Source organism: Ohtaekwangia sp. (assembly GCF_036786105.1).
Taxonomy (GTDB): Bacteria; Bacteroidota; Bacteroidia; order Cytophagales; family Cyclobacteriaceae; genus Ohtaekwangia.
This window is the reverse complement of the sequence record NZ_DAIQRQ010000004.1, coordinates 1-57,671: the sequence shown is the minus strand read 5'-3', so window position 1 is coordinate 57,671 and position 57,671 is coordinate 1. Positions and strand designations below refer to the sequence as shown.

General features: G+C 43.9%; 55 protein-coding genes (1 of these 55 running past the window's edge). 26 read left to right on the top strand and 29 right to left on the bottom strand.

Annotated elements, in window-relative coordinates:
* On the top strand, positions 1–21 hold the final stretch of the coding sequence (locus V7Q33_RS03160; protein ID WP_331981457.1) for a porin family protein. Its footprint begins 615 nt before the window's first position; the window shows 21 of its 636 coding nt (coding positions 616–636); its start codon lies off the left edge, out of view; its stop codon occupies positions 19–21.
* 449 nt (positions 22–470) lie between these two features.
* Here the strand turns inward: V7Q33_RS03160 and V7Q33_RS03155 are convergent, their stop codons facing one another.
* Complete coding sequence (locus V7Q33_RS03155) at positions 471–1,559, bottom strand: AI-2E family transporter (protein WP_331981454.1); 1,089 nt, start codon at positions 1,557–1,559, stop codon at positions 471–473.
* Positions 1,560–1,753: 194 nt separating this feature from the next.
* On the opposite strand from V7Q33_RS03155, the gene V7Q33_RS03150 reads away from it, so the two are divergent.
* From V7Q33_RS03150 to V7Q33_RS03125, 6 genes are all read left to right on the top strand, one after another.
* On the top strand, positions 1,754–2,245 hold the full coding sequence (locus V7Q33_RS03150) for a DUF2383 domain-containing protein (RefSeq protein WP_333818876.1): 492 nt from the start codon (positions 1,754–1,756) through the stop codon (positions 2,243–2,245).
* Entirely contained in the window at positions 2,242–2,799 is a 558-nt protein-coding gene (locus V7Q33_RS03145) for a DUF4142 domain-containing protein (RefSeq protein ID WP_331981447.1), read from the top strand. The genes V7Q33_RS03150 and V7Q33_RS03145 overlap by 4 nt, the downstream gene beginning before the upstream one ends.
* An 11-nt stretch (positions 2,800–2,810) precedes the next feature.
* Positions 2,811–3,167, top strand: a complete 357-nt coding sequence (locus V7Q33_RS03140; protein ID WP_331981444.1) for a hypothetical protein — start codon at positions 2,811–2,813, stop codon at positions 3,165–3,167.
* Positions 3,168–3,187: 20 nt separating this feature from the next.
* Positions 3,188–4,138: a YihY/virulence factor BrkB family protein gene (locus tag V7Q33_RS03135; RefSeq protein ID WP_331981441.1), complete on the top strand. Its 951-nt coding sequence runs from the start codon at positions 3,188–3,190 to the stop codon at positions 4,136–4,138.
* Between the two features lie 7 nt (positions 4,139–4,145).
* Positions 4,146–5,348, top strand: coding sequence for an NAD(P)/FAD-dependent oxidoreductase (locus V7Q33_RS03130; protein WP_333818874.1), 1,203 nt, complete (start codon positions 4,146–4,148; stop codon positions 5,346–5,348).
* Positions 5,349–5,432: 84 nt separating this feature from the next.
* A complete protein-coding gene (locus V7Q33_RS03125) occupies positions 5,433–6,320 on the top strand; it encodes a lipoprotein (RefSeq protein WP_333818873.1) in 888 nt (295 codons plus the stop codon).
* A gap of 2 nt (positions 6,321–6,322) precedes the next feature.
* On the opposite strand, the gene V7Q33_RS03120 is transcribed toward V7Q33_RS03125, so the two are convergent.
* The 4 genes from V7Q33_RS03120 to V7Q33_RS03105 all read right to left on the bottom strand — a co-directional run bounded on the left by V7Q33_RS03120 (position 6,323) and on the right by V7Q33_RS03105 (position 9,251).
* Positions 6,323–7,660: an MATE family efflux transporter gene (locus V7Q33_RS03120; RefSeq protein ID WP_331981203.1), complete on the bottom strand. Its 1,338-nt coding sequence runs from the start codon at positions 7,658–7,660 to the stop codon at positions 6,323–6,325.
* Between the two features lie 52 nt (positions 7,661–7,712).
* Positions 7,713–8,105, bottom strand: coding sequence for a hypothetical protein (locus V7Q33_RS03115; protein WP_333818872.1), 393 nt, complete (start codon positions 8,103–8,105; stop codon positions 7,713–7,715).
* 131 nt (positions 8,106–8,236) lie between these two features.
* The gene (locus tag V7Q33_RS03110) at positions 8,237–8,680 is read right to left on the bottom strand and encodes a response regulator (RefSeq protein ID WP_331981209.1); all 444 of its coding nucleotides are present in this window, start codon (positions 8,678–8,680) and stop codon (positions 8,237–8,239) included.
* A 370-nt stretch (positions 8,681–9,050) separates the two neighbouring features.
* On the bottom strand, positions 9,051–9,251 hold the full coding sequence (locus tag V7Q33_RS03105; protein WP_331981212.1) for a hypothetical protein: 201 nt from the start codon (positions 9,249–9,251) through the stop codon (positions 9,051–9,053).
* A 222-nt stretch (positions 9,252–9,473) separates the two neighbouring features.
* On the opposite strand from V7Q33_RS03105, the gene V7Q33_RS03100 reads away from it, so the two are divergent.
* Positions 9,474–10,052 (top strand): DUF6515 family protein, encoded by a 579-nt coding sequence (locus V7Q33_RS03100; RefSeq protein ID WP_333818871.1) that lies wholly within the window; start codon positions 9,474–9,476, stop codon positions 10,050–10,052.
* 26 nt (positions 10,053–10,078) lie between these two features.
* Here V7Q33_RS03100 and V7Q33_RS03095 read toward each other — a convergent pair whose 3' ends face one another.
* The 3 genes from V7Q33_RS03095 to V7Q33_RS03085 all read right to left on the bottom strand — a co-directional run bounded on the left by V7Q33_RS03095 (position 10,079) and on the right by V7Q33_RS03085 (position 16,608).
* Positions 10,079–11,599, bottom strand: a complete 1,521-nt coding sequence (locus V7Q33_RS03095) for a reverse transcriptase family protein (RefSeq protein ID WP_333818870.1) — start codon at positions 11,597–11,599, stop codon at positions 10,079–10,081.
* 274 nt (positions 11,600–11,873) lie between these two features.
* A complete protein-coding gene (locus V7Q33_RS03090; RefSeq protein WP_333818869.1) occupies positions 11,874–13,511 on the bottom strand; it encodes an SWIM zinc finger family protein in 1,638 nt (545 codons plus the stop codon).
* A gap of 10 nt (positions 13,512–13,521) precedes the next feature.
* The gene (locus V7Q33_RS03085; protein ID WP_333818868.1) at positions 13,522–16,608 is read right to left on the bottom strand and encodes a WGR domain-containing protein; all 3,087 of its coding nucleotides are present in this window, start codon (positions 16,606–16,608) and stop codon (positions 13,522–13,524) included.
* A gap of 665 nt (positions 16,609–17,273) precedes the next feature.
* On the opposite strand from V7Q33_RS03085, the gene V7Q33_RS03080 reads away from it, so the two are divergent.
* The 3 genes from V7Q33_RS03080 (at position 17,274) to V7Q33_RS03070 (ending at position 18,758) form a co-directional block, all read left to right on the top strand.
* Positions 17,274–17,447 (top strand): hypothetical protein, encoded by a 174-nt coding sequence (locus V7Q33_RS03080; protein WP_333818867.1) that lies wholly within the window; start codon positions 17,274–17,276, stop codon positions 17,445–17,447.
* A gap of 391 nt (positions 17,448–17,838) precedes the next feature.
* Positions 17,839–18,360, top strand: a complete 522-nt coding sequence (locus V7Q33_RS03075) for a hypothetical protein (protein ID WP_333818866.1) — start codon at positions 17,839–17,841, stop codon at positions 18,358–18,360.
* A 143-nt stretch (positions 18,361–18,503) separates the two neighbouring features.
* Positions 18,504–18,758 (top strand): hypothetical protein, encoded by a 255-nt coding sequence (locus V7Q33_RS03070; RefSeq protein ID WP_331981232.1) that lies wholly within the window; start codon positions 18,504–18,506, stop codon positions 18,756–18,758.
* Between the two features lie 53 nt (positions 18,759–18,811).
* On the opposite strand, the gene V7Q33_RS03065 is transcribed toward V7Q33_RS03070, so the two are convergent.
* On the bottom strand, positions 18,812–19,897 hold the full coding sequence (locus V7Q33_RS03065) for an MBL fold metallo-hydrolase (protein ID WP_333818865.1): 1,086 nt from the start codon (positions 19,895–19,897) through the stop codon (positions 18,812–18,814).
* Positions 19,898–20,042: 145 nt separating this feature from the next.
* On the bottom strand, positions 20,043–20,654 hold the full coding sequence (locus V7Q33_RS03060) for a hypothetical protein (RefSeq protein ID WP_333818864.1): 612 nt from the start codon (positions 20,652–20,654) through the stop codon (positions 20,043–20,045).
* A 111-nt stretch (positions 20,655–20,765) separates the two neighbouring features.
* Here V7Q33_RS03060 and V7Q33_RS03055 point away from each other — a divergent pair, with 111 nt between their 5' ends.
* Genes V7Q33_RS03055 through nhaA form a run of 3 tightly spaced genes read left to right on the top strand, consistent with a single transcriptional unit; the run spans position 20,766 to position 23,179 of the window.
* A complete protein-coding gene (locus V7Q33_RS03055; RefSeq protein WP_333818863.1) occupies positions 20,766–21,257 on the top strand; it encodes a hypothetical protein in 492 nt (163 codons plus the stop codon).
* Positions 21,191–22,000, top strand: a complete 810-nt coding sequence (locus tag V7Q33_RS03050; protein ID WP_333818862.1) for a hypothetical protein — start codon at positions 21,191–21,193, stop codon at positions 21,998–22,000. Before V7Q33_RS03055 ends, V7Q33_RS03050 begins: the two co-directional genes overlap by 67 nt.
* A gap of 9 nt (positions 22,001–22,009) precedes the next feature.
* Positions 22,010–23,179: a Na+/H+ antiporter NhaA gene (gene nhaA, locus V7Q33_RS03045; protein ID WP_333818861.1), complete on the top strand. Its 1,170-nt coding sequence runs from the start codon at positions 22,010–22,012 to the stop codon at positions 23,177–23,179.
* Here nhaA and V7Q33_RS03040 read toward each other — a convergent pair whose 3' ends face one another.
* A complete protein-coding gene (locus tag V7Q33_RS03040; RefSeq protein WP_331981247.1) occupies positions 23,180–23,398 on the bottom strand; it encodes a hypothetical protein in 219 nt (72 codons plus the stop codon). It abuts the gene before it with no gap.
* A 124-nt stretch (positions 23,399–23,522) separates the two neighbouring features.
* Here V7Q33_RS03040 and V7Q33_RS03035 point away from each other — a divergent pair, with 124 nt between their 5' ends.
* Positions 23,523–24,611: a GNAT family N-acetyltransferase gene (locus tag V7Q33_RS03035; RefSeq protein WP_333818956.1), complete on the top strand. Its 1,089-nt coding sequence runs from the start codon at positions 23,523–23,525 to the stop codon at positions 24,609–24,611.
* Positions 24,612–24,628: 17 nt separating this feature from the next.
* Here V7Q33_RS03035 and V7Q33_RS03030 read toward each other — a convergent pair whose 3' ends face one another.
* Genes V7Q33_RS03030 through V7Q33_RS03020 form a run of 3 tightly spaced genes read right to left on the bottom strand, consistent with a single transcriptional unit; the run spans position 24,629 to position 27,831 of the window.
* Positions 24,629–25,414, bottom strand: a complete 786-nt coding sequence (locus tag V7Q33_RS03030) for a polysaccharide deacetylase family protein (protein ID WP_333818859.1) — start codon at positions 25,412–25,414, stop codon at positions 24,629–24,631.
* Positions 25,411–26,388 carry a glycosyltransferase family 2 protein gene (locus V7Q33_RS03025; RefSeq protein WP_333818858.1) on the bottom strand — a complete coding sequence of 326 codons (978 nt, stop codon included), beginning with the start codon at positions 26,386–26,388 and terminating at the stop codon, positions 25,411–25,413. Before V7Q33_RS03025 ends, V7Q33_RS03030 begins: the two co-directional genes overlap by 4 nt.
* 30 nt (positions 26,389–26,418) lie before the next feature.
* The gene (locus V7Q33_RS03020; RefSeq protein ID WP_333818857.1) at positions 26,419–27,831 is read right to left on the bottom strand and encodes an ArnT family glycosyltransferase; all 1,413 of its coding nucleotides are present in this window, start codon (positions 27,829–27,831) and stop codon (positions 26,419–26,421) included.
* Positions 27,832–28,129: 298 nt separating this feature from the next.
* Here V7Q33_RS03020 and V7Q33_RS03015 point away from each other — a divergent pair, with 298 nt between their 5' ends.
* The 4 genes from V7Q33_RS03015 to V7Q33_RS03000 all read left to right on the top strand — a co-directional run bounded on the left by V7Q33_RS03015 (position 28,130) and on the right by V7Q33_RS03000 (position 31,492).
* Positions 28,130–28,642, top strand: a complete 513-nt coding sequence (locus V7Q33_RS03015; protein ID WP_333818856.1) for a DinB family protein — start codon at positions 28,130–28,132, stop codon at positions 28,640–28,642.
* Between the two features lie 156 nt (positions 28,643–28,798).
* A complete protein-coding gene (locus V7Q33_RS03010) occupies positions 28,799–29,386 on the top strand; it encodes a TetR/AcrR family transcriptional regulator (protein ID WP_331981264.1) in 588 nt (195 codons plus the stop codon).
* Positions 29,387–29,455: 69 nt separating this feature from the next.
* Complete coding sequence (locus tag V7Q33_RS03005) at positions 29,456–30,199, top strand: SDR family oxidoreductase (RefSeq protein ID WP_333818855.1); 744 nt, start codon at positions 29,456–29,458, stop codon at positions 30,197–30,199.
* Between the two features lie 18 nt (positions 30,200–30,217).
* Positions 30,218–31,492: an acetyl-CoA C-acetyltransferase gene (locus tag V7Q33_RS03000; protein ID WP_333818854.1), complete on the top strand. Its 1,275-nt coding sequence runs from the start codon at positions 30,218–30,220 to the stop codon at positions 31,490–31,492.
* Between the two features lie 57 nt (positions 31,493–31,549).
* On the opposite strand, the gene V7Q33_RS02995 is transcribed toward V7Q33_RS03000, so the two are convergent.
* The 4 genes from V7Q33_RS02995 to V7Q33_RS02980 all read right to left on the bottom strand — a co-directional run bounded on the left by V7Q33_RS02995 (position 31,550) and on the right by V7Q33_RS02980 (position 35,656).
* Positions 31,550–32,725, bottom strand: coding sequence for an iron-containing alcohol dehydrogenase (locus V7Q33_RS02995; protein ID WP_331982953.1), 1,176 nt, complete (start codon positions 32,723–32,725; stop codon positions 31,550–31,552).
* Positions 32,726–32,729: 4 nt separating this feature from the next.
* Positions 32,730–33,029, bottom strand: coding sequence for an antibiotic biosynthesis monooxygenase (locus V7Q33_RS02990; RefSeq protein ID WP_333818853.1), 300 nt, complete (start codon positions 33,027–33,029; stop codon positions 32,730–32,732).
* Positions 33,030–33,058: 29 nt separating this feature from the next.
* Positions 33,059–34,801, bottom strand: coding sequence for a WYL domain-containing protein (locus tag V7Q33_RS02985; RefSeq protein WP_333818852.1), 1,743 nt, complete (start codon positions 34,799–34,801; stop codon positions 33,059–33,061).
* A 150-nt stretch (positions 34,802–34,951) separates the two neighbouring features.
* Entirely contained in the window at positions 34,952–35,656 is a 705-nt protein-coding gene (locus V7Q33_RS02980) for a carboxypeptidase-like regulatory domain-containing protein (RefSeq protein WP_333818851.1), read from the bottom strand.
* Between the two features lie 128 nt (positions 35,657–35,784).
* Between V7Q33_RS02980 and V7Q33_RS02975 the strand changes: the two genes are divergently transcribed.
* Together V7Q33_RS02975 and V7Q33_RS02970 are read left to right on the top strand one after the other, a co-directional pair.
* Positions 35,785–37,191 carry an RtcB family protein gene (locus V7Q33_RS02975; RefSeq protein WP_333818850.1) on the top strand — a complete coding sequence of 469 codons (1,407 nt, stop codon included), beginning with the start codon at positions 35,785–35,787 and terminating at the stop codon, positions 37,189–37,191.
* 234 nt (positions 37,192–37,425) lie between these two features.
* Positions 37,426–39,015 (top strand): Na+/H+ antiporter, encoded by a 1,590-nt coding sequence (locus V7Q33_RS02970; RefSeq protein ID WP_331982943.1) that lies wholly within the window; start codon positions 37,426–37,428, stop codon positions 39,013–39,015.
* A gap of 27 nt (positions 39,016–39,042) precedes the next feature.
* On the opposite strand, the gene V7Q33_RS02965 is transcribed toward V7Q33_RS02970, so the two are convergent.
* From V7Q33_RS02965 to V7Q33_RS02945, 5 genes are all read right to left on the bottom strand, one after another.
* Positions 39,043–40,281 carry an RNA polymerase sigma factor gene (locus V7Q33_RS02965; RefSeq protein WP_333818849.1) on the bottom strand — a complete coding sequence of 413 codons (1,239 nt, stop codon included), beginning with the start codon at positions 40,279–40,281 and terminating at the stop codon, positions 39,043–39,045.
* 44 nt (positions 40,282–40,325) lie between these two features.
* Positions 40,326–40,670, bottom strand: a complete 345-nt coding sequence (locus V7Q33_RS02960; RefSeq protein ID WP_333818848.1) for a YciI family protein — start codon at positions 40,668–40,670, stop codon at positions 40,326–40,328.
* 148 nt (positions 40,671–40,818) lie between these two features.
* Complete coding sequence (locus V7Q33_RS02955; RefSeq protein ID WP_331982937.1) at positions 40,819–40,983, bottom strand: hypothetical protein; 165 nt, start codon at positions 40,981–40,983, stop codon at positions 40,819–40,821.
* Positions 40,984–41,008: 25 nt separating this feature from the next.
* Positions 41,009–41,485 carry a DUF6934 family protein gene (locus tag V7Q33_RS02950; protein ID WP_331982935.1) on the bottom strand — a complete coding sequence of 159 codons (477 nt, stop codon included), beginning with the start codon at positions 41,483–41,485 and terminating at the stop codon, positions 41,009–41,011.
* A gap of 236 nt (positions 41,486–41,721) precedes the next feature.
* A complete protein-coding gene (locus V7Q33_RS02945; RefSeq protein WP_331982933.1) occupies positions 41,722–42,966 on the bottom strand; it encodes a nucleoside permease in 1,245 nt (414 codons plus the stop codon).
* A 473-nt stretch (positions 42,967–43,439) separates the two neighbouring features.
* Here V7Q33_RS02945 and V7Q33_RS02940 point away from each other — a divergent pair, with 473 nt between their 5' ends.
* The 3 genes from V7Q33_RS02940 (at position 43,440) to V7Q33_RS02930 (ending at position 44,973) form a co-directional block, all read left to right on the top strand.
* Positions 43,440–43,865, top strand: a complete 426-nt coding sequence (locus V7Q33_RS02940; protein WP_331982931.1) for an SRPBCC family protein — start codon at positions 43,440–43,442, stop codon at positions 43,863–43,865.
* A 151-nt stretch (positions 43,866–44,016) separates the two neighbouring features.
* Positions 44,017–44,511, top strand: coding sequence for an SRPBCC family protein (locus V7Q33_RS02935; RefSeq protein WP_333818847.1), 495 nt, complete (start codon positions 44,017–44,019; stop codon positions 44,509–44,511).
* Positions 44,512–44,556: 45 nt separating this feature from the next.
* Positions 44,557–44,973 (top strand): VOC family protein, encoded by a 417-nt coding sequence (locus V7Q33_RS02930; RefSeq protein ID WP_333818846.1) that lies wholly within the window; start codon positions 44,557–44,559, stop codon positions 44,971–44,973.
* Positions 44,974–44,979: 6 nt separating this feature from the next.
* Here V7Q33_RS02930 and V7Q33_RS02925 read toward each other — a convergent pair whose 3' ends face one another.
* From V7Q33_RS02925 to V7Q33_RS02910, 4 genes are all read right to left on the bottom strand, one after another.
* Positions 44,980–48,471, bottom strand: a complete 3,492-nt coding sequence (locus V7Q33_RS02925; protein ID WP_333818845.1) for a VCBS repeat-containing protein — start codon at positions 48,469–48,471, stop codon at positions 44,980–44,982.
* 156 nt (positions 48,472–48,627) lie between these two features.
* Complete coding sequence (locus tag V7Q33_RS02920) at positions 48,628–50,169, bottom strand: RagB/SusD family nutrient uptake outer membrane protein (RefSeq protein WP_331983312.1); 1,542 nt, start codon at positions 50,167–50,169, stop codon at positions 48,628–48,630.
* Between the two features lie 84 nt (positions 50,170–50,253).
* The gene (locus tag V7Q33_RS02915) at positions 50,254–53,754 is read right to left on the bottom strand and encodes a SusC/RagA family TonB-linked outer membrane protein (protein WP_333818844.1); all 3,501 of its coding nucleotides are present in this window, start codon (positions 53,752–53,754) and stop codon (positions 50,254–50,256) included.
* Between the two features lie 42 nt (positions 53,755–53,796).
* A complete protein-coding gene (locus V7Q33_RS02910) occupies positions 53,797–54,759 on the bottom strand; it encodes a FecR family protein (RefSeq protein ID WP_333818843.1) in 963 nt (320 codons plus the stop codon).
* Positions 54,760–54,870: 111 nt separating this feature from the next.
* Between V7Q33_RS02910 and V7Q33_RS02905 the strand changes: the two genes are divergently transcribed.
* Both V7Q33_RS02905 and V7Q33_RS02900 read left to right on the top strand, forming a co-directional pair.
* Positions 54,871–55,425, top strand: a complete 555-nt coding sequence (locus V7Q33_RS02905; protein WP_331983318.1) for an RNA polymerase sigma-70 factor — start codon at positions 54,871–54,873, stop codon at positions 55,423–55,425.
* Positions 55,426–55,565: 140 nt separating this feature from the next.
* A complete protein-coding gene (locus V7Q33_RS02900; RefSeq protein WP_333818841.1) occupies positions 55,566–56,051 on the top strand; it encodes a YdeI/OmpD-associated family protein in 486 nt (161 codons plus the stop codon).
* A 7-nt stretch (positions 56,052–56,058) separates the two neighbouring features.
* Here the strand turns inward: V7Q33_RS02900 and V7Q33_RS02895 are convergent, their stop codons facing one another.
* Both V7Q33_RS02895 and V7Q33_RS02890 read right to left on the bottom strand, forming a co-directional pair.
* A complete protein-coding gene (locus V7Q33_RS02895) occupies positions 56,059–56,259 on the bottom strand; it encodes a hypothetical protein (RefSeq protein ID WP_333818840.1) in 201 nt (66 codons plus the stop codon).
* Positions 56,260–56,337: 78 nt separating this feature from the next.
* Complete coding sequence (locus tag V7Q33_RS02890; protein ID WP_331983322.1) at positions 56,338–57,504, bottom strand: MFS transporter; 1,167 nt, start codon at positions 57,502–57,504, stop codon at positions 56,338–56,340.
* Positions 57,505–57,671 lie beyond the last annotated feature (167 nt).

The window sequence follows — 57,671 nt, the reverse complement described above, 5'->3', positions numbered from 1 at the left end:
CTTAATCATCAGCCAGAGTAAATAAGCTATATAATAATTGCCAAAGAAGGCCCGGCATAAACTCTATGTCGGGCTTCTTTATTTGATGCTCCATTCAATAATCTGTTCATTCTGCTTTGTCAACTTTGACCTAGGATAATCACTGGTGTACCTCTGGCCGTGACGATTCATTCCTGGTCAATTGATGTTCTCATGATTGTTTGTCGGTGCAAAAGTTGAGTTTATTGCTTTGCAAACCCGAGGCGCAGCTTGAGAACTGAGAACCCTTCGCGCGTCTGCATTTCGCTATGAAACTAAGCCGAATTAGCTGCGAGTTTGACCAACTGCATCGGGGTGTAAAGAATAATGTGAAAGGTTCTATGATAGGACAACGATTGAGAAAACAGCGCTGCGTATAAGTATCTCGGACAATATGAACGAGATAATCACAAACTGGCAAGCAAGTCAATCAATCTTTATTTACAACCAACTTAGGTCTCTTCTTCTTTCGTTCCATGCGTTCCATTCTTATCTCCCATCATAATACTCCAGGGCTTAAGAGAGTCAACATGGTCGGAAATTACTTTTAAAACCGCTACCCCTGGTATAGCCAGGAACATACCTGGTATACCACATAGCGCTCCACCTACCAATACGCCAATAATGGTTGTGAGGGCGTTGATTTTTACTTTCGACCCCACTATAAACGGCATCAGAAAATTATTATCAATAAGCTGTACAATAGCCAGTACAATGGCTACCCAAATTACATTTACAGGATCTGAAGAGGTGATTAAAGTAATAAGCATGCAAAACAAGTTGGCAACCAGCATACCCACATAGGGTACAAGATTCAGCAACGCCGATATCAAGGCCAGAAATATAGCATACTTGATACCCAGTATAATAAAACCGATCGAATTCAGAATAAACACAATGGTCATATCGATCAGTAAACCGGTAACATAATATTGTGCTACTGCCTGACAGCCGTGCAAAATTGAAATAATACGGTCTTCGCTTGCATCTTTTTCAAACAAGCCAATCAAAAATTTCCTGATAAGTTCTTTATAATAAAGCAAAAGAAAAGTATAGATCGGAATAAAAATCAGATACGACCCTATTTCCGTTAGGGATAGAAAAGTTTTCCCCACCAGTTGAGGGCCCGAAGTTGTAATCTCCTTGGCAGTATCTTGTATATATTCATTTTGCTTGCGAATACCAACATGAAAATTTCTGGAAATCCATTGTTTAATGTTCAATATCTGCTCCGCAATCTTTTTCTTGATCATGTCCGAATCATCAAGAAAATTCATGACCTGCGTTGTGAGAAAATAGAGTATACCGAATATCAGGACCAATGAAATAACGATCGATATAGCGATACTGGCACCCCGAGGCAATTTTTTGCGATCCAGAAAATTAACAACGGGCAGGAGCAATGCAGCCAGTAACATTGAAAAAAACAAGGGAAGAAGTATATCCTGTCCTATATATAACAATCCACCTAAAATGGAGAGACTAATCAGGTTCAAACTTAAACGCTTGTAAAAGGGGTCTGCATTGTTTTCAATAGTCATAGCGATAATTTTTTCTGTTTTTAACAGAACTGTAAAAGCTATGCCCCGAAAAGTTCATCTTATAACCACATGATTTTATTTTTAGCATACGCTCTTGTCACAGTTTGAGTAAATATTTCCACAGCGCTTTTTTCCAAAAGAAACCCGGGGTGCGGCATAGTTCTTTGATACTGTAATGGTATATCAACATGCGTATGAAAAGCTTTAGACACCTCGAATTTATCAATACGCTCATTGAGCTTAACAGCGATCGTATTGCCTGTTATGAGCATGCTATCAGCCTCTTAAATGCAAGGGATGGAGCGTTGAATGCAACACCGTTCTTCGAACAATTGATACATGAGTGCAAACACAACCTCCGGGACTTAATGGCTGAAGTAAAAAAATTAAATGGCTTTACTTCTCACCAAACTTCGCTGATGGGGAAAGCAATGCTGGTGTGGATGGACGTGCGTTCATTGCTATCGCACCACCCTGTGAATGCCATACTATCCTGCTGCGAGGCAATCGACAAATTCGTGATGCGTGGCTATGATCGCGCCCTGGCTTCTACAATAAAGATTTCAGATTCATTGCGGCAGCGTTTGCTCGACCATCGTATTGCCCTGGAATCGTCTGATGCTCTGCTCCATACTTACAAGGCTTTGCAGGAAACATATATGCTTACTCAACATCATTCGTCATGAAAACTATAACGATGTATCTGGTTATGGTTGCTATACTTGCGATGTCGGCATGCCAGCAACCCAAGGAATCGAAAGAGATCGCAGAACAAAAGAACAAGGAAAAGTTCGAGAACAAGGCCGATGAAAAGGATGCACAGTTTGTTGTGGAAACTACAAATACACTGCATACACTGATTGCCCTTGCCGATGTAGCGCTTGAAAAAAATTCACCGCGTGCAGTAGCTACAGCAAAAAATGTAAAACCGGAGTTTCAAAACCTGCTCGATGAGGTGGAAGCGTATGCATCTGCTCATGTGATCAGTATACCTTCTGAAGCTACTGAACGATCAACAGATCACGTGCGAAAGTTACTTGACGAAAAGCCAAGCACCTTCGATACAAAATGGTGCAACGAGATACGCGACACAAACCGCGATCTTATCCGCGAAATGGAATCGTATGGTTCCAATACAAATGATTTAAACATCAAAACCTGGCTAAACAGTGCATTGCCACACGTACGCAATGTGCAAGACAAGCTGGTTGATTTTGAAAACAGATTATCTAAAAATTAACATAAAAAATTATGGCACACGCTGCTCCCATACCTCAAATGAAAACCCTGAATGCATGCCTCGATAAAATGGTAGAGCAAGGGTATGTTGAAAACTTCAGAGCCGCTGAGGGCGGACTCCAATCATTCGATTCGGATAAAATTTATGGTGCTAAAGACATCAACATTGTAAACTTCTACCGCTTTGAGGGCATCAGCAATCCGGACGACAACTCGGTACTCTATGTAATTGAAACTTCCGATGGTAAGAAAGGAACACTGATCGATGCGTACGGTGCATATGCTGATCCGGAAGTAGCAAAGCTGATCGTTGAAGTGGAAGAGATACAGAAACAGAAAGATTTCTCTCCGGGCGGAAGGCCAAAGTAATTTAATCAGATATATACTGCGTGAAGCTGCTCGTTAAAATAGGAAACACCTTAAAGAAAGCAGGCACTGAGTTCATCCAGGACAATGGTTTAAAACTCAGCGCCTCGCTCTCTTATTACACTATATTCTCACTGGGACCTATATTGATTGTTATCATTTCATTGGCCGGTATTTTTTGGGGGAAGGAAGCTGTGCAAGGCAAAATCTATGGGCAGATCAATGGGCTGGTTGGTAATTCTGTAGCCTTGCAGGTACAAGAGATTATTCAAAACATAGAAAAGTCGCAACTGGGAACATCAGGCGCTATTATTGGTGTGATTGTACTGCTTCTGGGTGCTACCGGTGTGTTTACTGAAATGCAAGATTCCATCAACTATATATGGTCGATCAAGGCAAAGCCCAAGCGTGGCATTGTGCGGCTGATCACTAACCGGCTTATCTCCTTTTCGTTACTCATTGGCCTTGGCTTCTTACTGATGGTGTCGCTGGTGGTAAATGCATTGCTGGAATTGCTGCACGACAAACTTGAATATTACTTTAATGATATATCGGTATATCTTTTCCAGGGAATTAATTATGTAATGATTCTGGGTGTGATTACATGCCTGTTTACCATTATCTTCAAAGTATTGCCCGATGCTAATATCCACTGGAAAGATTCCTTTATCGGCGCTGCATTTACTTCTGTGTTGTTCCTCATCGGCAAATCGCTGATCAGTTTATACGTGGCATACTCCAATATAGGCGTAACGTATGGTGCAGCTGCTTCTATAGTCATTCTGTTATTGTGGGTATATTATACATCAATCATTCTTTTCTTTGGCGCTGAGTTCACTAAAATATATACCGTAAACTATGGATCGGGTATCAAGCCTGACAAGACCGCTGTATTTATCGTGAAACGAGAAGCAAAGGAGTTACCGGCAGACGAACGAATCGTTACACCTTTGCCGCACCCCGGATCATTCTGATACGCACATGGATCTTCGATCGCATTATCCATACTGGCTGCTTCGACATGGCATTGTTAAAATATACCCTTCTGTTACAGAATCACTTCGTGCCGATATAGCCATTATTGGTTCAGGCATTACAGGTGCGTTGGTGGCGCACAGGCTTTGCAAAGAAGGGTTTGATGTGGTAATGGTAGATAAGCGTCACGTAGGGCAGGGAAGCACAGCCGCATCCACGTGTTTGTTACAATATGAAATAGACACGCCGCTGCACAAACTCATCCATATGGTCGGCGAGCGAAGTGCTGTAAGGAGCTATGAGCTTTGTCTCGAAGCCATCGATACACTTGGTAAGATTGCCAACAACTTCAGGCATGTTGAATTTGTACGAAAACCAAGTTTTCAATTCGCATCTTTCAAGCGTCATGTGGCTGATCTGAAGAAAGAGTATCTGTTACGAAGAAAGTATGATATTTCCAGCGTTCACTGGCTCACGGAGAGCGATGTTGCCGATCGGTTTTCATTCCATGCACCCGCGGGATTATTATCGCATGATGGTGCTCAGATTAATGCCTATCGTATGACGCACTCGCTTCTTTATGCGGCACAGCGACAAGGGCTTCGTGTATACGACAATACATTGGTAACAGCGATCCGCCACCACAGGCAATCGGTGGAGCTTACACTGGATAGCGGCTGCAGGTTAACCGCGCGCAAACTTATTATTAGTTGTGGCTATGAATCGCAGGCATTTATACCGAAGAAAATAGAATCATTTCATTCCACATACGTCATTATCAGTGAACCGTTCAATCATACGCACTTCTGGTATAAGAACGCGCTGATTTGGGAGACGGCTAACCCGTATATATACCTGCGCACCACATCTGACAATCGTATTCTTATCGGCGGCAAAGATGATGCGTTTTATAACCCTGAAAAACGCGATCGCAAGTTAAATCAAAAAGCGCTACAATTGCAGCAGTCGTTTTGCAAACTCTTCCCACATTTAAATTTCAAAACAGATTTTTCATGGGCGGGTACTTTCTGTGGAACGAAAGATGGATTGCCTTATATCGGGAGTATTCCCCAACGACCACACACTTACTTTGCACTCGGCTTTGGAGGTAATGGTATCACGTTCGGGCAAATAGCCGCTGATTTTATTTGCGATATGTTACTGCAAAGAAAGAATAAGGACCTGCAGCTTTTTTCATTTACACGTTGAATAACAACGATGAAAATTGCTTTTACTGAAAAATATTTCCGATTTAATACTGGAACGCTTTTATTCACACATAGAAATTGGAAGATGAAAAAACTACTGATCATATTTACGCTGGCACTTCACACCGGTTGCGCTCAAAAAGGGCCCTTGTATACGAAGGCTATTGAATTTCTACCGGGCGAGCGCCTGGCAGAATTAAAGACGTCTACTCTGAAAGAAGTTTCTGACCTGGCGGCCAGCGTTAACAATCCCGGTATGTTGTGGGCACATAACGACAGCGGCAATGGTGCCGATGTTTATCTGGTAGACAAGAATCTTAAAATACAGCTCACCTGCAAGCTAAAAAATGCAGACAACCGCGATTGGGAAGACATGGCTGTGGGTCCGGGACCGGACCCTGATAAAACCTATATTTATATGGGTGATATTGGTGACAACAATGCCCGCTATCCATATAAGTATATATACCGCTTTGAAGAACCCGTTTTGAAACCGGGCGAAGAAGAACTTGAAATTACAGCCTTCGATACGATTTGCTTTCAATTGCCCGATCGGAAAAAAGATACAGAAACGCTTTTCATCGATCCCCAGTCAAGAGACTTGTATATAGTTTCCAAGCGTGAAAAACCTGTAGTGCTTTACACCTTGCGTTACCCGTATTCTACATCCGATACGCTTACTGCCGAAAGTGTTATGACACTTCCCTTGAAAGAAATTGTAGCCGGAGATTTTTCAGCCGATGGAAAGAATATACTTCTGAAAAACTACGAGCACATTTACTGGTGGGCGGTGCCGGAATATAAACCCGTAACAGCCATCTTTCAGGAGCAACCAAAAGAGGTTCCCTACAAGGAAGAATACCAGGGTGAATCAATAGCCTGGGCCAGGGATGGCTCCGGTTTCTATACCATTAGCGAAAAAGGTGGCGGAGAGAAATCGTACCTGTATTTCTACAAACGCAAGAGCCGGTAAGACTATAGCTTCTTATTCTTCCACCTGCCGGAGCGCAGGTATAAATATGCCATAGAGAACATCGATGTCCAGTATACCCATTCGGAACCCCAGCCCCATGTAATGGGCAAATTCAGATATTCCAGCACCACATAGCAATATATACTATACATTACGATCGTTACCAGTTCGATGGTGAGGTTGACTACCGTGTTCCCTGTTCCGGTAACAGCATTCAGCCAGACTGTTCCGAATGACATGAGCAACAGTGCGCACGAAACAACGCGCACCACCGGAATAGCATCCTGAATAAATCCACTTCCCTGTCCGTAGAATGACAGGAACCATTCCGGCACCAGGTTCAGCCACAGAAAAATGAAAGCTGAAATGCTAAAGCTTATACCGGCAATTCGCTTGATGAGCGAGATAACTTCCTCCTGTCTTCCCTGACCAATAATATTACTTACCATGGTATTGGTAGTAGAGGCAAAGGCCCACGAAAAAATACCGAACAAGCCAAAGATGTTACGCATGGTGTTGGAAATAGCCAGGGCACGTGCACCATGGTGCTCTATAAGTATATAGAAATACTCCCAGCTTGCTATGCTGATCGCGTATTGTGCCACCAGCGGAGACGACTGCAGCAGGATCAGTTTAAAGATCGATGCATCAAGCTTTACCTCATCAAAGAAGGCAAATGCCTTGTGCATACCTTTGATGTGTATAACTATATAAATTACCAGCAAGCCAAAACCTTCTGCAATGATAGAAGCATAGGCAGCACCGTTGAAACCTATAGCCGGAAAACCAAATTTACCATAGATAAAAGCATAGTCGAAGAAGATATTGGCCACAGCTTCACTTAACGTTCCCCATACCAGGAATTTGGTCTGGTTTGTTCCCACCAATAGCGCGTTGCGCATAACATACAGGTATAGCAGGGGCAATCCCCAGATACGGATCAACAGAAAGTTGATTGCCATTTCGGCAATAGCGGCATCGTGTATCACCACACGCAGTACCGAAGGCGCTAACGTATAGGTAGTCGCAATACCGACACCCGATACTGCAAGGGCAATCCAAACGCCATGAAAGAAGAGGCGGCCTATCTCCTGAGGCAGGTTCTGTCCGGCTCTTCGGGCGATCAGCGCCTGTAAGCCATTGTTCAATCCGTTACCTATTACGGCGAAGATCAGATAATAAACCCCTGTTATGCCGGCACACGCCAGTTCCCGTTCTCCCAGACCGCTGAGAAAAATATTATTGGTAATAAAATTTATCTGCGGCACTACCATGGCCAATGTAATGGGCAAGGCCATGCCGAGAATCTGCCTGTAACCTGTTTGTAATTTTAATTCCATTGAAAAAGCCGCGGCGCAAAAGTATCAAATGTTTTGTGTGCATACAGGATTGTTATCCTTTGCTTTTGCGTTTTTTCCGTGGCTTCGGAATCTTGCCGATGCGTTGATCGCCGCCCAGTATATAGCTACATGCCTTGATAACCGACTCTTCAAAATCAGCACTGTCGTAAGGCAAGTTTTGCCACGCAGTGATGCGCCCTCCCAGCAATTTTACTGAACGCATGGAGGGAAAATCGGGTTTCAAACTTTCATGATGTTCCGGTGCTGTAGCGATCCACACACCATTATCGTCTGTAAAATCGTCTCTATTGCGTAAGATTAACACAATCTTATCTCGAACGTAAACGGCATAGCAACCAAACATTGGCTTTACTACCGGTTCAGCGGCAAAAAGTTGTTCGAGTACAAAATCAAATGGTATCGTCTTTCTGTTTTTCATTTTCATGCGACACCATCCAATGTACTGGTTTATACTTGAATAGGCCAGGTCAATGCTATAAATTGCCCTCAGCCTTTGTTTTGTCGCCAAAATGAAATTCCGTGAATGTACGGATCAACCGGCTGCGAATTATTATGTTACCGCGATGAGTTGCTTTCAATGGAGGCCGTGATATCATCAAATACAGGCTGTAGTTTTTTAAAGATCTGTGCAATGGAAGAAGTAAGTGCTTCAATCGTAACGGGTTTTACAATAAAATCAGTTGCGCCATGGCGGAGTGCCTCTGCTACGTAAGAAGGGTTCACGGTAGTGGAATACATGATTACCGGTACATTTTTGAGGCGTTCTATTTTACGGATTTCCTGCAAACACTCCTGGCCGTTCATGCGGGGCATGTTGAGGTCTATAAAGATGCAGTGAGGCAGAAACGATTCCTCTTCCTTAAACCTGGCAATGGCATGTTCGCCATCATTCGCAGTTACCAACTGCACGTCAGTACTCACTCCCTGTAACGCCAAGCTAAAAATATCACGATCATCTGCATCGTCCTCTACGAGCATACAACAAATTGAAATTCCCATACCTTCATGTCTTAATAAATAAAATCTGTTTGCAACACGACAGGATGGTCAACGGTCCGTACGCATGTTAAAACAACAAATTGCAACAGCAATCTTTTCAAAATTAATATACCAAATTAGTTTATCTGATCTTGTAAAATTGATTTTATTTCTCTGTTATTTATTTATCCGGTTCTATAATTCCCTCAGATCACTCCATATACAATGTACACGCGGGCACGTAACGGGTTACGTTACCAGCAATGCAAAACGATATGGAGCAGTACTTACCAAGGGTAAATACTGCAGCAATCTGTAAAGCAACAAAAAAATGGATTAGTAATCGGTACAGGGAATCAGGCCGCCTATATACCCGGCATACAACCGGTTACTACTTGCCTCCGAGTACTTTAAAGGGAAACATAAAGATTGCTCCGATAAGTTTGAAAACTATCTCCAGGCTAAAGCCCAGTATGCGGAAGGGTAACAGCAGTAACCATATTATGGGGAGCACAAACACCATCACTAACGCTAACGGCCAGCACAAAACAAACAAGATACACCAGAGCAACATCGCTACTATTGTTTTCATAAGCACTGTTAATTTTAACAAGTGCTCTGCAATCTATCTACCAGTTTTATAGTATCTGATTTATAGCCTTTTACAAAAGTGAAGAAGTCGCAATATTTCATAAGCGTACATCGCAGTGATCACAACTGTACATTTTTTGAGTGCATTAAACCTTTCAGACACTACAGAGTCTAACAAAAAGAAAGGCAGGGAAGCAACATGAGAAGATTCTGTTTATACATAATGACAGTAGTAGCCATGGTTATGTGGTTGGGTAGCGCTACCGTGGCAGAAGCACAGCACAGGCATCGCGAACGGATGGTACGCAAACACGTCCGTCATCGCGTAGTGGTTCGTGTACACGTTACGCGAAGAGCACACATGCGCTACGCGCACTGCCCACGATGGGGAACCTTTGTAAGTGTTGTGCCTCGCACGGCCGTAATCATAAATCGCGGGCCGCAGCCATATTACTATAGCGATGGAATTTATTATGCACAACGCCACAATGGTTTTGTAGTAGTACGTCCGGCACCCGGTGTACGCATACGTGTTTTGCCTGTGGGTTACAGGGCCGTAATAATACGTTCGCCCCGGCCCTATTATTACTACTACGGAACATTCTATGCAAAAGCTGATGATGTGGATGAGTATGAAGTAGTAGACCCTCCGGTGGGTGCCATTGTAGATGCACTACCCGATGGCTACGAAGTAAAGACCATCAACAACCAGGAGTATTATGAACTGGATGGTGTATACTATGCGGAAGTAGAAACACCTGATCTGGAAGATGGCGTTGGTTATGAGGTAATAAAGATTTAGCCCTATACTTCCCGGTTATAACTCATTTACCAGAACTTCCACCACGGCTTTTTCTTGTTATGCTGTTCAGCAGATGACGTTTGGGTTGCTGACGATGGCGCTGATGCAGGAGGCTTGGGTTTATGCTTAATAATATGTTTGAAGCCATGTATAGCAAGAATTTTTTCTGTGCGTTCCTGCAAAGGCTTTCCCTTCACCGGATCGACCATGGCAACGAAACTTGCATAGCCTTTTATAGAGGCGAGTAGATTTGGCGAGTTCTTCCAGTGCTTGCCTTCCAAGGTTCCATCTTTTTCAATCTGAAAAAGCAATGCACGAAAGCGATCCAGCTCTTTTGCATTTACAGCGGGCTTGTCGTTTACTACTATACCTGTAACTTCTTTTCGCGCGCCTTTGCGTAGCACACGCAGTTTATCTGGATGTATCGTAAGGTTTTCCTCCTTGATGATTCGCTTTACAAATCCAATCAGCGTCCTCGTGCTATTCACTGCTTCACCCGATGCGGAGAAAGTAAGATCATCGGCATAACGGGTATAATTAAAATTCAGTTTGCTGGCTATACCTCTTAACCGTGCATCAAGTTTACGGCAAATGATATTGGTTATAGCCGGACTGGTGGGCGCACCTTGCGGGAGGAAGCGATCGGCCCCTGCAGCAAAATACGTCTGTCCATCAAGCTCTATCTCATCACATTCTGATTCGGTCGAGATAAGTCCAAGTATAGTGGCTAAATGTTCGGAGTATCCCAATGATTTATACAGGCCCTTTACCCGTGCATAACGGATCGATGGAAAGAAATCTTTCAGATCGATATTGATAACTACTTCGGCCTGCACATGGGGCAATGCATTGGTAACGATGGAACGTTTCAATACAAAGCCGTGCGCCTTGTCGTCTATCGTTACTTTGTTGAGTATATTTTCCAATATCCAGTGCTGCGCTTTTTTCAAACGCGGCATAGGCGTAGAGATCAGGCGTTTGCCTCCTGTTTTCTTCGGAATATAAAATCGCTTGTAATGATTGATCTTGCTTACGGTTCGGTTGAACGAAAGGAAGCGTAGCTCGCCAACCGTTATACCCATGGCTTGTGCTAATGCTTCTGCTGCATGGAAGACCGGCAGCTGATAGGTGGCCAGTTTAGCAGGATCACTTTCTTTATGATTGAGTCCCTTCGAAACATCCTCGCCGAGGTATAATATATCTTTTTCTTTCCGTTCTTTCCAGCGTGCGGCTTTTTCTTCACGCTTTTGCTTGCGCAGCTTCTTGTTCTCTTCACGCTTTTGCTTTGATTTCTCCAGGCGGGCCTTGCGAATTTCCTTTAGTGCCTCTTCTTTGTTTTTGAATTTACGCTGCTGCTCCAATAACTGATTTAATTCCTTTACAAGCGCAGCTTCCTGAGCAATGAGAATTTCCGGCATGGAAGGAATGCCATTTTCCTTTTTCCAGAAGCCGAGGCGCTTCATCTCTTCCAGTATAACCGCTTCTTTGGTAGAAGCCTTGATCCGGTCGTAGAGCTGCTGACGGGTAACCTGAGAGTTGTCTGCCATAAGGGTAGAAAAAAGGTAGCGGAGAGTATCCTTCGTCATGCTGAGGACTGGATCGGTCAACTCAAGCGAGACGCTACTACCATGTTATTTCAATTCCCGGAATTTGCACCGGAAATGACATGGTAGTAGCAGGATCGCACAGTTAAGAACGGGCCAGTGGCGCGTTAGTAAGCTGTGTACAAGGACGGTGATACACCGCCCGGATTGCAAGGTCTTAATACCCTTCCGCTACCGTGGTTAAAACTAATTTTATAATTATACTTTGCAAAATTATTTACTGCTTTTCACGCAATGCTATACGCAACGCGAGCATGTGCTCGCAAGGGCCCTGCATCAGTTTATGTTGCTGATAAAAATTACAGGTACACTTACCACTCACCGCACGTTCATCAGCATCAATCAACATTTCGGGTTGATAGGTTTTATCTTTGTCTTTTACCGTGCCGCTCAGCGCTTTTTTACCTTCGCGGTTTACATATACACTGGCCGTTACGTGGTTGGTCAATACAAATCGTGTGGCGGCTTCTTCACGCGGATTGGCAAACCGCAGCTCTTCCATGGGCAACGACTCGCGCGACAATTCACGAATGCGATAAGAATCGTTGTTGATGTCGTAAATCACACGGCCCACTTGTGTAAAGGCAGCGAGTGCACCCAGTACCAGTTTTTTATCAAGGCCCAGGTGTGCGGCAAGGCTGTCGGGTTTCTCAACCCATTTCTCTCGAAGGCCGGTATATACCCGCTGCATGGTCATGCTGTCCACTTCCAAACGTGGTGCGAGTAAATCAAAATTACCGAGACGTGACCAGTCGTTCACCGTCCAGCCGGAGAGTCCTAATGTAAAGTTAAGATCACCCAGGTCTGCTATATAGAATGACGGAAGCCCGGAGCCAAGCAGCACAACTTTAAAGCTATTTGTTACCGGTATAAGTCGTTCAAGCAATAACAACCTTCTTCTTCCCCAGATGCGAACCTCGCGCGCTTCAGCACCCTGGTATATCGAGCGGGCACATTTCACTTCATAATTCCATGGTTCGAAAATCAGCCTCACAGGCTCACCGGGTTTTAACACCCAGCGTATGGATCGCGGGCCTTCTTTTTCTTTATACCTGCGCAGTATAAAGCAGATGTTATATACATCCATGGGATGGAGTTGAAAAGAGACAGACGGTACCGTCATGGCCGAGCTAACCTGTAAAAATCCGCGTACCCAGCTTGCCGGCACATCGATCTTTACCTCTTTGTAGCTCTCTTCCCGTGTAGTCTGCACTTCAAAGCCCGAAGGGTCTATTGCGAAATGCGTCTCCTTATATTCGCGTATCTTTTGAAATTCATTATACAGATCGGAAGAGTAATCAATGTTGGTAGTGCCGCACTTAAATTCGTTTACTTTATTAAACACATTATAGTTGCAGCCTACTTTTCCGTACGAGGATTCATCCTGGCTGAAGCATTCAAAAAACAATTCATCAGGATGTACAGTTATTACCGGGTCGAGCACGATCCATTGATCGCGGTTCGCGTGGTAAAGGTGTTCAAAATATTTGCGTTTAGCTTTGGCAAACGGGCCAATGATTTCTTCTTTTTGCTTGCGAACAGTTTCAAGCTCGTTGCGTACTGCTTTTACTTTCTGCTCAACATCCACCGAACCGCGCATATACTCCGCCAGCCAGATGTCTTCCTGCTGTTGTGCCCATGCTTTATAATCCGATTTATCTTTGGGTTTATACCTGAAATCAGACACTACAATATCGTGCAAAGCAGAGATCGCCTCCCGGAAAGGTATATGCTTGTTGAGGTATCCCGAAAAGTAAGTGGGATCACGGTATACATCCGGAGCAAAGCTCATGTTGGTTGCATGTGCGTTGCTTGCTACAGCAGTATCACCTTTGAATTTATAGTTGAATTCCATAACTGCCTTTCTACGATTTAATATAGTCTGTATGCTGCTTCATAACGAGTGGCGATTGAATAGCCGGGTAGCGCTGGTGAATATCACGCAGTGCAGCAATACACGCAGCTTTCTCTTTAATAGCCACCGAGGCCGACACCCAGGTAAATATAGCCGATGCAATGCGTGCTGTATCTTCATTTGCCAATGACTGCTTGCGCAGAAAATCCATAACCCGCGCTTTTGCTACCCTGCCTTTATTTACCTGCGACAGGAGTGTAACAAAGTATGGTTGCAAAGTGCGAATGATTTCTATATTACCACCGGCATATTTTTCGAGATACGCTGTAGTAAATAATTGCACTTTGGTATGTGGGTGCTGACTTAACTTGAGCAGGTAATCAGTTCCATGATCTGCTTCAAAAAAGCGGGTAATCATCTCACGACCGAAATCCTGTACATCTTCGCGCACGCTGTCGCATAGTGTTACCAGTAAATCGATTGTCCAGTCTGACGCTGTAAATGTATTGCGAAAGAAATCAAACGCGAAGATGCGCGTGTCTTCCCAATAAGAATCAGTTATTCGCAGCGCTTCCTCTTTGTTTGCCCGTATCATGTCTGGATATTTTCTGAATATATTCCAGGTATATACGCGCACTTCCTGTTGTGGATTACTGGCAAGCTTTACAAGTTCGGCTGTTGTTAATTCTTCTTCTTTGACATTCTGTTTCAGGAGAATAACTCCCATTTGCTGCGCAGCCTTGAATTTTGAATTGAGCAGCAACAGCGTTCTTTCTTTTGATATTACGGAGAGGCTGCTGTTTAATTCGTTGGCCAGCAAACTAAGCAAGTCATCGTGCAATCCTTCATACGATTCTTTCATCAGGAATGCCGGCACAAACAGATTGACCAGCTCTGTGCCAAATGCAGGGTAAACTTTTGTGAGGCGGAAAATGATAGGCCGTACGGCATTGCGCACATCCTGCAGTGGCGAAACACAGAAGCTGACCAGTATCTCTTTTTTACTCATCAATATATTTTCCGGGAAACGTCCCAGCAAGGCTATACCTATACTTCTTGAATTAATGTTGTTCGACTGAAGAAGTATCTGTAGAAAATCTTCCGGCAGCTCTTCCGGTTTCACAACGTGATTCATCAACAGTTTGCCGGCCAGTGTATGAATTTCGCTGGCTGTATGGCGGAACAGATCCTTCACTATATCCAGACCGATGCTCCGAAGGTTCGCAGCAAATGCAATTACCAGCGTATCGGAGAGTTGTGTTGCCAGGTATTTATCTTTTTCGGTTTCAATATTGACAGTTGCCAGATACGCTATTGTTTTCGCAATAATGATATCGGCTTGTTGTTGTGTAAATGAAACGGTGGTGAGGAAATTACGCAGCCAGGCATGTGCCTCGGTTGTTTCCATGAGTAGCAGGTCGGCTACAAATTCCGTATCGGCCAGCAACGTTGCTTTTTGTTCGGCTACCCATTGCCCGGCCTGCTCACGTGCTTCCGCCAGGTTGCTATCCAGCATCGCTTTCAACAAAGCCTTGTCGGGGGCGGAGCGATCATATTTTTTGCGGGCCAATGCAAGACCTGACTGTTGCGTACGTACAAATAACGAAGCCAGAAAATGCAGGATGTGCTGCATCTCTACCTGATTTTCAAAGCCAGGATTTGCATCAAATACTTTCCATGCAAATTCATGCACGCGCTCTACCTTGCTGAATGATAGCAGTGTGATGATCTCATCAGGCGCATTATTCCATAGATGTGGATACGCCTCTTCGCGCATCGAAGGTGCCGGTTGTCCGGGTACATACGGTGGCACACAAGCCCACGCACGATCGCCCGGAATATACCTCGGACTATTTTTATACAATATCGTATTGAATGCCTGATAGGCGCTATAGCTGTCTAAGTGTGTAATGCGTTCAATGCGATTATGCCTCCGGGTGGCAGCATCATATCCGTATGTTATGTCGATCGTGTGGTAGGCCGGTGTGAGATCGCGCGCATCATCGAACGCGAGCAATATATCAGTCGCCATTTCTGTATAAGACGATTCACCGGCCTCACCATAGTGTCGCAAAAAGCGGAGAACCCGTTTGGTGAGATAAGCCTTGGTCTTATTCGAAAAGGCTATATCTTTTTTATCGGGCCCCATCCATGAATTGGATTTATAGGCAGCCGCATTCCGCTCGATGTTGCGCGCAATTACACCATAGGTGGCATAATCTTCCAGCATCTCTGCAGTTTTAAAAATATGGCGCACATACTTAAAGTAATTGGTTTTGAGCGGTATGTCTTCGAGTACTTTTAAAAATATTGTATGCAATGCTGCATCCTGCCGCGAAAGTTGATAGAGTGCTATAAGATACTCATTCGATGCCGTTTTCAATTCAAACAGATATTCCCGAAGCTGCTTCTGTACAGCGCTATAGTTTTTATCCTCAATATTTTTACGCAACGGCGCAGGCAGTACCTGCAGGGCTTCATGCAACAGTGCATCCTTCTCTTTGCCATTGGTATATTTTAACAATACCTCGATGAGCAATTGCTGTGTAAAAGGTTGTAATGTTTTTGCCTTCTGTTTCAGCTCTTGCAGGAAGGGGAGCGCATTTATCGTTCCGCATCGGCCTATTGCCCAGATCACTGAGTATATATTAAAAATATCGCCTGGCTCTGCAAGCTTTATGATGGAAGGTATAGCTTCCTGGATCTTCAGATCACCGGCACGCCATATAACGCGTGACAATGACCAGTTCTCAGGCTCATCTCCTGCCACTGCCGTCTTCAGGATCTTTACAATGGCCTTCTTGCGTTTGTCGCCAACGGGCTTAGTCTTTGGCTCGGAAGATGTAATGATCTGCGCTTCGCCTGCAGCCACGTATCCTTTCTTGCGCTTCTCCTGTTCAAGCGCGGCAAATACTTTTTCCGCTTCGGCAAGCTCTACCGGGAAGATTGTTTTTGTTCCATCCTTTAATGACGCACCTCTGCGGCCGTACCGGAAGTTAACGACATAACCTTCACCTGCTTCACAAAGATCAATTTCATATACCTTGTCGGAAGAACCTTCCTGAAAAAATAGTTTGACTTGTTTAACTAATTTCAACGGATCAGAATGTTAGGGTTGAGTAGTTGGCTGTACACTAAATATTACAATCTGAAATATAGAGTAATCGCAGAAATTTTTATCGGGTGTCCATAGATTTTTTATTTGCAAAATAAATAGCAAAAAGCACCTCACCCGGTTTAAATCAAAAACAAACACGGCTTTCCAAGGGCGATCATTCTTGCGTAGAAGCTGGCAGGGGTGTTAGTAATACTTAAATCACGACCTTGTCGCATGAAAAAATACATTCCGCCTCTTCTGGTGTTGTTACTTTTGGGATGTACCTAACTATTGTGATATAGGGAAGTTATTGAGGGGTACTGCTCCTCACGATCAGATATAAGCCTATAAATATAGTGGCATGCCTTGTTAAGCATACGTTGCAAAATTGATTTACAACCTTTAACTTCCATAGTATCGACCCGCTATCGCGCATTGCTGCACCGCCTGTATCTGCAGATATATCGCTTGATGGAACATTCTATAATCGTTATGATTTTACGTATGATCAAAAATAAAAACTGGCGGCTGTTCACTTCACTACGCCCGATCCGGATGACTGGGAATGGGAACTTATCATCAGCTATAATACGGATGGTAACGTAACGAAGCTGGATTATGAGTTTACCACAGGACAAAATGTTGGCAGCCACTCGATCGTAACCGTGCAACACTATGACGACAAGTCTGGTATGTATAATAATATCGCTGTATGGAAATATATTATGCCGCTACCCTGGAATAACAGTGACGCAGCTCCTATACTCGCAGCACTGAATACTAACAATCCGCTGGATTATCACATCGGAACACAATCGTACCAGTACATATACCTATAACGATCAGGGATTCGTGTTAACCCGCAGCAATATAGACAGCGGCACATCCGGCATTAATAACAGCTTTACGGAGTCGCTTGTGTATGATTGCAATCCCGGATCACACGAATTCCTTATTTTATATTGACTTGTTTTCAGAAGTAAATATGTGAATGCAGCCCGCATTAGAGTTATCAGAATTTGTTTCATAATGGCCTATCGCATAAACAGGGTATACGCCCCCGGTCGCTATATATCGACCTTTGCAACATGAGGCAGAACCGGTGCAATTATCCATCAACTTGTGGAAACCGTATAGTATAAATCAATATAGCAGGCTTCTTTACGCTGGTTTATACGTTGGCACAGATTTTTGATTGCTCCGATTTACCCGGACTGTAAGGTAAACTATATGAAGCACGCTATACGAACTACACTCCTGATATGCATTGCTGTAATGGTGCCCATGGTGGGCTCTTATACAAAAGAGGCAAGCCTGAAACGCACTTTTCGTTTAAAGCGGGAAATAAGCTATACGCTTGAAACGGTAACGATCTATAATCCTGTAAAAAGGCAGTGCGATAAAACGCCCTTAATCACAGCCAGTAACGCCCGGATTGATCTTAAAAAACTAAAAAAACGCGAGCTGCGATGGCTGGCGCTTTCGCGCGATCTGCTGAAACGCTGGAATGGTAATTTCCATTATGGCGACACCGTACAGCTTACAGCTGGCGACCCGGAAATCGATGGCATTTGGGTTATCCAGGATAGTCTTAATAAGCGCTACAAGAATCGTGGCGATCTTCTTTTCGATAGCGGTGTTCGCAAGTTAGGCCGTTGGAATAACGTAAAGATATCAAAGACAATCGCTACTCCTGTTTTGTATCCTGTAGAAGAAGCCGTTCTCGATGAAAGCTGTGTATCGTACCCATAATTAACTTGGTTGGGGAAGCGCTTCTCATGGATGTGTAAAGCTTTCCTTCCCTCGGCGGAGCAAGTGGTTTTTATTTTAAAGGAACAGAAATTTATTCTCCTGGTGCACAGGTAAATAAAATTCATCATCTTAAAATAATTACTATGGATACGAATGTATTGACAAACACTTCACACAAAGAAGGGAAATTAGCAAAAGCTATCGAAGAACAAACCGCCAAGCTGCCATCGGATACTTTTCTATGGGCATCCTTTGCTGCGATGGCCGGATCGCTTACCCTGAAGGTCTGCAAGCTAAACCACATGGCATTATTTGTTGGGCAATGGGCAGCTCCTTTTCTTTTACTGGGTATTTATAACAAGATTGTTAAGACTGAAGGTCACGACAAAACATCGTGATTGCTGCTGTATATACCTCCGGCCATGATAAATATGGAACCGGAGGTATATATTTATTGCTGCGCGAATGTATCGACAGCAACCTGTTCAGCCGCCGATGTATAGCTTGAAACATTGCGCCACCAGGTAGAACCAGATGCAATGGAATCTAGTTGCAGAGACTGACCTATCATAGGCGTAGTTACTTTTACTCTCAATTTTTCGGCTTCTTTCAGTGCACGCTCTACGGGTTCGCGCCAGGGATGTATCGATAATCTGAATTTTCCCCAGTGCACGGGCATATATATAGCCGCCTGCAAATCTTTACTCGCTTGTACAGATTCTTCCGGAAGCATGTGAATATAGGGCCAATAGTTTGAATACTGGCCGCATTCCAGCAAGGCAAGATCAAACGGCCCGTATTTTTCCCCGATCTTTTTAAAGTCATCGTGATAGCCAGAGTCGCCACCGATAAATATCCGATGACGTTGCGTTTTTAAAACAAAGGATGCCCAGAGTGTTTTGTTACGGGTAAATCCCCGGCCCGAAAAGTGACGTGCAGGTGTAGCGATCAATTCAATGCCTGCAAACGGCCAGGTGCTTTCCCACCAGTCAAGCTCCTGTATACGTGCCTCCTCTATGCCCCAGTAAATGAGGTGCGAGCTTACGCCCAGCGTTGTGATAAATGCTTTCGCTTTATTCTTAAGCTTTACAATGGTGTTATAATCGAGGTGATCGTAGTGATCGTGTGTTATGATAACCAGGTCTATATCCGGGAAGTCATCCGCAGAATAACGCATGGTGCCCGGAAAACTTTTTGTCCCTGCATACTGCACAGGCGAGGGACGTTCACTGAATACAGGGTCTACCAATATCTTTTTACCTTCCAGCGTAACAAAGTATGAGGAGTGTCCGAACCACACGAGCTGCCCGTCCGGCAATGTTTTTAAATCAGTCTTTACATAAGGCACAGGCGTAACCGGTTCGCGATCGATACCTTTACGAAAGAACTCTACCAGTATTTTAAAGTAAGAAACGCCCTTGGCCATCATGGGTGTGTTGACAGAGTTTTGAAAGTGGCCATCGTGATATTGTGGCGATTTACTTATTTTCTCCAGAAGCTTGCCGGAAGGTAATTTTCCAAATGACTTTTGTTGCATAAAAAGGAAAGTAAGACACGCAATAAAGATGACTATTATAGCTATTATCTTCAATAATTTGCGTACCATCTTCATGCTGCATAGTAAGTCGCAAAGTCACCGGCAATTATTGTGTAGTGGTTAAAAAGCGATGGCCGTTTTATTGCTAATGTTTTAAAAATGCTGTTGCTATAAAGATGCCATAGATCCAAAAGTTATAAAGCACGGTATAGGCTGCGGCGGTCAGTATGCTTGCAGAAAGATCGCCCTTTGTTTTGTGCGAGTGTCTGAAAACCAATCGCAAGGCCCGGAAGAAGACCCAATATAACATTCCCATAAAGGCAGCTATAACGAACAGGATTGCATTACAAAAAAACAGTAGCAAGCCTGCCAGCAATACCGCCACCAGAAGCCAGAGAATTATGCTTAATATGATTCCCGCTATACTACCTTCCCCATCATCCACATCTAAAAAATCAAATGAGATGTGCGGTGTACCCGTGATTGAATCGGTGAAAGTAATTTTATCGGCTGGAATAATGGGTATATCAACTTTCTCGGCTCGCAGCTTTATACCCTTATAAAGTCCGGCACTCGTAAACCAAAAAAAAGCTGCCGACAGAATGGTAATACTCCACATGGAGTTTTCAAAGAAAGTGTGATGCGTTCCCAATCCCCAAAAATATACTCCCAGCACTGTTAATGCGATAACGATCAAACTGATGCGAAACAGGTTAACGGAGCTTACCAACCTATATGTTTTAATCTTCGGTTTCATTACCTTCCATAACGGCAAGTCCAAAAAAGTAAGCCGGCGAAGTGCGAAATAGTCTGCATAATTTTAAAACACAGCGTATCCTTTTCCTATCTTTATCGTAGTGCCTATGCTATGCTTTGGAAAATTGGCAGTTTCCTGCTTGTCATACTTCTTACCATACTGGTATATATCAATGTAAAGTTATACCACAAACCGTCCTTGCATGTAGTTGATGGCGACACTGTTCAATACGATCTGCTTTGTCAGCTTCGTTACCTCAATGCCGCTTTACAATCTGGCAAAGCTGCTGATATGCAACAACTTTACCCGGAAAGCTTTGTGTTTATGCAAGTCGTGACTGGTTTGGCCTGGTGCGATTTCGCTCGCTCACTAAAGCCAACATCTCCCTTGGGTATCGAAGCACATCATGCAGTAGAGCAATGCTATCGGACTATAACCTCCGATGAAGCCCGATCTACCTTTTACAAAGATCTACCTGTACCATATGAAGCATTTTATACAGGGTGGAGCAATTATCTGTTAGAAGAAAGCTTGCAATGGAGGACCCGCTTGAACGAAGTGAAAATGATGTTACCTACTTCAAAGAGCAGTGCGCCGCTATAGCAGAGGCCGTAAGCGGAAACAAATCACCTTTTCCTGAATCATATCCTGATGCCGCATGGCCAGCTGATATTGTGATTGGAATTGCATCGTTGAAAATCCATGATCAACTGTTTGCACCAGCATACGAATCTGTTATTTCCAGGTGGCTTGGCAAAGTAAGAAATCACCTTGATCAACACGGCATGATTCCACATGCTGTACATTCACTTACCGGTAAGACACAAGAACATGCAAGAGGTTCTTCGCAAAGTCTCATGCTAATTTTCATACATGAAATAGATTCAACGTTTGGTATGCAGCAGTTTCAGCTTTACAGGAAATACTTTCTCACTTTCCGATTAGGCATTCCTGTTATGCGCGAGTATCCGTATGGTACAACAGGGCATGGAGATGTAGATTCGGGACCGGTTGTTTTTCAAGCGGGCGCTGCTGCCAGTATAACGGGCATGCGTACACTGGCTACCTACAACGATCAAGCTACTGCCTGTGCACTTCGTAATGCAACAGAAGCTTTTGGATTTGCCATAACGCGTAACCAAGAGAAGAAATATTTATTCGGGATGCTACCGATGGCTGATGCCTTCATTGCATGGTCGCATGCTGGCATTGCACCAACTTCCACACCTGATAATTCTTCGCGCAATAGATTTCATCTCTATAGTGTACTGGCTGCGGCCGTTGTAGTAACGTTACTTTTCTACACATTTCAATCATCATTTTTTAGCAAAACAAAAGTTGAATAAACCGTTAACTTGCTACGCATTATTGCCAACAGGATGGTTCTGACAAAATTATTTAATGATTTCTTTAATAGTGAGCGCGCCTCAGGTGTGATTCTGGTCTGTTGTACATTGTTTTCGTTGATTGCTACGAATGTTCTTCCAGGATATTTTGAGTTTTGGCACATACAAATTGCCAGTCATTCGATAACAGATTGGATAAACGATGGACTGATGGCGATCTTCTTTTTACTGATCGGTCTTGAACTGGAGCGTGAAGTGTATACCGGTGAATTATCTACTGTAAAAAGCGCATTGCTTCCGGCTCTTGCTGCACTGGGTGGCATGCTATTGCCAGCCTCTATCTATTATTTTATAAATAACAACGGAGGAGACACGCGCGGCACGGGTATTCCTATGGCAACTGATATTGCCTTTGCATTGGGAGCTTTATCGCTGTTGGGTAAACGTGTGCCTTCTTCGTTGAAAGTATTTCTTACAGCGCTGGCAGTGATCGATGATCTGGGCGCTATTCTGGTCATTGCTATATTTTATACGAACACACTCCATTGGATGAACCTCGGCATTGCTGCCGGTATATTTGCTGCGCTAATAGTACTAAACCGATTAAAAGTATATACTTTATGGCCTTACCTGGCAGGTGGTGTCGCAATGTGGTACTTTATGTTGCACTCGGGGGTACATGCCACTATTACCGGGGTATTGCTGGCGTTTGCTATTCCGTTTGGCAATGGAAGCCAGCATTCAATATCTTACCGGCTTCAGCACTTTTTGCACAAACCGGTTGCATTTATTATACTTCCTGTATTTGCATTGGCCAATACAAGTATACCAATAAGCCATGATTTTTATTATGCTCTTGGCGGCACCATCAGCCTGGGCATTATGGCCGGGCTATTGGTTGGCAAACCGCTGGGAATTTTTGCATTTACCTATGCAACGGTGAGGCTGAAAATCGCCAGCCTTCCGGCCGATATAGGATGGAAACATATCCTGGGTGCAGGAATTTTGGGCGGCATCGGATTTACGATGTCAATCTTTATAAGCCTGCTGGCGTTCGATTCTGAGCCATTGATCCACCAGGCAAAAATTGCCATTATGCTGATCTCGACCATAAGTGGCATCATTGGATTTATATATCTGCGCACAACACTAAAAGAGGAAGCTTCAGAGCAGGTGTAATTATACTACTACCTCCCACTTACCACGATCATCTTTTGCATAGGAAAGACCGTTGCTCATCAGGTGCACTTCTTTACCCGATACATCTGTAAAGCTTTTCTGCTCATATACACGAACGCCTCCATTTTCACGCGTCAGGAAAATGATAAGCGCATTGAGCGTGGGGGCAACATCGTGCAGCCACAAATCATCGTTTTCACGTACAAATGCCTGGCTCATAGTATTTATGAATTAACAGGGTAGTCTAAAAAATGATGCCGGTCAATTTTAAATAACGCTGGATTGAAAGAGTTTTCAGATAATATTCTTCAGCACAAATACATTTAATGCTGTTTATTTGCGAGTGCATAATGGCCAATTGATCGAGATGTTTGCCCAAGTTGAATGCCCTGAATTTCTCCGTCCTGAACAGTTGGATGCATACCTGGAACGAGGTTGGTTTCGTATGCGGCAGAATGTCTTTACTACCAACTTTGTTCACTTTAAAAATCAATTTTACAGTGCCCTCTGGCTGCGCATTGTATTGGAAAAATTTTCGGCCGATAATGGCTTGCAGAAGATTATCAAGCGGAATGCATCTTTCCGAACGGTTATACAACCGGCTTCAATAACTCCGGAGAAAGAAACGCTCTATGCCCGCTATAAAGCACAGCTCCCTTTTGAGCCGATGGCTTCCCTTACACAACTGCTGTTTCATGAAGCCCGACCGGGAAATATTTATACCACTCAGGAGGTAGCGCTATACGATGGTGAGAAACTGATCGCGATTGGCTATTTTGATAGGGGGTATAAAAGTGCTGCAGGCATCGTTTCGGTTTACGATCCCGACTATAAGAAATATAGTCTCGGCAAGTATATTATCTACCAGAAGATCGATTATTGTCGTAAACAACAGATGCAATATTTCTATCCCGGCTACTTTGTTCCGGGTTATCCCGCATTCGATTATAAACTTTCCATCGGCCGGCCGGCTCTTGAATTTCTGCAACTCAGTTCACAAAAATGGGTGTCCGTAGATATATTCTCACCCGATAATGATCCTTACCAGGTGATGTGGAAAAAACTAAGAGCGTTACAGCAATTGCTAATACCTGCAGGTTTGATAGGCAAAGTGATGAAGTATGAATTTTTTGATGCCGGTCTTTTTCCAGAGCTGAAAGATGCTGCATTGTTTGATTTTCCGGTGATGATGCATTTTCCTGAACAATCCGAAGATATACTGAACCCTGTTATTGTGTTCGATGTTCGTGACGGGCAATATCACTTGTTGCAGTGTGTGCCGGTATATGCGCCACAATCTCCTGTACATGACCCTGATTTTTATTCAGACTATATCATCCGACAAGAGTTTGATTTTTTCGCTACGACATCTGAAGAGGAACTGGCAGCCTTGTTACTTCGGTTTTTTATTCCTGGCAGTAGGCAGCAATAAACTGATTTGTATTTAGGTTATGATTGTTTCCTGCCGGCAAGAAATCCAGCGATGGTATTAAATGTATAACCTTGATCCTTCATCCAGGTAATCAGTTCATTGAACCGGGCGATCATTCTGGTTCCAGAGTTCTTTGATACAAATTTTGGTAATCCATATTCTGAATGCGTCAGGTCTGTAAATTCCCAGGGATGAAAGTATATATTCAGATATTGATCGCGGTTCATAGTGCGCCTGCAGGCCGACTTATATAGCCACAGAGGCAGATTGTGAAATGAAAGCCAGAAGAGCGGGAATCGCATGACAGGTGTAGCCGAAGCCGGTAACTGAACCAGAGAATGGGTTTTGAAGAGCGTGCGCGGCTTGAAGAAATTATTATACCGGCCGGGAAGATATACCGGGTTGAGTGATGAATTATACTGATAGCCGGCTTGTTCAATAGCACGGTCATCAACCGGCATCATACGGGCCATACGAAAACCTGTTACAGCTTTGCCCGATAATTTTTCCAATTCAAGTCGCGACTGCAGCAGATGTTCATTCTCAAAAGCCGAATGATAATATCCGTGCGATGCCAGCTCATGTCCCTCTTCGCGAATTCTGTAAATGAGTTCTTTTGCATGCGATGCAAATACAACCGTGCTAAAGAATGTAGCAGGAACCTGCTGTTGCTTTAAAATATCCAGTATAGCCCGGGTACCTTGCGTAGATACTGCGATCTGCTGATCGAACAGTATATTCCGGCTATACTCCAGCGGCATGTCAAATTCTTCAATATCAAAAGAGAGCAGAACGGTTTTCATCCTTTTATAACACGTTGTTTATCGTAGGGCTCGGAGCGATCATAATTGGTTTCGCGAATAAAGTATAGCGGGCGTTGTTTCGACTGGATCACCAGCTTGCTGAGATATATACCGATAATGCCCATCATCAGTAATTGCAGACTTCCAAAGAATATAATCGTAATCATCATGGACGTCCAGCCGGATACAGTTGCTCCGAGTAAAAAGCTGATGAGTGCATAGGGAATCAGGATCAGCGATATGACAAAAAGTGTAAGCCCCAGGTAGGCGATCATTTGCAGCGGTTTAACGCTGAAAGAAGTAATGCCGCGCAGTGCAAACGACATCATCTTTTTCAGATTATACTTGCTGTCGCCTGAGTAGCGCTCGCGAGGGGTATATTCAATGGCAATCTGTCGAAAGCCGGCCCATTTAATCAACCCTCGTATAAAAAACTCGTTTTCGTTCAGATAGGTAAAAGCATTCAGCACATTCCGGTTCATCAAGCGGAAATCGGCTGTGCCGTTCTCCAGTTGTATATCAGAGAGCCTGTTCAGCAGGGAATAGAAAAACAACGAAGTCTTTCTTTTCAGCCAGGGTAATTTTTTGTCTTCAAGCCTTCGCGTATACACTACATCAAAACCCTCTTCCCATTTGGCTATCAATTGAAGTATAACTTCCGGAGGATGTTGCAGATCGCAATCCATCGAAATAACGCAATCGCCGTTGGATATGTCCAGGCCTGCCTTTAATGCATACTGGTGGCCAAAATTTCGCGAAAGCTCAATATAGAACACCCGCGCATTGGCTTGTGCCAGTGCTTTGATTGCCGCCAGTGAGTTATCGGTGCTGCCATCGTCTACGAATATTAATTCATATTCATAGCGTATGTTGGCGAACACTTCCATCAATTCCCGGTAAAGCGGAGTAATGTTAGTGGCTTCGTTGAAGACAGGTATAATGATCGAGATCTTTTTCGTTATGGGGCGCGACATCAGGAGTTGTATTTACAGACTGGCGAACGATCAGTTAAGCTTATATATTTTAAAGTACTGCGATTCGTGAACGATAGGAAACGTGAGCGCTACATTGCCGTATTGTTCCTTGGCAATCACTATAAATTTACATCCTTTTGAGCGTATATCATTTACATTCTCTGCATGCAAGAAGAAATCACTGTTTTGCGTCCATCCTCGTCTGTGGGCAAAGTACATGAGCGTTGGGTTATTAACTTCACTGTTAATGGCTATAAGGTCATTACGTTGTGAAATGCTATCCATAATGGTTTCCAGTTCTCCTACCGACTTCCAGGGCTGGCGTATTCTGAAATCATAGATCTGATCGGCTATACCTTCTACAGCAATGATGACAAGCAGTGCTGCTACAATTTTTTTGTTTTCTATTTGCGCCAATCCATACCCAGCTATAAATGCCATACAGGGAATTACGGTAAGAATATAGTAAGTATCACCAATGATACTGGAGCCGGTCTTGATCAGCACAACCATAAACGACAGGAATGGCAGTATAAAAACAACAAACGGGAGCCATTGCTTCTTCCGTATCAAAAAGAAAAGACCCGTTAGAAAAGCCAGGAAGCCGCTATACTTCATAGCAGTATCGTAGAATCGCTTTGAAATCTTTGGCAGACTTTCAAAAAATGATTTTGCTCCTTCGCTAAACGTTGTGCCCATAGAGAAGTGTTCACCGAAACCATGTACAGCATTCAGGTGTGGAACCCATACAAAGTACCACCCATATATACCCAGCAGTATGGCTACCGAAACGAAAGCAACCAATGCCTTTCTGGGTAAAGTAATATCTTTATTAAAGAAAGGAATTAATAACACCGAGAGAACCGAGGCGGCAGTAACTTTCGCCAGACACCCCGCCAGCGCCAATAAAAAGTAGAGTACTACCCGATGCCATTTTCCTTCCTCCAGGTAAGCGAGTACAAAGTATAATCCTGTCATACACAACGACACTCCGAAAATGTCAGGTATATTTTTGCGCGAATGTGAAAACCAGAATGATACCAGCAGAATAATAGCTGCATTAAAAGCTACCGATTCGCCAAAGTACTTGCGGATAAGGCGGTGAAAGAAGAAAACACCCAGTGATGAGAAAAGTAACACCACAATTCTGCCATACCAGTGGTCATATCCGAAAACCAGCGATATGAGGTACACTATATAATTGAGGAGCGGAAATTCACAACCTACAATTCCTGATTTGTCTCCGGCTACATCTACAGTCGGATATAAAATATTGGCATTGTGCTCATAAAAATTGCGTGCGATCATCAACCCGTCCGTTTGGCGCCAGTTATGTCCCACTTCCAGCGGAGGAAAGGTTATGCCGTACATGCGGATGAGAAAGAAAAAGAGAATCCAGAATCTGATGTCTTTAAAAAAACGGACTGCCGGTTGTGTGGTCATGTTCAGGATGGTGAGTTAAATCAGGATTTGGCAGCTCAAAGGTATAAAGAAGATGGCGTTCGGTAATGCATGTTTGATCACTCGGAATTAGGTAAAATTATTCTTCACATAAAGGATAACATAACATTTATCTGACACTCCTGCTGCTTTGGAAGCGGTAACCTTCACATGTTATCACATTTTTTTTTGAAAGAAAATTTACAGGCCGGTTTTTATACTGACATAAGGCTGTCACACGCTGTGATTTACTTTGAAGTATCAAATTCAGACGAACATTAAAACTCAAACCCATAAGTATATGAAAAACAATGAGATTGAAACCAAAGAACATGTAGTGATCACCCCGGAAAATCTTTTGGAACACTGGCAGGGCCACCGCCGGGTTACGCGAAGAGTGATCGAGGCATTTCCGGAAGATAAATTTTTCAACTACTCCGTTGGCGGTATGCGCCCCTTTGCTGACATGGTGATGGAGATGCTGGGTATGGCCGTGCCGGGACTGGAAGGACTGATTACCGGCAAATGGGTGTCTGGTGAGGAGGCCAATGCTCTTTTTTCAAAACGCGCTCCTTCAACCCGTGCCGAAGTTCTCCGTCTTTGGGATGAGACTACTGACAAAATCAACGAACTATGGCCACAGATACCGCCACACCGCTTTCAGGAGGTGGATGTTGCCTTCGGCCAGTACGAGGCTCCCATGCATTTTATAGTTTTCTACTGGATCGATAATGAAATACACCACCGTGGTCAGGCGTATGTATACCTCCGTTCGCTCGGCATTGCACCGCCTCCGTTCTGGGATCGTAACTGAAAAATTTAATAATTCTGCAGCAAACAGAAGCAGGCTTCTCCAAGCGGGAGAGGCCTTTATTTTTTATGAAAATATTTAAACAAGGAAAACTTTTGGCCGATTGCCTGCGTTTTAAAATCATACCGATCGGTATTAAATTACTTTAAAAGCATTTGTATGTCAAAAGCCGAACAAACCCGGGCATTCATTATAGAGAAAACGGCACCCGTGTTCAATAAGAAAGGTTTTGCCGGCACTTCACTTACCGACATAGAGGAAGCAACCGGTCTTACGAAAGGAAGCATCTACAGTAACTTCGCGAATAAAGACGAGGTTGCACTGGCAGTCTTTGATCATAATCTGAAGACAGTAAACACCATCATTCAGACTGAGATGAGCAAGTATAGTTCATCGCGCGAGCGATTGATGGTATATGCAAAAGTATATGGCAGGAATGTGCTGGATCATCCGTTCCCTGCGGGAGGCTGCCCTATTTTAAACACATCCATTGATGCAGACGATACACACCCCGAACTTCGCAAGCGGGCCAGCGCAGCAGTACTGGCATGGAAGGACAACATTACTACACTGATACGAAAAGGTATAAAAGACAAAGAATTTAAAAACTCAATCGATCCGGAGGAATTGGCGCTCACATTGGTAGCCATGATCGAAGGTGCCGTAATGATCAGCAAGGTAACGGGCAAGATCAACTATTTGAAAGCAGTTATGAAGTCGGTAGAAAAAATGATTAACGATCTGTAAAGTTTTTTTATAACACATTACATACCGATCGGTATGTAAATAGCAACAAACATCAATTAAAAAAATACTATGAAGACAACAAACAATACAATCCTGATTACGGGCGGTAGTGCTGGTATCGGATTTGAAATCGCGAAGCAGTTTGCCGGCAAGGGCAACAAGGTAATTATTACCGGAAGAAATGCAGAGCGTCTTGAACGTGCTGCAGCACAAATTCCCAATGCAACAGCTATTGTTGGCGATGTATCGCAGGCCGATGATGTAGAGCGACTTGTGAAAAGGCTATATGCCGAGTTTCCTTCCCTCAATGTAGTGGTTAACAATGCCGGAGCTGCACACTTGCATAACCTTTCAGACGGGACGGGTGCTTTTGAAAAAGCCAGCGAAGAATTTCTGACGAATTATCTTTCTATTGTTCGGTTGAATGAAAAGCTATTGCCCTTACTTAAAAAACAACAAGAGGCTGCCATTGTAAATGTATCTTCCGTTGTGGCCATTGCTCCCAATCACGCGCTGCCTTCGTATGGTGCCAGCAAAGCTGCTCTTCATTCCTATTCTCAATCGCTTCGTATAAGCCTGGAGAGAAACAGCGGTGTAAAAGTTTTTGAATTGATGCCTCCGCTGGTCAATACGGAATTTTCACAAGAGATTGGTGGTGAGAGAGGTATACCTCCGTCTGTAGTGGCAGAAGAACTGATCAATGCCTTCGATAAAAATGTGTATGAAATACATGTCGGGCAGACAGCCTATATTTATAAATTACACCTTTCATCGCCTGAAGAAGCGTTGAAAGCGCTGAATCCGGTTCAATAACATTTATCTAACAGACACATGAACGCATCTCCCGGGAAAATAGCGGTAGTGGGGTACAATCGTATTCCCTTCGCACGACATAATACCAACTATGCTAATGCCAGCAACCAGGACATGATGATTGCCGCGCTTAACGGACTGATTGAACGCTACAACCTGCAGGGCCAATTGCTGGGGGAGGTTGCCGGAGGCGCTGTTATAAAACACACCCGCGAGTTTAACCTGATGCGTGAATGTGTATTGGGAACATCGCTCAATCCGGCAACACCAGCCTGCGATATACAGCAGGCTTGTGACACAGGTATAGAAGCCGCTATATATATAGGTAACAAGATCGCACAAGGACAAATTCAAGTGGGTATAGCGGGTGGTGTGGACTCCACAAGCAATGTTCCTGTTGTGGTTAGCGAACGACTTCGCAAGATATTGCTCGAAGTACGCAGGGCTAAAACAACGGGCGCCCGCATCAAACAATTTTTGAAGATCCGCCTTAAAGACCTGGCACCGGAAGCACCGGGTATAGATGAACCACGCACGGGTCTGTCGATGGGTGGACATACCGAGATCACGGCTAAACATTACGGTATATCCCGCGAAGATCAGGACCTGCTGGCATTTCAAAGTCATCAGAAAGCTGTGAAAGCCTATGAAGATGGTTTCTTTAATGGCATGCTTACGCCATACCTCGGCCTGGACCGCGATAACAATGTGAGAAAGGATACAAGCCTCGAAAAATTGGCGAAGCTGAAACCGGCTTTCGATAAAGAGCATGGATCGCTCACAGCGGGTAACTCAACGCCATTTACGGATGGTGCTTCGTGTGTGTTGCTCGCCAGTGACGCTTGGGCTCGCGAACATGGCCTGCCGGTGTTAGCCTATATAACCTTTGCAGAAGTAGCCGCTATCGAGTATGTAAAAAATAAGCATAATTTATTGATGTCGCCAGTGTATGCTGCTACCCGTATGTTGAAGAAGGCCGGACTTACGTTACAGGATTTCGATTACTACGAGATACATGAAGCGTTTGCTGCCCAGGTGCTCGCTACCTTAAAGATATGGGAGAGTGCGGAGCTTATGAAGACGTTTGGATTTGATGCACCGCTCGGAAGTATAGATAGAAGCAAGCTCAATGTAAAGGGGAGCAGCCTTGCGGCCGCACATCCTTTTGCAGCTACCGGTGGCAGAATTATAGCCACCATGGCGAAATTGCTTCATGAAAAAGGTTCGGGCAGAGGATTTATTTCAATTTGCGCAGCCGGCGGTCAGGGCGTTACGATGATCATGGAGAAATAGTCGTTTGCTGCAATATCTATAAAGGAAGATGGAGTTACTTCCTTTATAGTATATATCTCAAAGCGCCAGCGTTAGTACTTCTGCCATCTCTTCTGCATCGAGCTTTACCGGATTGTTCTTGTTGTCTGAAGCACGAACAATCTTGTCAAGATCAGTGGATGTAACTCCTCCCTGTGAGAGGCGTGGAATGTTGAACTCGCTTGTCCAGGACTCTATCAGCGACAAAAGCGAATCGATATAATATTCGCCTGATTTACCATTGTTCTGCGAGAATAATTTTCCTGCCAGGGTATATTTGGTTAACGCTTCCGGATTGCCGGATGTTTGCCGTAATTTTTGTACAGTAAGTTTGTTAGCGGGTGCCATTAAAGCGCTGCAGATCACGCCATGTGAGATGTCAAAATATCCTCCTACCGCTGAAGCAAAACCGTGCACCAATCCGAGGCCGGCATTTGCAAGCGTAATACCTGAAAGGTAAGCTGCCAAGGCCATCGCTGTGCGTGCTTCAAGATTTGATCCATTGTGGTAGGCCTTGGGTAAAAATGCTGCTATCTGCTTCAGTCCCTCGTAAGCCAAAGCATCAGCGATAGGATTTGCGGCAGTCGATAAATAGGATTCCAGCAATTGCGTGAAAGCATCCATGCCACTCGCGGCTGTTATGGCAGGCGAGCAGCTCAACGTAAGTTGTGGATCAATAATCGTGGCATCCGGCACAAAGTTGTTGTGGCGTAAAGATTTTTTATATCCTGATTCACCCGTTTCGGATATCACGGCATTCTTGGTTGCTTCGCTGCCCGTGCCCGCAGTAGTTGGTATAGCAATAAAAGGTATCTTTACTCCGGGATGATTCTTCGTGCCCACGCCTTCGAGATAATCTTTTACAGGTTCCTGTAATGGAAGCATGGCGGCTATAGCTTTACCGGCATCCAGCACACTGCCACCACCGATGGCTACAACTACTTCGGGTATAGATGCTGCAAAGAGATTAACCGCGCGGTCGATCATGGCTGGAGTTGGCTCCCGATCAATCGCGTAATGATTTATAGTATATCCGGTCGATTGAAGTTGATCATATACCTGCTGACCATACGATGATGCCATAAATGAATGCGCACCGGTAATCAATACTATTTTTTTACCAAGCGGTTTTATAACGGAAGATAATACAGAGATTTTCCCCACACCAAAATGCAGCGAAGGCGTAGCAGCAAATGCGAATGTGTTTGTCATCATTACATTATTTCTTTGCAGGGAAAAGCATTTTGTGTTTTATGCCTTCGCGCGGCTTGACCATCCACGGTGCAACTAAATCGCGCCATTCGAGATAGTGTGCCGTTTCCTTATGAGCGGCTACGGCCTGTTCTGTTTCATACGCTTCATATAAAACAAATTTGCCAGGATCTTTGTCATCCTGCAGAATGTCAAAACGGAGGTTGCCAGCTTCCTTAATCGAACTTTCGTGATTCTTTTTGGTAGCAACGATAAAAGCTTCTACGTGTTCTGGTTTTACATATACGTGTACGATGGTTGCAATCATATTGGTTCGGGTTAGTTTATATCAATAATCTAGTTTGCAGATGTATTTATTTCCGTCTTTTCGGCCCATTCAAGCCCATTGGGAAGATCAGCCGTATTGAATTCGAGATGAACAACTCTTCTGTGTTTTTGACTTCTTGCTTTGGAAGATGCATGCAACAACAGTGGCTTCATAATATGGATACCACACGCGGCAACTTCACATGTATAGGGAATTGAACTTTGTGTAATGAGGCTGATCTCTTCATCAGATAATTTTTTATTGTGCGACCCTAAAACAACTTTCAAAGCACCGTTTGTGTCATTCGTGTCATCAAGGTGAATGCGAATCGTAATCGTGTCCTTCAAAATTTCTTCCGGAGGACAAACGCCATAGCTGTCTCCCTTTTTAGTCCAGCCGGTAAATCCTTCCGTTTCTATCTTTTCTTTTACATGGATAGAAATATCCTGATGCCAGGTTACATACCAGTTTGATTCTGGCGTCTTATCGAAAAATATAGCTTTCGTAAGGAAGAGATTCGCATTGATCTTTTTAAGTATATGCTGCAGATTGGAATTAAGTAGTAAGTTTTTCAGCTCAGGAATTTCCTGCAATAAATTTCGTAAAGCATGAACATTCTCTGGTTGTCCCGTTGCTCTTAGATGATTGTGAAGCATCATCTTGATCTGGTTCACTTCCTTTTTGCCAAACACATGGTGAAGAATAACCGAACCCGTCTTGCTTAACTTCTGAATATTGTTCTGTAGCGATGCATTGTTGAATTCGTATTGGTAAAGATCGAGCGCGCGTTCCAACGTATCTTTAATTCTGCGCTTGAGTCTTTCAGGAGCAATAACCTTAATGCGATTGCCAAATCCCAGTATCTCGCGCTCCAATTCAAAGTTAAGTTGCACTTTCAACGAGAACACTACACCATTGGGAAGCGTTTCTATAACTTGCTGGGAGTGGTGCAACGGCTTGGTAATAATATAGGGCGCTGTTTCATTATCAGCATGGAGCACCACATTTTCCGCCTGCCCGTTTTCATTCACCGATACGCCAATCACATCATGAAGATATGTAGGCAGATGAAACTTAGTGCGCGGTATATATTTCAGTTCACAGTCTTTAATGCTGATGATACGATCGAGCGCAAGATTTAAAATCGGTGTATTCTTTTTACGAACGCCGAGCACGAACCAGCGATTTCTATACTCTTTCAAATAGTATGGATGAAAAGGAAATGTACTGGCGCTTCGCGCTTTAAACGATTGATAACAAAGCTCTACTGTACATTGGTTGGTAATAGCCTTGTAAAGCGTATCAATATGTTCAAGCCCCTTCAAATTTTCGTTCTTCTCAAAATCAATTACGGGTTCCTGGTTTGTTTTGGCAGCGTGAATCTTGCTTTCCAGGCGCTGTACCATGCCGCTTAATTCCTGAAAATGACTGAATCCTTTGAATTGTCGTAATATTTCTACCACCTCGGTAAGCTTACCAAGATCCTGATCAGTGAGTGGTATATTGGTAATAGAATATTCCGGGTCTTCGTACGTATAATACTTTTTCTCCAGCACAATGATCGGTGCATTGTATCCGAGCTTGTCGCTGCGCATCATTTGTATATCCATCTGAATGGATCGGCGACTCATCCCTTTATCAATACCTTCATATTCATAAAGTGCTTCGGAGCATGCATCGATAAGGTCTTCCAGTGTCCATCTGCGATGTCTGTTTCGCAGACAGTTGTCGATAGTACGATAGCGGATTAAAGCGTTACGGTTGACAGGCATGGCATAAAAAAACAAAAATATTTTCACTGCGCAAAAAGACTGCGCAGCAGAACAACAATTTTGAATCGTCAATTGAATGACATGATGATTGTGAATGCGCTGCCCTCCCCTTCGAATGGAAGGGGAGGTTTATAAACGGAAAAGAGATGTTTACCGAAATATATTCCGGATTCGCCACCAGATATTTCGTAGTCCGAATCTGCGTACACACACTCCTCCCGCGGTCACAGGGTAGGAAAAGCCAACAACATCTTCATGCATCACGACATCAAAAGATGTGGTCTGTGATAGGTTTATTTCAGAATTAACATAGCCTATAAATAAAAATTCAATAGTGTCTGAGTAGACACCATCAGGGATACTAAGTGTAAATTTCCCCTCATGATCCGTTACCGTTGTATGGGATGTTCCTTTTAAGACTACATTTACACCTGGCATTAGTGAAGTATCAGATGCTGCACGTACAGTTCCTTTTATAACTCTAACACCTATAGTATCAATCTGCAAATGTTGATCGTTTTCCGGGAATAAAGTTCTTTCGGAATGTATAGGGGGTGCTGCTGGCGGCAAAGCATTTGACGGATTGGCTAAAAACATCAGGAATATACCGAATATAGGGCCAGGCATCCAACTGGGCGTTGTAGACGTATACTCTTTCAATTGATTGGAACGAAACCGGCCACAAGTGTTGGAATGCTTCACGAAATATTCTTTGATCCGATCTTCGTCCCAGGTTGTAAAGTCAATCACTTCTTTCTGGCAGCTTGAGCAAAAACCTCCGTGCTTTGTCTTGCTGAAGTTGCTCCATTTTTCATGGCACGGTTGGGGAATGGTAAGCGTAAAGCGATCTTTCATTTGATATTAGATTTAGTATCGGGAAGATGACGGGAACGCCTTTTTTCCATAAAAGATTTAAAGATTTTTACTGCGCAAAAAGACTGCGCATCCTGTGCAGAATTTTGGATCGTTAAATAAAAACAATTATGACTATTACAGGAACAGATCTTAAAAACGCAGGTTTCGCAGAAGGCAAGGCTATTGGTATAGCGCTTCAACTCGTAACAAAAGAGTATGGCGATAAGAGCCGCGAAGATGTTCTCTTGTTGTTTGGGCAGGTGCTAAAAGATCCAGCATCATTTCTGGAAGATTCAAAGCTTTCCGCACTTGCCAAAGCTATCATGAAGCCAGTAACAGATATTGTCGCATTGTCAAGTGAGGTTAAGCCTTATCAGATATATGGAGCGGATGCCATTGAACAGGGTGCATTAACACAAATGGAAATAGCTTTGAAACTGCCGGTAACTGTAGCAGGTGCGTTGATGCCCGATGCCCATCAGGGATATGGTTTGCCCATTGGTGGTGTGTTGGCTACACATAATGCGGTAATCCCTTACGGTGTAGGCGTAGATATAGGTTGCCGTATGTGTATGACGCTATATAATATACCGACAACTGTATTGAATGAAAAGAGAGAAGATCTTAAAAAAGTATTAACAAACAATACCCGTTTTGGGGTGGCTACGTTCCAAAAGCCGAAAGACGATGCCATTTTTGAGCGAAAAGAATTTAGTGAACTTACCGTAGTGCGTGCGCTAAAAGATCGTGCATGGCAGCAGATCGGTTCTTCCGGAGGTGGAAATCACTTTGTTGAATTTGGCATCGTAGAGATAATCAGTGCTATAAACGAGTTTAACGTTACTCCTGGTACCTATATAGCATTGCTGTCACACTCCGGTTCGCGTGGACTCGGGGCCAGCATTGCACGACACTATACCGATATTGCGATGAATGTCTGCAAGCTTCCACAAGAAGCAAGGCACCTGGCATGGCTCGACCTTGATTCGGAAGCGGGGCAAGAGTATTGGCTTGCCATGAACCTGGCGGGCGACTATGCCTCGGCTTGCCATCACCAGATACATGAGCGAGTAGCCATTGCATTGCGCGAAACGCCAATGGCAATGATTGAGAACCACCATAACTTTGCATGGAAAGAAAAAGATGCAGTGGGCAACGAGATCATTGTGCACCGCAAAGGAGCAACACCGGCAGCACAAGGTGTACTCGGTATAATTCCGGGATCCATGGCTACACCCGGATTTATTGTTCGTGGCAAAGGGAGCGCTGCTTCCATAAACTCTGCATCACACGGAGCGGGCAGAACCATGTCGCGTACCAAAGCCAAGCAGACTATACTTCCGGGGCAGGTAAATAAATTTCTGAAGCAGGCAGGTGTAGAGCTGATCGGTTCCGGCCTTGACGAAGCGCCAATGGCCTATAAGGATATACATCAGGTAATGAATGCACAGAAAGACCTGGTTGATGTACTTGGATCCTTCATGCCCAAGATCGTACGTATGTGTGGCGATGAACGATTTAAGGAAGTTGATTAGTGATAGGAAGGATATAAATGAATATGAACACGTTTTTAAATCACCAACAAAGGCCGCCCGGCGGCCTTTGTATTTTACTAACCAAGTAGTATCATTTGCTCGAATTTTCAACGATTGGTTGAAAATCATAATTCTGGTGAATAACGCTTCCTCAGAAATTCCGACCCGGGAATTTTTGACTTATATAGTTTAATTGATTTGATTAGAAGTTACAAAACGTAACCCTTTACTTTCATGCAAACCGATATACCCGGTGTTTTTACTGAATATATAATACTGGTAGGTGCTATACTGGTACTTATTATGCTGGCGCAGAAACTTCGCATAGCCTATCCGATAGTATTGGTTATTGGTGGCCTCGTTTTAAGTTTTCTGCCGGCCATGCCAGCCATACGCATTCAACCGGAAATGATCTTTATTATTTTTCTGCCGCCGCTGTTGTATGAAGCGGCATGGTATACTTCATGGAAGGAATTTTGGAGGTGGAGGAGAGTTATCGGCAGCTTTGCTTTTCTGGTGGTAATCGTAACATCTTTTGTGGTTGCGTTGGTGTCCAGCTCTGTAATTCCCGGATTTACTATGGCGCTTGGGTTTTTATTGGGCGGCATTATATCGCCACCCGATGCGGTGAGCGCTTCTGCCATTCTCAAGTATGTAAAAGTACCCAGGCGGATGTCGTCTATATTAGAGGGCGAAAGTTTACTGAATGATGCATCCAGCCTTGTGGTGTTCCGCTTCGCGTTAATCGCCGTGGATACAGGTAGATTTGTCTTTCACGAAGCTGCACTCGATTTTGTCCTGGTTATTGTAATAGGTATAGCAATAGGATTAGCCATTGGTATGGTATATTTCATTATTCACAAATGGCTGCCAACCGATTCTAACATCGATATCGTGCTCACACTATCGGCTCCGTATGTGATGTATCTTACAGCAGAGCACTTTCATTTCTCCGGTGTACTCGCTGTAGTTAGTGGCGGGTTGTTCCTTTCGGCCAGAAGCCATTTATTTTTGAGCCACCGAAGCCGGCTTCGGGGTAGCACAGTATGGGCGGCTGTGAGTTTTATTTTTAACGGACTGGTATTTATGCTCATTGGCCTTGAGCTGCCGGAAGTAGTTCATCAACTAGGTTCAGTTAGCCTGTCGGAAGCGATAGGATATGGTTTGTTAATCTCAGTCGTGCTGATGATAACACGTATAGGCTGTACGTTGTTTGCGGCTTACTTTACGATTTTTATTAGTCGCTACATTACCACAGCCGATAACCGGCCGGGCTTGCGGGCTCCTTTTGTAATAGGCTGGGCAGGTATGCGGGGTGTGGTGTCGCTGGCGGCGGCACTGTCGGTGCCTATATACCTTTCTGATGGTACGGCTTTCCCTCAGCGCAATATGATCCTGTTCATCACATTTACCGTTATCCTGTTTACACTGATTATACAAGGCCTTACGCTACCGCTGGTAATCCGCTGGATGAAACTGGAAGACCCTGATCAACTCCTGCCGGAAGAACTACAAAGCCAGAAGATTCTTGAGAAACTGACCGCTCATAGTCTGAGATTCCTGGAAGAAAACCACAAACAGGTGCTGGCTCAAAGTATACCGTTGCAGCAATTGAAAGCTCGCCTGGAAAACGATCTGGAAGATATCCGCGCCTCCGTTGATCATAAAGAATTCCCGGAAGTTTACCTGCAGATGCTGGAGCAGCAACGCACGTTACTTCATGAGCTTAATAAGGATACATCTCTGGAGGAAGAAGTGATCAGGAAATATCACGGTATGCTGGATATAGAAGAAGAAAAAATACGTGTTAAATACAACAAGTAACAGGTTGCATATTGCTCACCATAACGATCAAGGTATAACGGCCAATGCTTCAAGCTTCCGGATCAGGATTGCTTTGTCTGCTTCCGATTTCGCGAACGAAAGTGCCTGCTCAAAGTGAACCTTCGCTTTTGCGCGATCAACAGAAGCATACAGCTCGCCCAGCAGTGTGAAGTATAAATGATTGGAATCGAGTTTTAATTTTTCTGCTTCACGAATGGCTTCTTCAATGCTGTTGGCTTTTGAGAGTGCGTATGTTCTGTTTAATGCTGCTAACGGTGAGTACTCCAGCTGTAATAGTTGATTGTGAAGTTGCAGTATATTTTCCCATTTTTCAACACTGTCATCTTTGTGTGTATGCCAGTAAGCGATGGCAGCTTCCAGGTGATATTTGGAGAGACGTGTGCCGCGCGCGGCCTGGTTCAAATATATACCTCCTTTAACAATGAGTTCCTGGTTCCAGAGGCTTGCATCCTGGTCTGCATAAAGAATAAGCTCTCCATTCTGGTCGGTGCGCGCATCAAAGCGTGAAGCATGAAAACACATGAGTGCAAGCAATGCGTTGGCTTCTGGTATATTGGTAGCCGAATGCTCTACCAGCATATAGTTGAGTCGCATGGCTTCAACACACAGATCTCTGCGTATAACAGCATTCTGCAGGGAGGGATGATAGCCTTCGTTGAAGAGCAAGTATAGTGTTTTAAGCACAGCATCAAGTCGCTCCTGTATTTCGGAAGGTGAGGGCATCTCCATTTTTATCTGCTCTTCACGAAGCTTTTCTTTGGCGCGAAACAGTCGCTTGTTGATCGTTTCTTTATTGGTGAGGAAAGCATCGGCAATTTCATCAATGCCAAAGCCGCAGAGAATACGAAGCGACAGCCCGATCTGCGATTCTATAGGAATGCTGGGATGGCAGATAGCAAACATCATCTGCAACTGACTATCCTGTATATTCTGTTCGGAAAGATCAATTTCCACTTCATCACCAACCGGCAACCCGGATGTTATTTGTGGCGCCACCTTTTTGGCGAAAATGGACTCTCTATGCAAGTGATTCTTTGCCTTGTTTTTTGCAACGGTATATAGCCATGCAGTTGGATTTTGAGGAATACCTTTTTGTCCCCACGATTCTGCCGCAAGCAAGAACGTTTCACTCACTATATCTTCCGCTACTTCGGTATGCTCCAGGCCAAAAACTTTTACCAGCACAGAAACAATCTTGCTGAACTCCATCCGGAATAAGTGAGGTATAAGTTCGCCGTTCTCCATAGAAAGATAAATGCCTCTGCAAGGTACAGAGGCATTTTAGATTTTTAGTCCATTAAAATGATTGGGCGCACTTCCACAGAGCCTCCCACAGTGAGGATTGGGCAACCTTTGGCAAGTTCGATCGCATCTTCCAATGTATCGGTCTTTACGATGCTATAGCCGCCAATGGCTTCTTTCAGTTCTACATAGGGCCCGTTGGTAACTACATTATTCGGCTTTACTACAGAGCCGCTGTGTTCAAGGCGATTGCCGCGTGCCGAAAGCTTGTTTTGAGCAGCAATGCTGCCAATCCAGTCTTGCCACGGCTTGGTGATTTGCTGCAATTGTTCTGGCGATAACTGGTTGCCGCTTGCAGACTCTCTGCGGAATACTAATAAGAACTCTTTCATTTGTTGAGAATTTTAAGTTGAACATAATTGACTTTCAACTCCAAGACAAATGGTTTTCGGGGGATTGGACGGAAGCGAGATAATTTTTTAAATAAAAAAGAGACTACTAAAGTCTCTTGAAGTTTCTTTTTGCAAGGAAAAAATGATCCTATTTGATCAAACCTGCCTTTTTTAAATTTCTCCGGGCCCGTTCAATTTTATCTTTAAAAGGAGCAATCTCTCCCTTCTCTAACTTTTGGACGAAGTCTTGTAACTGCCCCAATTTTTCGTTAGTCAGTTTATTTTTCTTATTCTGCTTTGCTAGTGTAGCCATTTTAGATACTGTTAGCATTTTAAAGTTACAATTTTCTCTTCGAAACTAAAAGGTATTCAAATGACAATCCATCCCTGAAAGACGCAATTCCCCCATTTGAACCCCCTTTTATTTCGTAAAGAGGTTCGATTTGTTTCCAATGCCTCGTTATAATTTTCCTATATATTTCAGCTCGTTGCTTGTTGCTTCCTTCGATATGTACCATTGCATTAGGTGAGTGATCAAAGAAAATTGATAGTGTTGATATAACTGTATAAAATGTAGTCACCGCGTCTCCATTATTACTCTGAACTTTGTCATCTATACGAAAATTGCCAGATTCATTATCGTATATCATATCGCCAAATCCCCAATTATAATATCGTTGCCCGCCTTTTTCGATGGGTGAGAATACTACAAGTTTAGGGATCACTTCTTTTCCTTGACTAAGAAAAATAAAGAATAATTCGTCTCTTTCGGCTATATAACCATCATTCAGAAACGGGTAAGTATTTTCAATCATTCACAAACAACTTTCATGTTTGGATATATACAGATATCCAATAATTATATATAGGTTCCCAATATAGATGTTTTACTTACTTGGTGCCAAAAAATCTCTCACATCTCTATTTAATGCTCTTGCAATTTCATACAACATTTCAGAATAATTGCAAGAGATAAGCAGAAACAATACCTGGCGTCAATAAAAAAGCCAGCGGTTGCCGGCTCTCTTTGCAAATACTACAATAACACTTTCTACGCATGGGCGCTGTTGGCAGCCAGCGCAGGATCGTGTTTATATTTGAACATAAATGGAAATACAATTCCCAATATCAATGTATACCCCGCGAAAGCGAACCATATACTCTGCCAGTCGCGAACGCCTTCCGTTGTAAAATAATCTACAACCCATCCGCTAAGCATACCTCCCAGAAAAGCACCCAGACCATTAGTCATAAACATAAACAGTCCTTGCGCACTTGAAAGAATGGAGTTGTCGGCTTCATTTTTTACAAAAAGAGAACCGGAAATATTGAAGAAGTCGAATGCCATTCCGTATATGATCATGGAGAGCACCAGCAGTATAAATCCATCTCCCGGGTTTCCTATACCAAACAATCCGAAGCGCAGCACCCAGGCGAAAATACTTATAAGCATTACTCTCTTTATGCCGAAGCGTTGTAGGAAGAAAGGTATAGTAAGAATGAACAGTGTTTCCGAAATCTGTGAGATAGACATCAGTATACTGGGATGTTTCACTGCAAATGAATCCGGGTAACTGGCACTGAAGTCGTGGATAAAAGCTTCGCCAAATGTATTGGTAATCTGCAATGCTGCTCCCAGAAACATAGCGAAGAAGAAAAAGATCGCTGTTCTTGGTTTGGTAAAAAGTATAAAAGCGTCCAGCCCCAGCGTTGAGAGTAGTGACTTGCTTTTTTGGGCACGCGTTGGTGGGCAGGCAGGTAATGTAAAAGCATATAGCCCCAGCACTACGCCGGCTGTTGCACTTACATAAAGCTGAATCGGGCTCAACGACCATTTGCCAAGATCAATTACCCACATGGCAACCACAAACCCTACGGTTCCCCACACGCGAATGGGCGGAAAGAATTTTACAATGTCTATACCTTCCTTCTGCAACACAGCATACGATACCGAATTGTTGAGCGCAATGGTGGGCATGTAAAACATGGAGTTCACCAGCATGGCAATATACATGGCGCTATAATCTGTGATCTGCGCTGCGTAGTATAAAGCGGCTGCACCAACGAGGTGGCAAATTCCTAAAAGGCGCTCGGCATTTACCCATCGGTCGGCAACAATGCCCATAATGGTGGGCATAAATAAAGAGGCAATTCCCATAGTGGCGTAAATGCTGCCTACTTCTTTTCCGGAAAATTTGAGCGTAACGATCATATAACCGCCCATGGAGATCAGCCAGGCACCCCAGACAAAAAACTCCAGGAAATTCATGAGGATAAGACGGTTCTTAATATTCATCAAGGTTCGGGTTCGGGTAGAAATTCTTAATTATCAGGTTTTTGAAGTCGCCAATATAAAGGCATTTTATTCAAAAATTAAGAATTTTTAGTATCTGTGTGAAGAATATATAGATCAGAAACGGCTATTGTTGTTGCTATTGCTTTATATCAAACGGTTCCATGGATTTTTTAATTACTTCCGCAATGATTTGACCGGCAGGCGTAATCGAAAATATTTTTTTTTGAACAGGATCAGCCCTGATTCTGAAACGGGAAAAAGCGATTCGGTTTAATAAGTTTTCAGTGAATATATGCACGGACTAATGCGCGACTGCCGCTATTGATCGCCATGAGTTTTTCTGTTGATGGATAGATAATTCATTTTGTCGCGATCAACCCTATAGAATGTCGTTAACCACCAACTCCGGGTTGAATTTCTTGTCATAAGTTTGTCATGTAAACAACGTAATCATCACAATAAACAATAGCATTATGGAAACCACAGAAAAAATCGAAATCACCGTTGAAACAGTCGTGAAGGCACCTGTTGAAAAAGTATGGGCAACCTGGAGTGAACCGCAACACATCACAAAATGGTGCCAGGCATCAGACGATTGGCATGTGCCGTATGCGGATAACGATTTGCGTACGGATGGTAAATTCAGAACTACCATGGCTGCTAAAGATGGCAGCATGAGCTTTGACTTTGACGGTGTATATACCAACGTTGAAAAACACAAAGTGATTGAATATGCCATTGCTGATGGTCGCAAAGTAAAAGTGGTTTTTACGCCTGACGGAAATGAAACGAAAGTAACAGAGACTTTCGAAGCAGAAGGTGTCAATCCGATCGAAATGCAACGTGGAGGCTGGCAGGCTATATTGGATAATTTCAGAAAGTATACCGAAGCTAACTAAGCACTTACTGGCCCACATGTATTGTTTGTGAGCAGGAGAGAAGGCCGAAAGGTAGCTTTCTCTCACTCGCCCTTCGTAACGTATGGATACACCACTTTAGTAAGCTCGATGCTTTATTAGTAAAAAACAGAATCAACTAAAAAGTCAAACGATGACGTCCAAGAATCAAATTAAAATTGTTGCCGAACCTGGCAAACAAGAGCTCTATATCTACCGCGAATTTGATGCTCCGCGCGAAGCCGTATACCGTGCCTTTGTTGAGCCCGATCTGGTGGTGCAATGGCTCGGGCCCCTGAATATGGAAATGCGCATTGATAAATACGACATACGAACCGGTGGTTCTTACAGGTATATCCATGCTGATGGAAAAGGCAATGAATATGCTTTTAATGGCGTAGTGCATGAAGCCATCGCTCCCGAGCGTGTGATACAAACTTTTGAATTTGAAGGATTGCCTGAACGCGGGCATGTAAGCCTGGATACTGCGTTGTTTGAGGTGCTTCCGAATAACCGCACACGGCTGGTGATGCACTCTGTGTTTCGTTCGCTGATGGCGCGCGATGGTATGATCATGTCTGGAATGGAAAGAGGATTAAGTGAAGGCTTTGCCCGCCTCGATGAACTGCTGACCGTCAAAGTGTCGTAAAACTTAATAGCTCATTTACTAAACTATATATTTACCCTGATTTATATGACAAAGGAATTTTGGATCAACCTTCCGGTAAAAGATGTAAAGAAGTCGAAAGAATTTTTTACGAAACTTGGTTTCTCATTTAACCCACATGCAGGCGGTGGTGAAAACTCGGCCTGTTTGCTGATGGGTAATGAAAATATAGTAGTGATGCTCTTTGAAGAACCAACATTCAAGAGCTTTACGAACCATGCGATTACCGATACAAAACAATCGACAGAAGTGTTGTTGTCTTTTGATGCGGAGAGTCGCTCTGAAGTAGATGCTATAGCCGCCAAAGTAAAAGCTGCCGGCGGCGCAGTTGTGAATGGCCCTGGCGACAGCCAGGGATGGATGTACGGTATGGTCTTCTCCGACCTCGATGGCCATTGCTGGAACGTGCTGTATATGGACATATCTAAAATGCCAAAAGCATAGTAAGTATTAGTACGCCTTTCTCCTATTCCCCGAGAAATCAACTATATAAACCTCTTTTGTATTTTCCGGTATGGCAATTATCCTGGATGATTGCGATAGATATCCTGAGCCATAATAGAGTTCCTGCTTGCGGGTTGTGCCATTATGGAAGATAATTTCAGCGTAAGCATCGTGAGGTTTTGCTCTCAGAATGGTTGCGTTTTTTGTTGTATTTCGTTCGAACACGCGAAGGCTGTCACGGTTCATAGTGCTGATCCATAAACGATTGTTGTGCGAGCCGGCCAGCTCAATCAATCCTTTGGCATCTTTGTCTATAAAGAAATTGCTTTGTGTTACCGGTATATTTTTGAAAGTGCTGTTGCCGTTGCCGAGCATGCAGGTTCCAATGCCGGCATCGTAATATCCTGTTAGCGGATCGGCTGCGTATGAATTGCCAACGGCGAGCACGTCCATATAGCTGTCGTTATTTATATCCGTAGTAATAATGCCGAATATAGGCGATAACTGTGCAGCTACAGGAAGTGGTGATATTTTGAATTTTCCCTTGCCTACATTTTCCATATACGAGGATGCCATTTGGTTACTCTGATAGATAATGGCGTCTTTCAATGTTTCAGACGGAAAGATATCGGCAAAAGTTTTGCTGCCATACAAACTATACTTTCGAAGTGTCTTCTTTAAGCCGGCCATCTGGTCAGTCATGGTTTCGCGCGGGTATACCGGGTATTCCTTGTGTTGGATATAGCGAGTGACGAAAGGATCAAATGATCCGGTGTTGTCGAAATCTTTTGCGTAAATGCACACGGGTTCGGATGTGGAAGCCTGGTATATAGAATTTAATCCCAGGTTTCCGCAGATATAGTCGGTATCACCATCGTTATCAAAGTCGCTGCCGGTTATGCTATTCCACCATCCTGGTTGGCCTGCATAAGCAGTAGTGAACTTCTTTCCCTGCTCATTGTGAAACAACGATATAGGCATCCATTCGCCTACCATGGCGAGGTCTATCCAGCCATCATTATCAAAATCAGTCCAAAGAGCGGAAGTGACCATCCCTATATTTTGAAGTGATGGCGCTAAAGATGCTGTAGCGTCTGTAAAATGCCCTTTGCCATCATTTTGTAAAATATAGCTTCTTGGTGACTGCGGATATTCCAATGGGCGCACGCGTCCTCCCACGAACAGATCAAGGTCGCCATCACGGTCGTAATCGCCTGCAATAACACAACTTCCGCTGCTTTCTACAGGTGGCAGGGAAGCCGTATCGATTGTGAATCCATTGCCGGTATTGCGATAAAGCCGGTGTTGATAGCGTGAACCACTTTTGCCAAATTCCGAGCTTCCGCTTACGGCATATAGGTCCATGTCACTGTCATGGTCTGCATCAAAGAGAAGCAAACCCATATCCTCCTGATCTTTTTCAATCGCTGCTATAGCTGAAAAGGTGCCATCTTTTTGTTGAAGGAATGCCCGTGTTGGTTTATGAGCCGCACCACCTACCAGGAAGTCGTCCAACCCATCATTATTGATATCACCTGCTGCTATACCGGGACCGTCCTGTGAATATTTGCGTGGTAATGTAGCGGTTGATTTAAAATCTATATAGTCATCTTCCGTGTGTTTATAGCGAATACTATATTTTGCAGATACTTCATTAAAAAGTGTATTCCGTTGCGCCAATAAGGGTGTTGTTTTTTGTGCATCTTTTTCGAAGAGTGTTATGGTTTGATCGGCCTTTACCTTGTAGACCTCCTGTGCGTAGCCTCCCGGCCAGATAATTTTTAGCGTATCGATCATTGTGTTACTTCCCAGACCAAAGTGAATAAAAGGTTCTACGCTGGACTGATATCCTCGATGAACCTGGTGCTCCCGATATTGTTTTTTACCACGCGTACGGATCTCTACTTTGGTTCCCAGTCCATTCAGATTTCCGCGATGTCCCTGTAATTTTATCCGCAGATAGTGACCGGTTTTATTTTCATCGTTGGTAATTGTATTCTGATATACAAAAGCCTTATCGTTAATGTTATTCGTGACAAGGTCAAGGTCGCCATCGTTATCGAAGTCTGCATACGCTGCACCATTTGAATACGATGGCTGATTCATTCCCCATGCCGCGGCCTGATCTGTAAAGGTAAGATCACCGTTATTTCGAAATATACCATTAGGCTTCTTTACGCCTTCCAGCCCACTCAATACCTGTATGGCTTTCTGAAGACGCGCTTCGTCTGTGCCAAACATGGAGGATTCGCTGCTGTAGGCAACAAAGTCCAGGTCCGTAATGTCTTTTTTGTATCCGTTGGTGATAAATATATCCTGCCATCCATCGTTGTCATAATCGGCAATGAGTGCGCTCCAGCTCCAATCGGTAGCATATATACCAGCCAGGTATCCGATGTCACTAAATGTACCGTTGCCGTTGTTAAGTTGTAATACATTGCGCACATATTGTGGTTGATAATTCATCTGCAGGTTCTTCATAAAGCGGTCGTAACCGATAGAAGAGAACATGGTTTTTTGACGAAGGTTGTCTTCCGGCATCATATCAACGGCCACAATGTCGTTCAGGCCATCGTTGTTAATGTCACCGGCATCTACGCCCATGCCATTGTATTCCTGATGCTTGAGGTATTTGCTGACCTGATTCGTAAACGTTGAGTCGCGGTTATTAATATACAGATGATCGTTGGACAGAAAATCGTTCGCAGTATATACATCCGGAAAGCCATCATCATTAAAATCATTCACTACAATGCCGAGTCCCCAGCCTTCTGCCAGTACACCGGCTTTACCCGACACTTCGCTGAAGACGGGTATATTATCGCTACCTGTTCCCTCATTGCGAAAGAGCTTGTCAACGCTTTTGCCCTTTCCATTGCTTTGCTGGCCAATAGGCGTGTTGCGCGTATATAACTCCAGCGCATTGGTAAGTAAATACATATCCAGGTCTCCATCCAGATCATAGTCAAGAAATGCAGCTTGTGTTGAATAGCTTCTGTCGGCTAATCCTGCTCTTTCAGCAACTTCTTCAAAAACCGGAATGCCATTTTCGCCAATGCCTCTGTTCAGAAAAAGCAAATTTGGCGATGATTTATCTGCATGCGGATTAATGGTAGCGATGTAGATGTCTAACAGAGAATCTTGATTGATGTCGATTACGGATACGCCTGTACACCAAAACTTTGTCTGCACATGTGCATCTTCGGTTGCATCCTTAAAATGAAATTCACCTTGATTCAGATATAGCCGGCTGCTAACCATATTGCCGGCAAAGAACACATCCATGAGCCCGTCATTGTTGAAATCGCCAATGCCTACGCCTCCTCCGTTGTATATATATTCAAATCGCAACGCGTTCATGGTGTCTGATTCAGTCAGTACATTGCTAAAATCTATACCGGTACGTGATGCATCCAGCAGATGGAATTGTGTTTTGCTTTGGCTACATCCTGTAAACAGTGCAAGCAGGCCGAAAAAACTACATATATAGTGACGCATGAGGCGATAGCAGTTTATGAGTTGGTTGACTTATCCTTAAATTATATAATCCGGCACATATTTCATCGTGCGCTAAACATTTCATAGAGGATTCGAAAGAAAAAAGCCGGCCCTGTATTATCAGCGGCCGGCATACAATATAGTTATGCTAACAGTCTAATACCCGGGGTTTTGGTCGGTCTGATCAATCTTGTCGTTATTGTCTATTTCAGATTGTGGAAGAGGTAACAGTTCGTACTTGTTCGGTGCAAAGTATGACAGGGGATCGGTAGTAAATTTCCCTGCTTTTCTCCAGCGGAGTATATCAAAATTACGTACTTCCTCACCTGCCAGCTCCACCATACGCTCGTGCATGATCGCTTTCATGATTTCATCCTTTGTTCCTGTGGGATAATCCGCTGTAGGATATAGTGGCATATCAACACTCGGACGTGCACGGGTTTTATTCAGATAGGTAATGGCTTGTGCCGGTGTGCCAATTTCATTCTCTACTTCTGCTGCCATCAAGTATACATCTGCATAGCGGAACATACGGTAGTTGATGCCGATCTGGTCGTAAAATCCGCCTGGGTCAAGTTTATACATGATGGAGTATTTCTTCCAGCTTATCTTTTGCGCTACTCCTTTAAAGATAGAACCATCCCCGCGTTGATCTCCTGCTGTGAGTATTTTAGGAGAAGAAGGGTTTCCATAAGTATCACCTGTAAAGTAAAAATTGAATTTCAGACGTGGATCATCATCTTCAAATTCTGCCAGTAGTTTATTGGAAGGAATCAGGTTTCGCCAGCCAATAGCAGAATATTCCTGCGAGCGTATCCACGAGTCGTTAGGGCCGCTGGTATTTCCATCGGCATCCCAGTTATAGTTTCCGTTGGATGTATACGATACTTCCCAGATCGATTCTTTGTTGTACTCGGTTTCCTCGCGGAAGTTATCAAAGTAGTCGTCCATCAGTGGATTGCCTCCGCTTACGCTTTCCCCATAGTCTATAACACTTTCCAGTAAAGGTTTTGCGTTGGTATAGTCAAGGTTTAACAGGTATGTTTTTGCCAGTAAAGTTTGCGCAGCAATACGGCTTGCCCTGCCGAGATCATTACCGGAATAAGACTGCGGCAAATCGCTTTGTATGGCGATAAGCTCAGACACTATAAAGTTATAAATGTCTGCCGCGGGTGATTTGGGTTTTGTATCGTTGATTGTTTCGGCATATTGTGTATAGAGCGGCACCCCTCCCCAGAATTGATATAATTGGAAGTATGCCCATGCACGCAGAAAGCGCGCCTCGGCGATATAGCGTTTCTTTAGTGTCTCGTCCATGGCTATATCAGCGCCTTTTACGATTACACCGTTGGCCCGGTGAATGAGGCGGTATAGCTCCGTCCACACGCTGGTAAGTATAGGGTTTGATGGATTGTGTGATCCTATCAATATCTGGTTACGCGGTGTTTCCAGTTGACCGCCTCCGCTGGCCATTTCATCAGAGCGAAGGTCGTTGAGGAAGAACCACTCGCGCGAAACGAGATTGGTGCTTTGCAAAATAGAATACACACCGGTGAGTGCAGTAGATAATTCTGCTGCTGTTTTATAGTATGTATCTACCGTAAAATTGTTCGGCGTTTTTCTGTTCAGGTCGCTTTCACTGCAGGAATTTGCAAGAAAGCTCATGATGATTGTCAGATATACTATATTTCTTTTCATAAGACTTATTTTTTTGCGGCTGGTTGCCAGCCGCTAGCTTGGGTGGTGTGGAAATAGAATGAAGTACAAATCATTTCTGATTTTTTAAAAACCTATTTGGAGACCAGCCATAAGTGTTCTTGCCGAAGGATATTGACCGTAATCAACACCGTTGGTTAGCAAAGGCGTGGCATTGTTGTTGGTACGTGTACCTACTTCGGGATCGTAGCCGGTATATTTGGTGATGGTTACCAGGTTTTGCGCCGATATGTAGATGCGTATTTTGTTGAGCGATCCGTTGGTGAGCGATTGCAGTGTTGTGGTCGGGATTGTATATCCGATACTGATGTTTTTGATGCGCATATACGATCCGCTTTCAATGAAGCGATCAGATGTACGGGAATTCTGATTGGGATCGCCACTGATGGCACGAGGTATATCTGTGTTGGTGTTATCTGGGCGCCATGCATTCAGCACAGCTTTATCTGCACCGAACAAACGCAGCATACCTTGTGAAAGCACCTTGGTACCGTTATATATCTTGTTGCCCTGCACACCTTGCAGGAACATTGAGAAGTCGAAATTTTTATAGTCAACCGAGATGTTCACGCCATAGTTGAAGTTTGGTATATAGCTGCCCAGGTATGTTCTGTCGCTTGCATTGATTACACCATCTCCGTTGATATCCTTAAACCGTATATCACCGGGAGCTGCTTTGTCCTGGTAAGCGGTAGTGGAGTTTCCATCCAATGCATTGGCTGCATTGATCTCTTCCTGGCTCTGAAATATACCATCCGTCTTCCAGCCATAGAATCCCTGTATAGAATGGCCTCCTTCTGTTTTGGTGATGTCAAACCCGCCGAAGTCTGCATTGTTGCCGGCAAAGATCGTTGACGAAGGATTATCGAGGTGAAGCACTTTGTTGCGTGTCATCCCTATATTGCCAGACACAGTATAGTGAAAGTCTCCTGTACGCTTTGCATAGGTTGCCTGGAACTCAAGCCCGCGGTTACGCATAGAACCAATGTTGGCAGGATAAGTTTGCGTATAGCCCAGTGATGGTGCCAGTGGCACTGCGAGAATGAGGTTATCAACCTGCCGGTTATAGGCTTCTATGGAGAATGTTACGCGGTTGTCGAGTACCCCTATATCAAGTCCTATATTTGTCATTTTCGTAATCTCCCATTCGAGATTGTAGTTCGGTAGCCGGTCGAAGAAACTTCCTGTTACACCCGGACTGATATTGTTAAACGGATAGCCTGTGTTAAGGCCGATAGTGGATACCCAGTCGTATGGACCTATACCGCTAAACCCGATTGATCCGTAGCTTGCACGAACTTTAAGTTCTGAAATAGTAGGTACGGATTTCATGAATGACTCTTCGCTGATGCGCCAGCCCACGGAAACTCCGGGGAAGTTTCCCCATTTTTTGCCTGGCGCAAAAGCAGAATATCCGTCCCTGCGGAATGATACGCTCAACAGATATTTACTGGCGTATTCATAATTAACACGAGCCAGGTAGGAGTATAGCGTGCGTTCATTACGAAAGCCATCATTAATGGTGGCATTAGTAGCACCACGCAATTGATTGATAGCGTTGCTGGATTGGTTGGCGCTGATGTTCAATCCATCATCATTAAAATTCTGGCGCTCCGCTACTGCGATGGCGTTTAGATAATGTTTACCGAATGTTTTATCAAAGGTTAACTGATTTGAGAATATAGGCGAGTAACTGCTGCCGCGGTTGTCTGTGAGCTGATGATTATTTCTTCCGCTAAAGCCATCGTTATATATAGGCAGGTCGGTGCGAATACGCGTTACGGCGTAATTTACGCCAGCGGTAAAGCGATACTTCAATGCATCAAAGATTGAGACATCGAGATATGCATTGCCAAATACACTGGTAACATAGGTTTTGTTCAGATCCTGCACGGCGATACGAACAGGATTTTCAGGGTCAGCACCGTCATTGTTGTCCGGTGCACGATAACCACCCAACTTGGTAGGATCCATCACCGGTATATAGGGCACCTGGTGGATGATGTGTTGTATCTGTGTGCGGCCACCGCTCTGATTTTCTCCGCGGGTAGCACTGGATGACAGACTCAGGTTTTGTCCGAAAGTAAAGCGCTTACTTAATTTGAACTCCGTGTTGAGACGATAATTATAACGCTCGAAGTTTGTGCCGAGCATAATACCATCCTGTTTAAAGTATCCCGCAGAGGTATACAGTTTCAGGTTTTCATTGCCGGTTGAAAGCGTTACCTGCGACTGAGTGATGGGGGACGTTCGAAACATTTCATCCTGCCAGTCAGTGTCGGTCTGTGCATAAGTTTGTGTAGCGCCGGCATAGATTGGTTCATTCAGATTTACAAGATGTGCCGGTAGTGTTCCTCCGGAATTGGTAATAAGTTGTGTTCCATATCGCACATACTCATCGCGGTTCAAGAGGTCAAGTTTTTTCCACGGACTTTGTACGCCATAGTAGGAATCAATTGTAACATGCGGTTTGTTATCCCTCGATCCTTTTTTGGTTGTGATCAGTATAACACCGTTGGCAGCGCGCGATCCATATATAGCGGCCGCGGCTGCATCTTTCAGTACTTCGACAGACTCTATATCTTTTGTATCAAAGTTACTCAAATTGGTTGCTGAAGGAATGCCGTCAATAACATAAAGAGGATCGGCACTATAGGATATAGAGCCTACACCCCGTATGCGAACGATCGGCGCAGTGCCCGGGCTTCCATTATTCACGACTGAAACACCGGCCACGCGGCCTTGTATAGCGGCTGCTACATCCGGTACGGGTAGTGCCGCCACATCTTGTGATGATACACTGGCTACGGCTCCGGTTACAGAGTATCGTTTTTGTGTTCCATATCCCACCACTACAACTTCTGCGAGCTGCTTTACGTCAGGTGCGAGGCTTACATTTATCTCAGTACGATTGCCAACCGTAATTTCCTGCTGTATGTAGCCAATGAAACTTATTACCAGGACTGTATTTTGGTCGGGCACCATCAATGAATATTTACCTTCAGTATCGGTGGTGGTGCCTACAGAACTTCCTTTAATCAATACATTTACACCGGGTAGCGGCTCGCCCGCATCATCTGTTATTGTACCGGTTATTGCTATATCCTGGATGACATCGGAAACAGTGTTCCATTCATCAGCCGACATAAATTCGCCATATAGTGTGGGCAGTAATTCCCCCGCGCTTACTTCAGCATCATGTGTTCGCTTTTGTGCCTGCCTCGGCAAAATAGAGTATGTATGCCTGTTGATTTTTTTGAATTGCAAGCCAGCGGATCCGAGTACATAATTGAGGATGCTTTCAATTTTTTCATTGTAATTGATTTGCGCCGCTACTTCTTTTCCTTCCAGGGTAGAAGGTTCATATACAAATGATACATGAAAGTGATGCCGGACTTCATCCAGTATTTCCAGCAACGGGCGTGTTTCTTTACGTTGGGCTTCAGGTTCCAAAACTTCGGCATTGGCGAAAATAGGAGCCTGCGCAACAGCTGCGTAGAGTGGGCTGCACAGCAGTAGCAAAAGACAGAGTGACAAACGATCGCAGAATTTGTACTGTATACTCATATCATATAGGGTTTGGTTGATGTAATTCCTGGTATAGACTTCTTATAGAGTTTCGTTTTGTTGAGAAAGTGTTACGTTCTGTCCGTTACGTGTTACCGTGAGATTGAATGTTTCGCTAATAGCTTTCAGTATATCTTCTGCGGTGGCAGAGGATATTTCTCCGGAAAGCTTTCTGTTTTTTAATTCTTCTTGTTGAAAGGCAATATGCAGACCGTAGGCTTCTTCCAGTATTTCCGCAATATCCCCGAGCGATGTTTCATCGAACAGCAATTTATTTTTCAGCCATGCAATATGATTGGCCTGCTGCACCGGGCGCATGCTAAAACTATCGTTGTGTACGGTGGCCAGTTCTCCCGGATGTAAATAGTATGATGCGTGCGCGTTGGTTTTATCAGCAAGGTCAAGTTTTACTTTTCCCTCCGCCAGCATCACTTCTATTTTTTGGGAGCGAGCTTTGACGTTGAATTTCGTGCCGAGCACTTCAACGTTGAGTTGCCGCGCAGCATGAACAATAAACTTCTGATGATTTTTGGTATGCTGCACAGAGAAAAATCCTTCACCTTCAATCCATACTTCACGTGTGTTTTCTTCATTCCATCCTTTTGCATAGCGCACACAGGAGTTTCCATTAAGTATTACGGTGGACCGATCGGGTAGCACCACCGTAAGTTTTTCTCCAAACCCGGTTTTATACTCTATTGTATTTGAATGATAGAGCCATAGAAATGAAACTATTACAATAATGGAGATGGAGGCTGCAACCTTATATAATAGAGAAGGATAAAGTGATCGCACACTTTTCTTTTCCTGCCATTGCAGTTGGCTTTTGATGTTTGCGAAGAGCTCTTCTTTAATAGTCTGTTTTTCCTTTGACGAGAGGCTATCCGTGAAACTGCTGTCAGCCGAAGCTTTTTCCCAAAATTCTTCCAACAGCGCTTTTTCATAAGATGTTGCCGTACCCGCCCGAAGTTTTTCGAGCAGTTGTGCGATTTGTTCCTGGTTCATCCGCAATAATTTTTCAGGAAGACGGTTGTCGCATTCGCACTCCCTAAATCGATTGCAACTTTTTATTAAATAAATTTTTATCTAATTTCATTGCTTCCTCAGCCAAACCCTATGGTTCCTAAGAAGACCTCTATATTGACGGAAAAGGATTTTGAAAAAATCTACGATGCCTATTGGAGCAAGCTCTATAATCTCTGCTATTGCTACTTTAAAGACCGTAGTATATGCCAGGAGGTTGTGCAGGATGTTTTTGTGAAATTATGGTTGCGAAGAGATAAACTACCGGTAATAGAAGATTTGAATGCATATTTATACCGGGCACTCAAAAACAAAATTTACGACCAGTTCGACAAAATATCGTGCCAGCAGAAATTGAAAAAAAGTGCTGCTTCGCAATTAAAAGTTGAAACGCATTGTACAGAAGAGCAACTGGAATACGAAGAGGCATTGAGTTTGATTAATTCTGAAATAGAAAAACTGCCCGATACTACCAAGGCGATCTTCCGGTTGAGCCGATTCGACCGTTACACGAATGATGAAATAGCCAAACGCCTTCATGTGTCTTCTAAAGCCGTAGAGTATCATATAACCAGCGCTTTGAAGCACCTGCGCATCCATGTTGGTGATCTGATTATCCTGTTAATTTTTTTATCGCCCCCTCGGTAATTATATTTTTCTCCCGTAGACCCGATGGCTTTTAAAACCAATCAATACAGCGAATGCTATATCCTGTAAAGGCCTGCGGTGTGATATTATTATAGGACAGATGTATAGCTTTGAAAAATTGACCATTTCACAGCGGAAGGATGAAACCTCTTGTAGACAAGAAATATAAATTAGAGAGATTTCCTGGTAAAGGCGGGTGGACATACGCACGCATTCCTCAACTATTGCAAGACAAGACAAAACCTTTTGGCTGGGTAAAGGTGAAAGGAACTATAGATGGATATACTATAGAGAAATGCAGCCTGATGCCGATGGGAAAGGGAAAATTATTTTTACCTGTAAAAGCGGAAATAAGGAAGGCAATCAAAAAGAAAGAAGGCGATTATGTTCATGTTATACTTTATCCGGATAAAGACCCGCTGAAAGTTCCGGAGGAAATGATGTTGTGTTTGCAGGATGAACCAGAGGCGCTTGCATTTTTTAATGCTCTTTCCGAGAGCGAGCGCAGGTACTATGTCAATTATATATACGCCGCCCGGAAGATAGATACACGTGTGGATCGCATGACGAAAACTATAAACAAACTGCTGCGGGGCCTGAAGCCACATCAGCGCGAACCGGAATAGGAGAAATTTATTTCTTTCGAAAGGAAAGACCCTTCTCTGCCAACGCTTTTTTTAATTTGGCGATGCCGCCCGGTCCCATGCCGTGTAATTCAAGCACTTCTTTTTCACTTAGCCAGGAAAGCTGCTCCAGCCTTTTTATACCGACACGTTGCAAGGCACGCTTCGCAGGTGCAGCCAGTAAATCGAGAAAGCTGTTGGCAGTATTCATAAGACAAACATATCACAAGTAAATGAAAATGCACCTGACGCAATGTCTGGTGCATGTAAATTTATTGTTGCACGGGGTTCAGGAAGCCTGGGCTATTATACTTTTTTGTGTACCCCGTATTAATATAGCTGCAGCAGCTGCGCCGGTAAGCGCCATCAGTATACCGATCCATTCCGGAGAAGTATAAGAGTATCCCATCGTTAATGGAAGCCCTCCAAGAAAAGCACCCAGCGCATTGCCTATGTTAAAGCATGCCTGCGACACAGCAGCAGCGAACATTTCGGCACCACGTGCTGTCTGGATCATGAGCATCTGTATGGGGGCTGCCAACGAGAAAGATAATGCACCGGTTAAAAACGTCATCATTAATGATATGCTTTTGTATTCGGAAAAGAATGATACCAGCATAAGCGAAACCACCATGCACAACAATAAGGCAAAAGAAGTTTTAGCGGGAGAATACCGATCCGCCAGCCATCCGCCTAACAGATTGCCTGCAAGCATACCCAGGCCAGCCAGTGAAAGTATATATGGCACCTGATCAGGCGTAAAGCCGGATACATTTGTGAGCAACGGCGCTATATAGCTGATCCAGCAAAATAATCCGCCCGTACCTATAGCGGTAATGATGATAATCAGCCAGGCGTCAGTGCGTTTAAAGAATGAAAGTTGGTCAGCTATGTTTGACTTGTTGTTGTTCTCCAATTTTGGCATCCACAGTTGAAGACAAAGTAATGTTATCAATCCGATGATGGCTATCAGCAGGAATGAATACCGCCAGCTGTAATTATGCCCAAGATAGGTGCCCAGAGGAACTCCCATGAGGTTTGCAATAGTCAACCCGGCAAACATGATCGATACTGCCTGTGCTTCTTTTCCTTTATCGGCCAGGCGACTGGCCACTACTGCACCTACACCGAAGAACGCTCCATGTGGAAGTCCGGACAATAAGCGCAGAAAGAATAAAGGTATATATCCGGGAGCGAGACTGGAGAGCCCGTTGAAACCGGTGAACAGGATCATCAGAACAATCAATATTTTTTTAGGAGGATAGTTTCCGGCGATAAACACCAGCAAAGGGGCGCCAATTACAACGCCGAGGGCATACGCCGAAATGAGATACCCCGCCACGGGAATAGAGACGTCCAGGTTATTGGAGATATCGGGTAATAGTCCCATCATCACAAATTCGGTGGTGCCAATGCCCAAACCTCCCAGAAGTAGTGCAAACAGACTTTTTTTCATACTATATTTAATGTGGTTCTTTTCAGATCAAACACAGTGTAGCCACCGCGTTGCTTATCGATCTAACAAAAAAATTCGACACGAAGATCAACATGTTTTCTGAAATACCGGAAATTCTTTTTGAATAACGGAAGCCAAACGATTGCACGCTATGCGAATACCGATTG

What these genes read in the sequence shown, in the direction of transcription:
- V7Q33_RS03010 (WP_331981264.1), top strand. Translation starts at nt 28,799, where the DNA reads ATGTCAAAAGCCGAACAAACCCGGGCATTCATTATAGAGAAAACGGCA.
- V7Q33_RS02930 (WP_333818846.1), top strand. Translation starts at nt 44,557, where the DNA reads ATGACAAAGGAATTTTGGATCAACCTTCCGGTAAAAGATGTAAAGAAG.
- V7Q33_RS03120 (WP_331981203.1), bottom strand. Translation starts at nt 7,660, where the DNA reads ATGGAATTAAAATTACAAACAGGTTACAGGCAGATTCTCGGCATGGCC.
- V7Q33_RS03110 (WP_331981209.1), bottom strand. Translation starts at nt 8,680, where the DNA reads ATGGGAATTTCAATTTGTTGTATGCTCGTAGAGGACGATGCAGATGAT.
- V7Q33_RS02905 (WP_331983318.1), top strand. Translation starts at nt 54,871, where the DNA reads ATGGTTCCTAAGAAGACCTCTATATTGACGGAAAAGGATTTTGAAAAA.
- V7Q33_RS03020 (WP_333818857.1), bottom strand. Translation starts at nt 27,831, where the DNA reads ATGACCACACAACCGGCAGTCCGTTTTTTTAAAGACATCAGATTCTGG.
- V7Q33_RS02955 (WP_331982937.1), bottom strand. Translation starts at nt 40,983, where the DNA reads ATGGCTACACTAGCAAAGCAGAATAAGAAAAATAAACTGACTAACGAA.
- V7Q33_RS02915 (WP_333818844.1), bottom strand. Translation starts at nt 53,754, where the DNA reads ATGAGTATACAGTACAAATTCTGCGATCGTTTGTCACTCTGTCTTTTG.
- V7Q33_RS02900 (WP_333818841.1), top strand. Translation starts at nt 55,566, where the DNA reads ATGAAACCTCTTGTAGACAAGAAATATAAATTAGAGAGATTTCCTGGT.
- V7Q33_RS02935 (WP_333818847.1), top strand. Translation starts at nt 44,017, where the DNA reads ATGACGTCCAAGAATCAAATTAAAATTGTTGCCGAACCTGGCAAACAA.
- V7Q33_RS02890 (WP_331983322.1), bottom strand. Translation starts at nt 57,504, where the DNA reads ATGAAAAAAAGTCTGTTTGCACTACTTCTGGGAGGTTTGGGCATTGGC.
- V7Q33_RS03040 (WP_331981247.1), bottom strand. Translation starts at nt 23,398, where the DNA reads ATGAGCCAGGCATTTGTACGTGAAAACGATGATTTGTGGCTGCACGAT.
- V7Q33_RS03090 (WP_333818869.1), bottom strand. Translation starts at nt 13,511, where the DNA reads ATGGAATTCAACTATAAATTCAAAGGTGATACTGCTGTAGCAAGCAAC.
- V7Q33_RS03115 (WP_333818872.1), bottom strand. Translation starts at nt 8,105, where the DNA reads ATGAAAATGAAAAACAGAAAGACGATACCATTTGATTTTGTACTCGAA.
- V7Q33_RS03140 (WP_331981444.1), top strand. Translation starts at nt 2,811, where the DNA reads ATGGCACACGCTGCTCCCATACCTCAAATGAAAACCCTGAATGCATGC.
- V7Q33_RS03130 (WP_333818874.1), top strand. Translation starts at nt 4,146, where the DNA reads ATGGATCTTCGATCGCATTATCCATACTGGCTGCTTCGACATGGCATT.
- V7Q33_RS02980 (WP_333818851.1), bottom strand. Translation starts at nt 35,656, where the DNA reads ATGAAAGATCGCTTTACGCTTACCATTCCCCAACCGTGCCATGAAAAA.
- V7Q33_RS02920 (WP_331983312.1), bottom strand. Translation starts at nt 50,169, where the DNA reads ATGAAAAGAAATATAGTATATCTGACAATCATCATGAGCTTTCTTGCA.
- V7Q33_RS03065 (WP_333818865.1), bottom strand. Translation starts at nt 19,897, where the DNA reads ATGCAACAAAAGTCATTTGGAAAATTACCTTCCGGCAAGCTTCTGGAG.
- V7Q33_RS03150 (WP_333818876.1), top strand. Translation starts at nt 1,754, where the DNA reads ATGAAAAGCTTTAGACACCTCGAATTTATCAATACGCTCATTGAGCTT.
- V7Q33_RS03015 (WP_333818856.1), top strand. Translation starts at nt 28,130, where the DNA reads ATGAAAAACAATGAGATTGAAACCAAAGAACATGTAGTGATCACCCCG.
- V7Q33_RS02995 (WP_331982953.1), bottom strand. Translation starts at nt 32,725, where the DNA reads ATGATGACAAACACATTCGCATTTGCTGCTACGCCTTCGCTGCATTTT.
- V7Q33_RS03145 (WP_331981447.1), top strand. Translation starts at nt 2,242, where the DNA reads ATGAAAACTATAACGATGTATCTGGTTATGGTTGCTATACTTGCGATG.
- V7Q33_RS02990 (WP_333818853.1), bottom strand. Translation starts at nt 33,029, where the DNA reads ATGATTGCAACCATCGTACACGTATATGTAAAACCAGAACACGTAGAA.
- V7Q33_RS03125 (WP_333818873.1), top strand. Translation starts at nt 5,433, where the DNA reads ATGAAAAAACTACTGATCATATTTACGCTGGCACTTCACACCGGTTGC.
- V7Q33_RS02975 (WP_333818850.1), top strand. Translation starts at nt 35,785, where the DNA reads ATGACTATTACAGGAACAGATCTTAAAAACGCAGGTTTCGCAGAAGGC.
- V7Q33_RS02950 (WP_331982935.1), bottom strand. Translation starts at nt 41,485, where the DNA reads ATGATTGAAAATACTTACCCGTTTCTGAATGATGGTTATATAGCCGAA.
- V7Q33_RS03105 (WP_331981212.1), bottom strand. Translation starts at nt 9,251, where the DNA reads ATGAAAACAATAGTAGCGATGTTGCTCTGGTGTATCTTGTTTGTTTTG.
- V7Q33_RS02945 (WP_331982933.1), bottom strand. Translation starts at nt 42,966, where the DNA reads ATGAATATTAAGAACCGTCTTATCCTCATGAATTTCCTGGAGTTTTTT.
- V7Q33_RS03075 (WP_333818866.1), top strand. Translation starts at nt 17,839, where the DNA reads ATGAAGCACGCTATACGAACTACACTCCTGATATGCATTGCTGTAATG.
- V7Q33_RS03070 (WP_331981232.1), top strand. Translation starts at nt 18,504, where the DNA reads ATGGATACGAATGTATTGACAAACACTTCACACAAAGAAGGGAAATTA.
- V7Q33_RS02925 (WP_333818845.1), bottom strand. Translation starts at nt 48,471, where the DNA reads ATGCGTCACTATATATGTAGTTTTTTCGGCCTGCTTGCACTGTTTACA.
- V7Q33_RS02910 (WP_333818843.1), bottom strand. Translation starts at nt 54,759, where the DNA reads ATGAACCAGGAACAAATCGCACAACTGCTCGAAAAACTTCGGGCGGGT.
- V7Q33_RS02965 (WP_333818849.1), bottom strand. Translation starts at nt 40,281, where the DNA reads ATGGAGAACGGCGAACTTATACCTCACTTATTCCGGATGGAGTTCAGC.
- V7Q33_RS02895 (WP_333818840.1), bottom strand. Translation starts at nt 56,259, where the DNA reads ATGAATACTGCCAACAGCTTTCTCGATTTACTGGCTGCACCTGCGAAG.
- V7Q33_RS03005 (WP_333818855.1), top strand. Translation starts at nt 29,456, where the DNA reads ATGAAGACAACAAACAATACAATCCTGATTACGGGCGGTAGTGCTGGT.
- V7Q33_RS03055 (WP_333818863.1), top strand. Translation starts at nt 20,766, where the DNA reads ATGCTTTGGAAAATTGGCAGTTTCCTGCTTGTCATACTTCTTACCATA.
- V7Q33_RS03025 (WP_333818858.1), bottom strand. Translation starts at nt 26,388, where the DNA reads ATGTCGCGCCCCATAACGAAAAAGATCTCGATCATTATACCTGTCTTC.
- V7Q33_RS03030 (WP_333818859.1), bottom strand. Translation starts at nt 25,414, where the DNA reads ATGAAAACCGTTCTGCTCTCTTTTGATATTGAAGAATTTGACATGCCG.
- V7Q33_RS03095 (WP_333818870.1), bottom strand. Translation starts at nt 11,599, where the DNA reads ATGGCAGACAACTCTCAGGTTACCCGTCAGCAGCTCTACGACCGGATC.
- V7Q33_RS03060 (WP_333818864.1), bottom strand. Translation starts at nt 20,654, where the DNA reads ATGAAACCGAAGATTAAAACATATAGGTTGGTAAGCTCCGTTAACCTG.
- V7Q33_RS03100 (WP_333818871.1), top strand. Translation starts at nt 9,474, where the DNA reads ATGACAGTAGTAGCCATGGTTATGTGGTTGGGTAGCGCTACCGTGGCA.
- V7Q33_RS03000 (WP_333818854.1), top strand. Translation starts at nt 30,218, where the DNA reads ATGAACGCATCTCCCGGGAAAATAGCGGTAGTGGGGTACAATCGTATT.
- V7Q33_RS03050 (WP_333818862.1), top strand. Translation starts at nt 21,191, where the DNA reads ATGGAGGACCCGCTTGAACGAAGTGAAAATGATGTTACCTACTTCAAA.
- V7Q33_RS02940 (WP_331982931.1), top strand. Translation starts at nt 43,440, where the DNA reads ATGGAAACCACAGAAAAAATCGAAATCACCGTTGAAACAGTCGTGAAG.
- V7Q33_RS03155 (WP_331981454.1), bottom strand. Translation starts at nt 1,559, where the DNA reads ATGACTATTGAAAACAATGCAGACCCCTTTTACAAGCGTTTAAGTTTG.
- V7Q33_RS02960 (WP_333818848.1), bottom strand. Translation starts at nt 40,670, where the DNA reads ATGAAAGAGTTCTTATTAGTATTCCGCAGAGAGTCTGCAAGCGGCAAC.
- V7Q33_RS02970 (WP_331982943.1), top strand. Translation starts at nt 37,426, where the DNA reads ATGCAAACCGATATACCCGGTGTTTTTACTGAATATATAATACTGGTA.
- V7Q33_RS02985 (WP_333818852.1), bottom strand. Translation starts at nt 34,801, where the DNA reads ATGCCTGTCAACCGTAACGCTTTAATCCGCTATCGTACTATCGACAAC.